General features: G+C 52.2%; 48 protein-coding genes, 1 tRNA gene and 1 pseudogene (1 of these 50 running past the window's edge). 27 read left to right on the plus strand and 23 right to left on the minus strand.

Annotated elements, in window-relative coordinates; genetic code table 11:
• Positions 1-123 precede the first annotated feature (123 nt).
• Together ulaR and ulaG are read right to left on the minus strand one after the other, a co-directional pair.
• Entirely contained in the window at positions 124-879 is a 756-nt protein-coding gene (ulaR, locus tag JK198_RS10720; RefSeq protein ID WP_212708555.1) for an HTH-type transcriptional regulator UlaR, read from the minus strand.
• Between the two features lie 107 nt (positions 880-986).
• The gene (ulaG, locus tag JK198_RS10725) at positions 987-2051 is read right to left on the minus strand and encodes an L-ascorbate 6-phosphate lactonase (protein ID WP_212710941.1); all 1065 of its coding nucleotides are present in this window, start codon (positions 2049-2051) and stop codon (positions 987-989) included.
• 387 nt (positions 2052-2438) lie between these two features.
• On the opposite strand from ulaG, the gene ulaA reads away from it, so the two are divergent.
• From ulaA to JK198_RS10780, 11 genes are all read left to right on the plus strand, one after another.
• A complete protein-coding gene (ulaA, locus tag JK198_RS10730; RefSeq protein ID WP_212710942.1) occupies positions 2439-3815 on the plus strand; it encodes a PTS ascorbate transporter subunit IIC in 1377 nt (458 codons plus the stop codon).
• Between the two features lie 33 nt (positions 3816-3848).
• Positions 3849-4178: a PTS ascorbate transporter subunit IIB gene (gene ulaB / locus JK198_RS10735; RefSeq protein WP_212708558.1), complete on the plus strand. Its 330-nt coding sequence runs from the start codon at positions 3849-3851 to the stop codon at positions 4176-4178.
• Positions 4165-4635, plus strand: coding sequence for a PTS ascorbate transporter subunit IIA (ulaC, locus tag JK198_RS10740; RefSeq protein WP_212708559.1), 471 nt, complete (start codon positions 4165-4167; stop codon positions 4633-4635). Before ulaB ends, ulaC begins: the two co-directional genes overlap by 14 nt.
• A gap of 12 nt (positions 4636-4647) precedes the next feature.
• The gene (locus tag JK198_RS10745) at positions 4648-5304 is read left to right on the plus strand and encodes a 3-keto-L-gulonate-6-phosphate decarboxylase UlaD (protein ID WP_212708560.1); all 657 of its coding nucleotides are present in this window, start codon (positions 4648-4650) and stop codon (positions 5302-5304) included.
• A gap of 9 nt (positions 5305-5313) precedes the next feature.
• A complete protein-coding gene (locus JK198_RS10750; RefSeq protein ID WP_212710943.1) occupies positions 5314-6171 on the plus strand; it encodes an L-ribulose-5-phosphate 3-epimerase in 858 nt (285 codons plus the stop codon).
• Between the two features lie 7 nt (positions 6172-6178).
• On the plus strand, positions 6179-6862 hold the full coding sequence (locus tag JK198_RS10755; RefSeq protein ID WP_212710953.1) for an L-ribulose-5-phosphate 4-epimerase: 684 nt from the start codon (positions 6179-6181) through the stop codon (positions 6860-6862).
• 291 nt (positions 6863-7153) lie between these two features.
• Entirely contained in the window at positions 7154-7966 is an 813-nt protein-coding gene (locus JK198_RS10760) for a DeoR/GlpR family DNA-binding transcription regulator (protein ID WP_249213117.1), read from the plus strand.
• On the plus strand, positions 7950-8588 hold the full coding sequence (locus tag JK198_RS10765) for an aldolase (RefSeq protein ID WP_212708562.1): 639 nt from the start codon (positions 7950-7952) through the stop codon (positions 8586-8588). The genes JK198_RS10760 and JK198_RS10765 overlap by 17 nt, the downstream gene beginning before the upstream one ends.
• A gap of 42 nt (positions 8589-8630) precedes the next feature.
• On the plus strand, positions 8631-9329 hold the full coding sequence (locus JK198_RS10770; protein WP_212710944.1) for a substrate-binding domain-containing protein: 699 nt from the start codon (positions 8631-8633) through the stop codon (positions 9327-9329).
• Positions 9330-9521: 192 nt separating this feature from the next.
• Positions 9522-10793, plus strand: a complete 1272-nt coding sequence (gene otnK, locus JK198_RS10775) for a 3-oxo-tetronate kinase (RefSeq protein WP_212710945.1) — start codon at positions 9522-9524, stop codon at positions 10791-10793.
• A gap of 117 nt (positions 10794-10910) precedes the next feature.
• The gene (locus JK198_RS10780; protein ID WP_212710946.1) at positions 10911-11672 is read left to right on the plus strand and encodes a hypothetical protein; all 762 of its coding nucleotides are present in this window, start codon (positions 10911-10913) and stop codon (positions 11670-11672) included.
• 42 nt (positions 11673-11714) lie between these two features.
• On the opposite strand, the gene JK198_RS10785 is transcribed toward JK198_RS10780, so the two are convergent.
• The 10 genes from JK198_RS10785 to JK198_RS10830 all read right to left on the minus strand — a co-directional run bounded on the left by JK198_RS10785 (position 11715) and on the right by JK198_RS10830 (position 22687).
• Positions 11715-12347 carry a glutathione S-transferase family protein gene (locus JK198_RS10785; protein ID WP_212710947.1) on the minus strand — a complete coding sequence of 211 codons (633 nt, stop codon included), beginning with the start codon at positions 12345-12347 and terminating at the stop codon, positions 11715-11717.
• A gap of 127 nt (positions 12348-12474) precedes the next feature.
• Positions 12475-13716 carry an LVIVD repeat-containing protein gene (locus tag JK198_RS10790; RefSeq protein ID WP_212708567.1) on the minus strand — a complete coding sequence of 414 codons (1242 nt, stop codon included), beginning with the start codon at positions 13714-13716 and terminating at the stop codon, positions 12475-12477.
• Positions 13717-13726: 10 nt separating this feature from the next.
• Entirely contained in the window at positions 13727-14791 is a 1065-nt protein-coding gene (locus JK198_RS10795) for a sugar ABC transporter substrate-binding protein (protein WP_212710948.1), read from the minus strand.
• Positions 14792-15008: 217 nt separating this feature from the next.
• Positions 15009-15452: a hypothetical protein gene (locus JK198_RS10800; protein ID WP_212708569.1), complete on the minus strand. Its 444-nt coding sequence runs from the start codon at positions 15450-15452 to the stop codon at positions 15009-15011.
• A 320-nt stretch (positions 15453-15772) separates the two neighbouring features.
• Positions 15773-16447, minus strand: coding sequence for a YecA family protein (locus JK198_RS10805; RefSeq protein WP_212708570.1), 675 nt, complete (start codon positions 16445-16447; stop codon positions 15773-15775).
• A gap of 270 nt (positions 16448-16717) precedes the next feature.
• The gene (locus tag JK198_RS10810; RefSeq protein WP_212710949.1) at positions 16718-17845 is read right to left on the minus strand and encodes a lipase family protein; all 1128 of its coding nucleotides are present in this window, start codon (positions 17843-17845) and stop codon (positions 16718-16720) included.
• Positions 17846-17904: 59 nt separating this feature from the next.
• On the minus strand, positions 17905-19386 hold the full coding sequence (locus JK198_RS10815; RefSeq protein WP_212708572.1) for an MdtP family multidrug efflux transporter outer membrane subunit: 1482 nt from the start codon (positions 19384-19386) through the stop codon (positions 17905-17907).
• Positions 19383-21353: an FUSC family protein gene (locus JK198_RS10820; RefSeq protein ID WP_212710950.1), complete on the minus strand. Its 1971-nt coding sequence runs from the start codon at positions 21351-21353 to the stop codon at positions 19383-19385. The genes JK198_RS10815 and JK198_RS10820 overlap by 4 nt, the downstream gene beginning before the upstream one ends.
• A 10-nt stretch (positions 21354-21363) precedes the next feature.
• Positions 21364-22407 carry a multidrug transporter subunit MdtN gene (gene mdtN, locus JK198_RS10825; RefSeq protein WP_212708586.1) on the minus strand — a complete coding sequence of 348 codons (1044 nt, stop codon included), beginning with the start codon at positions 22405-22407 and terminating at the stop codon, positions 21364-21366.
• A 7-nt stretch (positions 22408-22414) separates the two neighbouring features.
• Positions 22415-22687, minus strand: a complete 273-nt coding sequence (locus JK198_RS10830; RefSeq protein WP_212708574.1) for a YtcA family lipoprotein — start codon at positions 22685-22687, stop codon at positions 22415-22417.
• A gap of 969 nt (positions 22688-23656) precedes the next feature.
• On the opposite strand from JK198_RS10830, the gene JK198_RS10835 reads away from it, so the two are divergent.
• The 4 genes from JK198_RS10835 to JK198_RS10850 all read left to right on the plus strand — a co-directional run bounded on the left by JK198_RS10835 (position 23657) and on the right by JK198_RS10850 (position 30846).
• Positions 23657-26347 (plus strand): beta-eliminating lyase-related protein, encoded by a 2691-nt coding sequence (locus JK198_RS10835; RefSeq protein WP_212710951.1) that lies wholly within the window; start codon positions 23657-23659, stop codon positions 26345-26347.
• Between the two features lie 37 nt (positions 26348-26384).
• Entirely contained in the window at positions 26385-28076 is a 1692-nt protein-coding gene (gene aspT / locus JK198_RS10840; protein WP_212708576.1) for an aspartate-alanine antiporter, read from the plus strand.
• Between the two features lie 283 nt (positions 28077-28359).
• Entirely contained in the window at positions 28360-29577 is a 1218-nt protein-coding gene (locus JK198_RS10845; RefSeq protein ID WP_212708577.1) for a lactonase family protein, read from the plus strand.
• 210 nt (positions 29578-29787) lie between these two features.
• Positions 29788-30846, plus strand: a complete 1059-nt coding sequence (locus JK198_RS10850) for a linear amide C-N hydrolase (protein WP_212708578.1) — start codon at positions 29788-29790, stop codon at positions 30844-30846.
• A 42-nt stretch (positions 30847-30888) separates the two neighbouring features.
• On the opposite strand, the gene JK198_RS10855 is transcribed toward JK198_RS10850, so the two are convergent.
• The 3 genes from JK198_RS10855 to JK198_RS10865 form a co-directional block, all read right to left on the minus strand.
• Positions 30889-32208 carry a gluconate:H+ symporter gene (locus tag JK198_RS10855; RefSeq protein ID WP_212708579.1) on the minus strand — a complete coding sequence of 440 codons (1320 nt, stop codon included), beginning with the start codon at positions 32206-32208 and terminating at the stop codon, positions 30889-30891.
• A 116-nt stretch (positions 32209-32324) separates the two neighbouring features.
• Positions 32325-33356: an L-idonate 5-dehydrogenase gene (idnD, locus tag JK198_RS10860; RefSeq protein ID WP_212710952.1), complete on the minus strand. Its 1032-nt coding sequence runs from the start codon at positions 33354-33356 to the stop codon at positions 32325-32327.
• A 268-nt stretch (positions 33357-33624) separates the two neighbouring features.
• The gene (locus tag JK198_RS10865; protein ID WP_212708581.1) at positions 33625-34164 is read right to left on the minus strand and encodes an NlpC/P60 family protein; all 540 of its coding nucleotides are present in this window, start codon (positions 34162-34164) and stop codon (positions 33625-33627) included.
• Between the two features lie 186 nt (positions 34165-34350).
• On the opposite strand from JK198_RS10865, the pseudogene JK198_RS10870 reads away from it, so the two are divergent.
• Positions 34351-35540 (plus strand): annotated as a pseudogene (locus tag JK198_RS10870) (transposase).
• A gap of 86 nt (positions 35541-35626) precedes the next feature.
• Here the strand turns inward: JK198_RS10870 and JK198_RS10875 are convergent.
• A tRNA-Ile gene (locus tag JK198_RS10875) sits at positions 35627-35702 on the minus strand.
• Between the two features lie 241 nt (positions 35703-35943).
• Here JK198_RS10875 and JK198_RS10880 point away from each other — a divergent pair.
• The 10 genes from JK198_RS10880 (at position 35944) to JK198_RS10925 (ending at position 49098) form a co-directional block, all read left to right on the plus strand.
• On the plus strand, positions 35944-36336 hold the full coding sequence (locus JK198_RS10880; RefSeq protein ID WP_212710676.1) for a phosphate-starvation-inducible PsiE family protein: 393 nt from the start codon (positions 35944-35946) through the stop codon (positions 36334-36336).
• Positions 36337-36515: 179 nt separating this feature from the next.
• Entirely contained in the window at positions 36516-37307 is a 792-nt protein-coding gene (deoR, locus tag JK198_RS10885; protein WP_212708591.1) for a DNA-binding transcriptional repressor DeoR, read from the plus strand.
• Between the two features lie 93 nt (positions 37308-37400).
• Positions 37401-38195, plus strand: a complete 795-nt coding sequence (locus tag JK198_RS10890; protein WP_212708592.1) for a deaminated glutathione amidase — start codon at positions 37401-37403, stop codon at positions 38193-38195.
• Positions 38196-38710: 515 nt separating this feature from the next.
• On the plus strand, positions 38711-39673 hold the full coding sequence (locus JK198_RS10895; protein WP_212710675.1) for an isoaspartyl peptidase/L-asparaginase: 963 nt from the start codon (positions 38711-38713) through the stop codon (positions 39671-39673).
• A 9-nt stretch (positions 39674-39682) separates the two neighbouring features.
• Positions 39683-41542 carry a dipeptide ABC transporter ATP-binding protein gene (locus tag JK198_RS10900; protein ID WP_212708594.1) on the plus strand — a complete coding sequence of 620 codons (1860 nt, stop codon included), beginning with the start codon at positions 39683-39685 and terminating at the stop codon, positions 41540-41542.
• A 72-nt stretch (positions 41543-41614) separates the two neighbouring features.
• Entirely contained in the window at positions 41615-43153 is a 1539-nt protein-coding gene (gene gsiB, locus JK198_RS10905; protein WP_212708595.1) for a glutathione ABC transporter substrate-binding protein GsiB, read from the plus strand.
• Between the two features lie 46 nt (positions 43154-43199).
• Positions 43200-44120, plus strand: coding sequence for a glutathione ABC transporter permease GsiC (gsiC, locus tag JK198_RS10910; protein WP_212708596.1), 921 nt, complete (start codon positions 43200-43202; stop codon positions 44118-44120).
• A gap of 9 nt (positions 44121-44129) precedes the next feature.
• The gene (gsiD, locus tag JK198_RS10915; RefSeq protein ID WP_212710674.1) at positions 44130-45041 is read left to right on the plus strand and encodes a glutathione ABC transporter permease GsiD; all 912 of its coding nucleotides are present in this window, start codon (positions 44130-44132) and stop codon (positions 45039-45041) included.
• Between the two features lie 702 nt (positions 45042-45743).
• Positions 45744-47435, plus strand: a complete 1692-nt coding sequence (gene aspT, locus JK198_RS10920; protein WP_212708598.1) for an aspartate-alanine antiporter — start codon at positions 45744-45746, stop codon at positions 47433-47435.
• 58 nt (positions 47436-47493) lie between these two features.
• Positions 47494-49098, plus strand: coding sequence for a bifunctional aspartate transaminase/aspartate 4-decarboxylase (locus JK198_RS10925; RefSeq protein ID WP_212708599.1), 1605 nt, complete (start codon positions 47494-47496; stop codon positions 49096-49098).
• A gap of 86 nt (positions 49099-49184) precedes the next feature.
• On the opposite strand, the gene JK198_RS10930 is transcribed toward JK198_RS10925, so the two are convergent.
• The 7 genes from JK198_RS10930 to JK198_RS10960 all read right to left on the minus strand — a co-directional run bounded on the left by JK198_RS10930 (position 49185) and on the right by JK198_RS10960 (position 57044).
• Entirely contained in the window at positions 49185-49742 is a 558-nt protein-coding gene (locus JK198_RS10930) for a YceI family protein (protein WP_212708600.1), read from the minus strand.
• Positions 49743-49842: 100 nt separating this feature from the next.
• Positions 49843-50970 carry an alkylhydroperoxidase domain protein gene (locus JK198_RS10935; RefSeq protein WP_212708601.1) on the minus strand — a complete coding sequence of 376 codons (1128 nt, stop codon included), beginning with the start codon at positions 50968-50970 and terminating at the stop codon, positions 49843-49845.
• Entirely contained in the window at positions 50967-51992 is a 1026-nt protein-coding gene (locus JK198_RS10940; RefSeq protein ID WP_212708602.1) for a putative FMN-dependent luciferase-like monooxygenase, read from the minus strand. Before JK198_RS10940 ends, JK198_RS10935 begins: the two co-directional genes overlap by 4 nt.
• Positions 51989-53599: an ABC transporter ATP-binding protein gene (locus JK198_RS10945; protein WP_212710677.1), complete on the minus strand. Its 1611-nt coding sequence runs from the start codon at positions 53597-53599 to the stop codon at positions 51989-51991. Before JK198_RS10945 ends, JK198_RS10940 begins: the two co-directional genes overlap by 4 nt.
• Before the next feature lie 11 nt (positions 53600-53610).
• A complete protein-coding gene (locus tag JK198_RS10950; RefSeq protein WP_249213115.1) occupies positions 53611-54450 on the minus strand; it encodes an ABC transporter permease in 840 nt (279 codons plus the stop codon).
• 2 nt (positions 54451-54452) lie between these two features.
• Entirely contained in the window at positions 54453-55397 is a 945-nt protein-coding gene (locus JK198_RS10955) for an ABC transporter permease (protein ID WP_212708604.1), read from the minus strand.
• A 15-nt stretch (positions 55398-55412) separates the two neighbouring features.
• The gene (locus JK198_RS10960) at positions 55413-57044 is read right to left on the minus strand and encodes a TIGR04028 family ABC transporter substrate-binding protein (protein ID WP_212710673.1); all 1632 of its coding nucleotides are present in this window, start codon (positions 57042-57044) and stop codon (positions 55413-55415) included.
• 303 nt (positions 57045-57347) lie between these two features.
• On the opposite strand from JK198_RS10960, the gene JK198_RS10965 reads away from it, so the two are divergent.
• On the plus strand, positions 57348-57671 hold the 5' portion of the coding sequence (locus JK198_RS10965) for a LysR substrate-binding domain-containing protein (protein WP_212708606.1). The gene runs 633 nt beyond the window's last position; only the first 324 of its 957 coding nucleotides appear in the window; it begins with the start codon at positions 57348-57350; its stop codon lies beyond the right edge, outside the window.

The raw sequence follows: 57671 nt of genomic DNA on the forward strand, positions 1-57671 counted from the left end.
TTTTGGCGAATACAAAACTAACCACTTTTACCGCCGTTTTCTATTAATTCACGCTAAGGTGCGATGAACCTTTTTTTTGGCTGTGTCCCGGAGCCCTTCGCTGCCATGCCCGTGGCTAAATCATCAGACCAGCTTTACCTCAACGCCGGCCGAGCGGAGCTGCCCGATCACTGCCGGGTCAGCCTGCTTCCCGGTAATAACAATATCAATATCTGCTGCGCGGCTGAACAGCATCCCTGCCCGCTGGCCGATTTTACTGCTGTCCACCAGCACGACCAGCTTGCCAACATAGTGTCGTACTTTCTGCTCACTCATCGCACTGAGCATATCCGTTTTATATAATCCGTCGCTGGTCAGGCCGACACCACTGGTAAACATCCAGTGACCGGCATACAGGTCAGCTTCGCTGCTCTGCGGAGCCAGAGTTATCGACTGCTGCTTATTATACTGGCCGCCAATAATTACCACCCGTTCATGTTCATGTTCTATCAGGTAATTGGCCAGTGGCAGATAGTTGGTGATCACCTGAATATCTTTACCGCACAGTTCACGGCCCAGCAAAAAGGCGGTCGAGCCGCAGTTAATCACCACGCTCTCTCCGGGCTGACACAGGGCCGCCGCCGCGGCAGTAATCCGTATTTTTTCGTCCAGATGACTGACCTGTTGAATATTCAGCGGGCTCCATAACTGACGAGATACATTCAGCACCTCGGCACCGTTACGCACTTTACGTAATTGCCCGTTATCATTCAGTTTATTGATATCACGCCGCGCAGTTGCCGGCGAAATATCAAAGGCAGCGATCAAATCGGCGACAGAAATTTGCCGCTGAGTATGTAACAACTCAAGGATGGCATGGTGCCGCTGGGACTCAGTCATGGACATTCCGTTACAAGATAAAACATCAGCAGTGGATTATAGGCGCACAGTCTGATTATTAATATCATTTTGCTGCAGAAGTGCGCACCATAAATCGCCCTGTGGTTTTACAGGAAGGCTTTAAAAGGCAGGTCAGGCTCAAGGGTAAAACAGTCATCGAAACCACGGGGATAGTGATACTCAAGGTTATCCTTATCTGTCGGCCAGGTAAACTTACCACCGACCTGCCAGATAAAAGGTTTAAAATGGTACTGAAGCCGGTGTCGTCTCATTTCCCACAGGCTGAGTATTTCCTTAGGGTCCGCCTGGAAATTTGACCAGATATCATGGTGTACCGGAATCACAACCTGTGCCTTAAGGGACTCCGCCATACGTAATATATCGACACTGGTCATTTTATCCGTCACACCACGCGGATTTTCACCGAAGGAGCCCAGCGCAACATCAATCGGGAAGCGGTTACCGTGACTGGCATAATAATTTGAATAGTGAGAATCGCCACTGTGGTACAGCGTCCCGGCCGGCGTTTCAAACAGATAATTAACCGCCCGCTGATCCATCCCTGCCGGTAATACCCCGGCAGCTGCCTGTCCTTCCGGTAGGGTAATCAGTGCGGTACGATCGAACGCATCCAGCACAATAATCCGTGTATCTCTGAGGGTAATAATATCGCCCGGCACCACTGCATGGCATCGTTCACGCGGCACCCCCCAGCCAGTCCAGATATCAACGCAGGACTGCGGTCCGATAAAGGGCACATCCTCTGCACAATTCTGCATTACCGCTGCCGCAACATTAACGTCAATATGATCGTTATGGTCATGGGTGGCTAATACGGCATCCAGCTGCCGGATAGCAAAGGGATCCATAACAAAAGGCGCCGTCCGCAGGTTAGGTTGCAGGGCTAACCCGCCGGCCATCCGCTGCATCTGATGACCGGCTTTCATCAGAGGATTACTGTGTGTCTGTTTACCGGTCCCGCACCAGAAATCAACACACAGATTAGTACCTGCGTCTGATTTCAGCCATATCCCGGTACACCCCAGCCACCAGATGGCAAAAGTGCCGCTGACAACCTCTGTCTGTTCTATTTCCTCATTCAGCCAGCATCCCCACTCCGGGAAGGTGCTAAGTAGCCAGGATTCACGGCTGATTGATGTTATTTTACTCATCGTATTCTCTCCATCCTTTGACGACAACAATCAAAATAATCATAAACAATCACAGAGAGTTAAAATTACCACCGTTCATCTGTCTTCTCAATATGAAAAAATCGCTTTTTATACTCTCCGTCACGCTGAAATTAACTGCATATATAACAATAACTTTTAAATAAATGCAGACGAAAAAACAACAATATACAGTGCATTCATATAATTAAATAATATCCAGTGAAGAGGATCACAAATAATCAAAATCAATCTTTTTGTGACGTTTTATGATTGTTATGGTGAAGGCTCCCTGAGTAAGCCGTTCGGGATAATAAAACTCAGGCAACCGTATCGGCACGGTTTGCCCGTCAGTATTCGCGCTCTGTAAGCAATGCTTTGGAGATCCGTATGGAAACGCTTTATACCCTGTTCACTGTTTTTTTTAACCAGGTGATGACCAATCCGCCACTACTGCTGGGCCTGGTCACCTTACTGGGCTATTTACTGCTGCGTAAAAGCGCCACGGTAATCATTAAAGGTACACTGAAAACAATTATCGGTTTTATGTTATTGCAGGCGGGCTCAGGCATTCTGACCAGTACCTTTAAGCCGGTTGTCAGTAAACTGTCAGAGGTCTATCAGATTAACGGTGCAATATCAGACACCTATGCATCAATGATGACAGTAATAGACCGAATGGATACCGCCTACAGCTGGGTCGGTTATGCGGTTTTACTGGCGCTGGCGCTCAATATTTTATATGTACTACTGAAACGGCTGACGGGTATCAGAACTATCATGCTGTCAGGACATATTATGTTCCAGCAGGTCGGATTGATTGCCGTATTCTTTTATCTGTCCGGTTACAGCATGTGGACCACCGTTATCTGTAGTGCGGTACTGACTTCCCTCTACTGGGGGATCACCGCCAATATGATGTACCTCCCGACCCAGTCCGTGACCGACAATAGCGGATTTTCCATTGGCCACCAGCAGCAGTTTGCCTCATGGATTGCCTGCAAACTGGCCCCCTATTTGGGTAAAAAACAGGACAGTGTCGAGAAGCTTTCTCTGCCCGGCTGGCTGAATATTTTCCATGACAACATCGTGTCAACCGCCATTGTGATGACACTGTTTTTTGGCGCGATCCTGCTCTCTTTCGGCTTAACCACCCTGCAGGCTATGGCGGGCAGCACCCACTGGACCCTTTATATCCTGCAGACCGGACTCATGTTTGCCGTCGCGATCTTTATCATTGTGCAGGGCGTGCGCATGTTTGTCGCCGAGCTCACCGAAGCCTTTAACGGTATCTCACAGCGCCTGATTCCGGGGGCGGTGTTAGCCATCGATTGTGCTGCTATCTACAGCTTTGCGCCTAACGCAGTGGTGTGGGGTTTTATGTGGGGCACCATCGGCCAGCTGATTGCCGTCGGTATTCTGGTGCTGCTGCAGTCTCCTATCATGATTATCCCCGGGTTTATTCCGATGTTCTTTTCAAATGCCACTATTGGCGTATTTGCTAACCACTATGGGGGCTGGCGGGCGGCACTTAAAATTTGCCTGGTGATGGGAATGATAGAAATCTTTGGTTGTGTCTGGGCGATAAAACTGACCGGGCTGGATGCCTGGATGGGTATGGCTGACTGGTCAATTCTGGCGCCACCGTTAATGCAGGGATTGAGTTCCGGGCTCTGGTTTATGGGCGTAGTACTGATTATCGCTGCCTTATATATGTACTTTTCCGGCCGAAGCCTGCGTGCTGAAGAACGTGCCGCAGGCCGATAGCCATCAAAACCCTCACCACAGGAGAACACTTATATGACAGTAAGAATTCTGGCAGTGTGCGGTTGCGGACAGGGAAGCTCAATGATCATGAAGATGAAAGTTGATCAGTTTCTCACGCTTCAGCAGGTAGACCATAGCGTAAACAGCTGTGCTGTCGGTGAATATAAATCAGAGCTCAGTCAGGCAGATATTATTCTTGCCTCTACGCATATTGCCGGTGAAATCAGTGTCAGCGGTAATAAACATGTTATCGGGGTACGCAATATGCTGTCTGCCGAAGATTTCGGCCCCAAACTGATGGCTGTTATTCGTCAGTACTTTCCTGACGACCTCTCAGGAGCAACTGCTGATGAAGCTAAGTGATTCCCTGCGGGATAATAACAGTATCCGCCTGCAGGCCGAGGCCGAAGACTGGCAACAGGCCATCAGGATTGGCACCGATCTGCTGGTGGATGCAGGGGTGGTCGGATCAGAATATTTCCCGGCGATCCTCGCGGCAGTCAGCAAGTACGGCCCCTATTTCCTGCTTGCTCCCGGCCTGGCAATGCCCCATGCCCGTCCCGAGGAGGGCGTATTGCGGACCGGGTTTGCCTTAGTCACCCTGAAAAACCCGGTCTGCTTTGGCGACGAGGATAACGATCCGATCGATATCCTGATCACCCTGGCGGCCGTTGATGCCCACACTCATCAGCAGGTCGGAATACTTCAGGTCGTACAGCTATTCGACGATCCTGATAATTTTCAGCGTTTACGTGACTGCCGCCATCCGCAGCAGGTACTTGACCTGATTCATCAAACCTCAGTTACCCGCGAGCCATAAGGAGTACCGGCCATGGAATGTCAACGACCTCTGCTGCAAATCGCACTGGATAATTTAACCCTCGATCAGGCATTTGCCACCACCCGGCTGATTGCCAGTGAAGTCGATATTATCGAAATTGGTACCATTTTGTGTGTCAGTGAAGGTATACGTGCAGTACGGGAAATAAAAGCACTCTATCCCGGCCATATCGTGCTGGCCGATGCCAAAATTGCCGATGCCGGAAAAATACTCGCAGAAATGTGTTTTCAGGCCAGTGCAGACTGGATCACTGTCATTTGCTGCGCTGATATCAATACGGTGAAAGGTGCTCTGCAGGTGGCACAACAGTATAACGGTGATGTCCAGATAGAACTCACCGGCAGCTGGCAAATATCTCAGGCCTCTGGCTGGTACGATGCCGGTATCCGCCAGCTGGTATACCACCGCAGTCGTGATGCTCAGGCAGCAGGCGTAAATTGGAGCGATCAGGACCTGGCTATCCTGCAACAACTCTGTGATATGGGCTTTAAACTCACCATCACAGGCGGACTGGAGGCTGACGACCTGCCCCTGTTCAGGCATCTGCCGATCCATGCATTTATTGCCGGACGCAGTATCCGTGATGCCAGTGATCCTGTCGCCGCTGCCCGGCGGTTCCGGCAGCAAATTCATCAGCTCTGGGGCTAAGGAGCCAGTATGTCACCGTCAGAAAAAGTGCTGCTCGGTATTTACGAAAAAGCCCTGCCGCCCGATGAAAACTGGCCACAACGCCTCGGACTTGCCGCAGAACTGGGATTTGATTTTGTCGAAATGTCGATAGATGAAACTGACCAGCGACTGGCCCGCCTCCACTGGAGTGATAAGCAGCGCCTGGCACTGACAGAGGCGGTACTGACCAGCGGTATCCGTGTCTCTTCCCTCTGTCTCAGTGCCCACCGGCGTTTTCCTCTGGGCAGCGAAGACGACAGCATCCGGCGTCAGGCACTACAGATTATGCAGCAAACCATCCGGCTGGCACAGGATACCGGAATACGGGTTATCCAGCTGGCCGGCTACGATGAGTACTACCAGCAAAGTAATGCCTGTACCCGTCAGCGATTCCGTGACGGTCTGTCACTGGCGATGGAAATGGCCAGCAGAGCACAGGTTACCCTGGCGATGGAAATTATGGATACCGGTCTGATGAATTCGGTCAGCAAAGCCCTCGGTTATAGCCATTATTTGAATAACCCCTGGTTCCAGCTATACCCTGATATCGGCAATTTATCGGCCTGGGATAATGATGTCGAGCTGGAGCTGACGGCTGCGACTGGCCACATTGTGGGTGTACATGTGAAAGACACCCGCCGCGGGGAATTTAAAAACGTTCCGTTCGGCCAGGGTATCGTGGATTTCGAACAATGCTTTCGCACCCTGCACACTAATGGTTATCGCGGCCCCTATCTGATCGAAATGTGGAGCGGCAGCAGAGAAAACCCGCGCCAGCAGGTGTCTGCCGCCCGCTGCCAGGTACTGGAAAAAATGCGCCTGGCGGGCTTGCCGACCGGAGGATAAACCGATGCTGACACAATTAAAGCAACAAGTCTGTGAAGCCAATCTGCAACTGCCGGCCCATCAACTGGTGACCTTCAGTTGGGGCAATGTCAGTGCCATCGACCGGCAAAGTGGTCTGATGGTGATAAAACCCAGCGGAGTTGCCTATGAAAAACTGCGTCCGGAAGATATGGTGGTGGTTGAGCCCGACGGCTATTATCATGGTCCTTTGCGCCCGTCTTCAGACACAGCAACTCATCTGGCGCTCTACCGGCAATACCCGGAACTGGGGGGGATTGTCCATACCCATTCAACCTACGCCACTGCATGGGCACAGGCGATGCGTCCGGTGCCGGTATTAGGTACCACCCACGCAGATTATTTTTATGGTGAGATTCCCTGTACCCGTCAGTTGAAAGCAGAAGAAGTCAGCCATGACTATGAACGTAATACGGGTGAAGTGATCATCCATACCCTGCAGGATCGTCCGCCGATGCAGGTACCGGCAGTTATCGTTGCCCAGCATGGTCCTTTTTGCTGGGGATCGGATGCTGCAGAAGCGGTACATAATGCAGTCGTTCTTGAAGAAGTTGCCAGACTGGCATGGCTCAGTTGTCAGCTGAAGCCACAACCTGAAGTTATCCCCCCCTATCTGCAGGATAAACACTTCAAGCGTAAACATGGTAAACATGCTTACTACGGACAGGGGTGAGTTTCTGACCTGCGGGGCCCTGTCCGGCGTCCGGGACAGGGCCCCGGCCTCTTCCGCCCTGACGGCTATATAACCCATTCTGCTTCACCTGCCCGCCAGTAAAAATTTCACAATATTATGTGAAAAATAAAATCCATCATAAAAATAAAAAATACATTTATATTCATAATATTATATTTAAATTGTCGTCATAACCTGTTTTTCATTTTTGTGATTCAGCAACTTTTATTGTGAAATTGTTATCCGTAAACTATTTCCATGACATAAAAAATAACCAGAGAGTAGCGAATCATGGCGATGGGATTAACTGCGAATGAACGCCGGGATTTTATCTATCGTTATGCCCATGAAAATCAGATCGCACTCTATGAGGAGCTGGCATCACTGCTGAATGTCTCCCATATGACTATCCGCCGTGATGTACAACTGATGGAACAGGAAGGGAAAGTCCGGCGGGTTAACGGGGGAATTCGCCTCAGTGTCTTACTGCATCAGGAACTGCCTTATCAGGACAAGTCCTGTCTGAATCACCGGCTCAAAAAAGAGCTGGGTAAATGTTCAGTCACTCGGATTTCTGAGGGCAGTATTATTTACCTCGATGCAGGGACGACCACTTTCGAAATTGCCTGCTGTATTCCGCCTGATTTTCGTCTGACTGTCGTCACTAATGACTTTTCGATCAGCCAGCTGCTGATGTCGAATCCGGCCACAGACCTCTACCATGTCGGCGGCAGAGTCGATAAACGTAACCTTTCCTGTGTCGGTTTCAGCGCTGCCAGCTTTATTAAAACACTGAATATTGACCTGGCCTTTCTCAGCGCCAGTTCATGGGATCTGACCCACGGTATATCGACGCCCTATGAAGAGAAAGCCGTAGTAAAACAGACCGTTATTTCTGTCTCAAATAAAAATATCCTCGTCTCTGACAGCAGTAAATATGGAAAGTACGGTTTTTACACTGTCTGTCCCCTAACGGCTCTGGATGAAATTATTACGGATTCGGTTTCCGGTGAATGTAAACAAAGTCTGCTGGATATCCGCTCACCGAAAATCACCTTTATCGATATATTCCGGGATAAAAGAAGTTATGAAAGACGAAAATAAACTACGCGAAGAAATATGTCTCACCGGTGAACGATTATTTAGCCGGGGTTATACGGTCGGCTCTTCCGGTAATATCAGTGCATGCCTTGATGATGGCTGGTTAATTACACCGACCGATGCCTGTCTGGGCACTCTGGACCCGGCCGATATTGCCAAAGTCAGCTCCGACGGAGAATGGCTGACGGGTAACAAACCTTCCAAGACCCTGTTATTACATAAAGGTGTATATCAGCATAATCCTGCTAGCCGCAGCGTACTGCATACCCACTCAAACGCACTGGTATTACTGACACTGCAGGGCGTCTGGTCTGCGGAAGCGATCCTGCCGCCCATCACCCCCTATCAGGTGATGAAAGTCGGAAAAATACCGTTGATTGACTACCGGTATCCCGGCTCACCGGAAGTGGCGACAATCGTGGCCGGGCTGGCTGCAACAGTGAAAGGGGTTATGCTGGCAAGACTCGGCCCGGTGATCTGGGGGAACAGTGTTTCTCAGGCCTGCGATATCCTGGAAGAATTAGAGGAAACCGCCCGGCTATGGGTCGCCACCCGACGCCAGGCCGATCCTCTGCCACCGCAGGCAATTCAGGAACTGACCGAAAAATTTGCATGTCACTGGTAATTCACCGCTTATTGCCGGAATAGACAGGCGCAGGTAAATAAAATGACAAGGTTATCTCCTTTGACACTGTACAGTGCACTGGTTGTTCGCTCTCCGTTTGACGACGGATTACTGGAAGGTTATCGCCGCCGGTTTGGCGACCTCTGCATCCACTGGAACCCGACCAGCGTATTAATGGAAAATATCGCAAACGGCCAGCTCTGTGACCTGGTGATCGTGACCGATCCGGCCATGGAGCAGCTGATTGCTCAGGGAATTGCTGATCCGGCAACCCGCAGACCATTAGTGGTTTCCCGCATCGGGTTTGCCGTCAGAAAAGGCGCGCCTCACGTTGATGTCTCTGACCGTGAACAACTGATAAAAACACTTCGTGCCGCGCGCTCACTCTGCTATTCCACCGGCGGAGCCAGCGGTATACATTTTAAAACCGTACTACAGATGCTGGGGATCGAACAGGAAATTGACGCTAAAGCCTGCCCGATCGCGGAGGGTTTTACCGCAGAAAAACTTCTCAGCGGTGATGCGGATCTTGCTATCCAGCAAGTCAGCGAACTGCTGGCGGTGCCGGGCGTAGAGATCACCGGCGACCTGCCCGCTGATCTGCAAAAAAGTACCTCGTTTTCTATTGCCCGGAGCTTTCACTCTGAACATCAGCAACAGGCCGCAGCACTGACAGAGATTGTCACCTCACCAGACGCCGCCGCCAGATATGCAAAGTTCGGTCTGCAAAGCCAGAATTAATCACTATATCGCAGACAGATCTGCAGACTGAAACGACCACCGGCTGCCAGCCTGTCCGCGGGCCACTTGCGTGACAACGGTAACCGGCCCGCCGGGTTTTCGCCAGCAGATAGCCTCCTGCGCCAGTTTCGGTGGCAACAGCCGCCACGTTAACCACAGAGTCCGGCTTACGCGGGACAAACGGAGCGCCTTATGTTGATTGGAGTAATAGCAGATGATTTCACCGGCGCCAGCGACATTGGCGTCACCCTGACAACAGGACTGCCGGAAGAAGGTGGCCTGCGCACAGCATTATATATCGGGGTGCCTGAGCAGGCGGCAGATCCACAGATCGGTGCCGGGGTTATTGCGCTGAAAAGCCGTTCACTGCCTGCCAGCGAAGCTATCGCCCTGTCATTACAGGCCTGCGACTGGCTGCTGGCCAGCGGATGCCGGCAAATTGTATTTAAATATTGTTCCACCTTTGACTCCACCTCTCAGGGCAATATTGGCCCGGTGGCCGAGGCCCTGGCCCGTAAGCTCGGTACCGGCGGCGTGGTGGTATGTCCTGCATTTCCGGCAATGAAACGTACGCTCTATCAGGGACACTTGTTTGTCAATGATCAGTTGCTGAATGAATCAGGGATGGAAAACCACCCCCTGACCCCGATGACCGATGCGGATATTCGTCGTGTACTGGCGAGCCAGTCACAGCATCCGCAGGGATATATCAGCTGGCAACAGGTACAACAAGGCAGCGATGAAATCAGCCGCCAATTAAAGCGACTGGCTGAGCAGCAGATCGGTCTGGTGGTGGTGGATGCGATCACTGATCAGGACTTACTGCAGATTGCCGGGGCCTGTGCCGATGCACCGCTGCTGACCGGAGCATCGGCTATTGCCCGCGGCCTGCCGCATAATTTTATTCGTCGTGGTGAAACGGCAGGCGAAATTGCTCCGCAGTTCAGTGTGAGCGGTAAAGGTGTGATTCTGGCAGGCAGTTGTTCACGCACCACATTACGCCAGATTGACTACCACCGGCAGCAATATGCCGTACTGCCTCTGGATGTTGAGCAAATCATCCGCGGCGACACCGACACCGCAGAACTGCTGAAATTCGTCGATGATAATCAGCAAAAATATCCTCTGATTTATACTTCAGGAGATCCGGCGCAGGTTACGGCGTTACAGCAGCCTTATGGCCGCGAAAAAGTTTCTCAGGCGATTGAACAATTTTTCGCTGCTCTGGCGGTACAGCTGGTCGGGGCCGGTGTACGGCGTCTGGTGGTCGGCGGCGGAGAAACATCCGGGGCGATTGTCAGTGGCCTGGGCATTGAAAGTCTGGTTATCGGTGCCGAACTCAGTACCGGCGTCCCGGCATTACGGGCAAAACAGGGACAAATAACCCTCGGACTGGCCTTAAAATCAGGTAATTTTGGTGATGAGGCCTTTTTCTCCCGTGCACTGGCCAGACTGACAGCATAAACCCACCGCAAATAGCGGCTCCGTATCCCCGCGGTGCGGAGCCGCATCAGCCCCTCCTCCCTGCCACTGTGTTATCCTGCCCGCTGTTTCCGGATATCAGCTTCAGGATAATCACCAATGATGTTCAGCACTTTCCGGCAGGCAATAATGGACTTTACCCCGCCGCCTGCACGCCAGTTACCTGATAATTTTTTACTCCGCCGTGAAGGCAGGCTGGCCGAATACTATATTCCGTTCGACTACCTTAACCCTGCTGCACGTCTCGTGCTGGTGGGCATTACCCCCGGCTATCAGCAGTGGCTGCATGCGGTGACAGCCGCACACCAGGCGCTGAAAAACGGAGCGACTGATCAGCAGGCATTATATCTTGCCAAACAGCAAGGAGCATTCAGTGGTGCGATCCGTAATAATCTGACGCAGTTACTGGACGCGATTGGCTTATCTGGCTGGCTGGGTATCGCGTCCTGCAGCTCATTATTCAGCGATCACTTATCGTTAGTGCACTTCACTTCCCTGTTTAATCAGCCGGTATTTATCGATGGTAAAAATTACAATAACACGCCCTCTTTCCGTCACTCCCCTTTACTGCAGCACAGTATCGAACGCGGATTTGCAGCCGAAGCCCGCCAGTTGCCTGATGCGGTTTTTGTCCCTTTAGGCCCGGTGGCTAGCGCCGGGGTTGAATGGCTGGTTCAGCAGCAACAGATTGACCCGGCGAAAATCCTGACCGGCTTACCCCATCCTTCCGGGGCCAACAGCGAAAGGATCCATTATTTTCCGGGTAAAAAAACACGTGACACACTGTCACGGCACACCAACCCGCAGGCTCTGGATCTGGCAAGGGAAAAGCTGATAACAAAAGTGGCAAAACTGCGCTGAAATATCGTGCCGGCCGCCACCGGCACACCGGCAAGTAAGCAGTTATCCGCCAACAGGTCCGGCATCCAGCGCCTGTGCCTGCTGCAGGGAAGGTAACGCCGATAATGTCTGCAGATAAGTATCAATCGCCGGATACAGGCCGTCGATCATTCCCCGTTTGTGCAGTAACAGCAGCACCCAGCCAATCATAAAATCAGCGCCCGTCAGCTGCTCACCGGTAATATAACGGCGGCCACTCAGTTGCTGATTTACATAACTGAACACTTTATTAAATTCATTATTCGCGTAATTCTCTGTCCAGCGCAGTTCGGTTCCGGCAGCCGTTTCGAAACTATTAAACAGACGTAACAGTACCGGGACCATGGCCGAGCTTTCCGCAAAATGGATCCACTCATAGTATTCGGCATACTGCGGGCTGCCGGCCGGCGGACGCAGGCCAGGGGCAAAACGTTCGATCAGTAACTCGATAATCGCGCCTGACTCGCTGATAATCTGCCCGTCAAGCTCAATCACCGGGGATTTGCCCAGCGGGTGTACTTTCTTAAGAGATTCCGGGGCCAGCTGCGTCACAGCATCACGCTGATAATAAATAACCTGATGGGGGATCTTTGCTTCCAGCAATAACCAGTGGACGCGGAAAGAACGGGAATCATTCAGATGGTGTAAGGTAATCATACTGTTTCCATTCACTCACTCTGGCTGCCGCAGAATGCAGCAGCGACAGACCTTATACTAGCATAAAGGTCTGTGGTGCAATTCGTTAGCCGGATGCGGATACCGCCAGTACCTGCCGCCGCTCCCCTTAGCCAGAGTATTCAATAATCGATAATCCGGCATTGTAGTCAGTGCTGTAAATGATCCCCTGAGCATCAACAAACACATCACAGGACTGGATGACTTTCGGCCTTCCCGGCCGGGTATCCATCATTTTTTGCGGTGCGGCCGGAACCAGGGCTGCGGTCTCTTCCGGACGGTAAGGATCACTGATGTCATAGGCCCGGACGCCGGCATTCTGATAGGTGGCAAAAATCAGCGTTGAACTGATAAAACTGCCCGGCCGGTTTTCATGCAAATTATGCGGGCCAAAATGTGCCCCTTTAGCAATATAATCGGCTTCGCCGGGCTGCGGAAAGGTAGAAATACTCACCGGATTGGACGGGTCACGGATATCGAACAACCAGATAAACTTTTCACCATCCTGCTGTTTATCCAGCACGGCTTCATCCAGAACCACCAGCAAATTCCGCTCCGGCAGGGGTAACGCCGTATGGGTACCGCCGCCAAACGGCGGGCTCCAGTTACGGTGGCTGAGCAGCTTCGGAGCACTGCGATCCTTAATATCAAGGATGGTCAGGCCTCCGTCACGCCAGCTACCATAGGCCGTATCCCCGCTGATAATCGCATGGTGAAGGGCATAGCGTTTACCTTCCGGCCAGTCAGGCACTTCCCCGGCCTGCTGATTCATACCCGGCAACCACCATTTTCCGGCGACTACCGGCTTGCGCGGATCCGCCAGGTCAATGGTCAGGAAAATATAATCGGTAAAACCGTCAATCAGTGCCGATACATAGGCCCAGCGTCCGCCGATATACCAGATACGGTGAATACCGATCCCGTTCAGAGGCAAAAAGCTGATTTCACGGGGCTGTTGCGGCACAGAAATATCGAAAACACGTAATCCGGCACTCCAGCCATGCTGTTCAATATCGCTGACCGTATCTCCGACCTGACGAGTGTAATACACTTTCTCATCGGCGAAACGGGTATCCGCAAACAGGTCACGGGCGTTGATCACCAGCAACAGATCATCATGGGTCTGTAGATGTATATTCCAGGTACCCGGCGGTGCTGCTACATAATTAACGGTTTTCGGCTGCCGGGGATCCCGGACATCCACCACCGAAAATCCTCCCGAGACCATATGTCCGATATACGCAAAACCGCGATGCACCATCAGCTGAACCCCGTCAGGACGCCCTCCCTGATCACTGTGACCGATCAGCCGCATATTGCGGCTGTATTCCGGTTGCGGTAATGCGCTCATTATCTCTGCCTTATTTCGCTTTCGCTTCGAGGGTAGCGAACCATGGTGCAACGAAATCATTGGTGGTGCCCCAGCCGGGGATAATTTTTGGCAGGCTGGCCATATTCACATCACCGCTCTGCTGGTTCAGCAACGCCTGAGATACGGCATCGGCCTTAAATTCATAAGTGGCCGGGGTGGGTTCTCCGGCTATTTTCAGGGCAACCAGCCGCACGTTAGTCGCGCCAATCAGCTGCGGATCAACCGCTGCCGTCATCTGCCACGGACTGTTTTTACTGTGCATCATCTGTAAATCCTGGTTAGAAATATCGATGCTATACAGTTTGATCTCTGTCCGGCCATTTTCCTGTAATGCTTTATAAGCTCCCTGACTGAAGGCATCCCATGACCCCCAGATAGCGTCAATTTTACCTTTCGGGTATTTCGCCAGGATAGCACCGACTTTATTCGCGGTATCACCCTGCACATCGGTAGACACTGCCCCCAGAGATTCCAGCTGTGTGATCCCCGGGTTCTTTTTCAGTAGCTGCTGGTACTCTTTCTCACGACGGTCCATCGGCGGGAACCCGGCAACCCACAGTTTCACAATATTTGCTTTCCCGTGAAAATCTTTTACCAGTTGCCCGAAAGACATATCCGTCAGTGAAGCATCATCCTGGCGGGTAACGGTCACTGCCGGAATATTGTCCGGTACGGCAGTATCAAACACCGACACCGCAATCCCTGCATCGGTAATACGTTTTACCAGATCGTCTGAATAGGGTGCACGTCCCTGGGAGAGAATAATGCCGTCATATTTCTGGATAATTGCCTGATTCACAAAATCCTGGAAACGGGCATCGTCACCATTACTCAGGAAAGTATTCACTTTGAAGCCCAGTTTTCTGGCCTGCTTAATTGCACCGGCCAGAAACTGGGTCGTGTTATCGTCAGATCCCAGGTTACGGATCACAGCAATACGCACCGGACCATGGTGGTTTGCCAGTGCTGCCGGTAAAGGTGCCATGACATCCGCGAAAACCGGTGTACTGCCCAGTAAACTCAGTGCCAGTAAAGAGAGTGCTATCTTTTTCATGTTGTGCCCCGAAATGCCCGCCTGTGAACAGGCTGATTATTTTAATTTCTGTAACTGCTGCTTTGTCTGTCCTGCCTGACCCCCGCCATTGTCCCGGCGGGCATATATCCTTCTAAACAGATATCCATCTGGATGTCTGGACGTCATATTACATAATCCCTTACCTGCTGGCTACCGTCATCCGTATCCCTGTAAAAAATTTCTCCGGCGGAGATCTTCAGGGCTGATAACGGATCCGGACGATACCCAGATGGTGGGCCATTTCCCGCAGAAACACAAAATAGCAAAACTCAGCAATCTCCGGTTCAGTCAGGGGGAATGGCCCGTAAGACAGCCGATCTGTCAGCTGATTAAATGCCGACTCTATTGCCTGTGGCGTAATATCATCGCTGCCCGCCAGCCAGCGCTGACAAACGCGGTGCAGCAGCATATCGCTGCTAATGGCATGGAGGTTGCCCGGCAGTATTTTCCCCTGTGATTCAAGGATTTCTTCTGTCCTGTAAATCAGCGTCTCCACAGCCAGCGCATCTGCCTGCCCGGCAGAAAACAGGCCATCTCCCGCCTGCTGATAACCGCCTTTTAGCACTGACAGCACCGTATCCTGCGGATGATAAAAAGTAACTGACTGTGCAGACACCGAAAAAAAATACGCTGACATCATGTGTTCTCCTGATCTCTGAAAAATGTTTTATCGGATAGTGACATTACCAATATACCGGTCACCGCCCTGCGGACGATGTGTTTATGAGCTGACAACAGACGCAGTAACAGCATAAATGAATAACAGATCGACGGGGAAAGTGCAGAGTAATCAACAGACCAGCCAGTGATCATTTGCCGGGATTTGATCGCCTGATGGCAAAGACAAAAATACAACAGCCACCGCCCCTGTTATTTCAGGGAACGGTGGCTGTCAGGGGGATATCCGCCGGGCAGTCAGTAATTAAACAAACACCCGCAGCAATCAGTCAGTGGTATGGATCAATGCAGGCAGCATTGTTTAAATTTCTTACCACTGCCACACGGACAAGGATCATTACGTCCGGCGGTAACTTCAGCAATAAAGGGCTGACTGACGACTTGTGGCGGGTGGTCTGTACGTAACGCCAGCCAGTAGTTATACAGAGCCAGTGCTGACGGTGTGATAATCTCAATCGCGGCGTCATACTCTTCGGGGGTCAGGGTTTCCAGCCGGTCGAAGTTCTCTTCTTTACCATGCAAAGCAATCGCTTCAAAGGCAGGTTGCAGGCTTTCCGGCAGTTCAGGCCAGCGGCCAAGTGCAACGCCACGCATATAGCCAAAACACCATTCTTCAACAATGGTGAACTCCTGACCTTCCATCTCTCTGACCCCAAACAATGGTTCAAACTGATCCTGATATTCGGTCAGACGCTGGTCAATATCGTCCATATGCTGGAAAGTCAGCGTCATAAAGCGCTCCATTTCCCGCTCAGAACGCCAGCGCGGCACTTTATCTGCCCCGCCCCATACGGCGACCAGCCACTGATCAGGTTCAGCCATCACCGGTCCGGACAGAATTGCCGTCAGCAGCCCATCCAGCCCCGAAACATCCAGCACTGAAGTTTCATCGCCATATTTCATGAAGATATCATCCAGCCATTCAAGCTCTTTCTCTGTCAGGGGGCCCTGTGTCATTGCGTATTACCTCTTCTCTGCAACCGGTGATATACCGGTATCGGCTAATCGGTAATTATAACAGCAGACACTCGCCATGAGTCGATTTGTCGACCGTCACGCTTCACAGTTGGCCACTTTCCTGGCGTATCACCCGACCGTCATCACCCCGCGGCTCATCCGTGGCTGCGCAGGTCCGGCAAGTCAGAGCAACGCCGGCGGCGGCCTCCGGTTCCGGAATCCGCTAACTGAACACCTGTAACAACGGCATATGCCGTTGTTACACCAGAGTTATTGTGCGCCTGACATGACTTTAAAGACAAAAGGAACCGAGTCACGCAGGGAGACGTTAACCGTTTCACTGTGATCCATACCGGCATATTCTTTTATTTCCACCGGAGTACCCGCAGCTTTTACCTCACGGGCAAATTGCTGCTGCATGGCCGTCGGGACATTAATATCGTTCAGGCCGATACCGATAAACACCGGATGGTTAATTTTCAGTGTGTTATAACGCAAAGACGGTAACTGTGAATCCAGCAGTCCCTGGAAGTCAGGCTGAAAACTGTTTTTATCATTCAGCCCCTGTGTCATCACATGACGGGTCAGCGGAGCAATACATAAGGTTTCGGCCAGTTTAACATCCGATACCGCCCGTTTCTGAAAGTAGTCAGCGGCTTTCAGTTGCTTATTCTCATCGGCTGCCGACAAAAAGATATAGTAGGCATACGGTATTTTCGGATCACCACCGACCCGGTTGTGCGTTGATTTAAAAATATCACTGACCGTGGTATGCGCATTAATATAAGGTGTACCGGTCAGTACCGTGCCCAGGACATGCAGTGCCGGCGCATAAGACGGCTGATAACCGGAAGCAGCAAAGGCAGCATGTGCTCCCTGAGACTGACCGATAATGATAATTTTATTACTTAACGGGAAGCTTTTCAGAGACGCTGAAATACTGTCCAGCACACTCCAGGCTTCAGAACGGGAATTCAGATAATGATGTAACCCCGGAGAGCCAAGCCCTGCATAATCCGGAGCCACCACCGCAAATCCCAGCGACAGCCAGCTGTTCAGATATTGCTGATCACGCGGGGTGCGCGGGTTCAGGGAGGGGGCACACTGATAAGCAACGCCGACGGTACCGTGGGTCCATACCACCACTGGCCAGCCGCCCTCAGGGGCCGGGCCTTTCGGTAAAAAAACCGCGCCACTGTCTTCACGGTGTGTTTTACCATCGATGCCACTAATCGATGTGTAATGGATCAGATACTGTGCCGAAGCCTCTGATAAACCGTGATCGGCCGGTAACGGCGCTTTTTCCAGTAATACCCCGTTGGGGGTTAGCGGAGCCGCATGGGCTGTCATACCCAGGCTGATAGCTGAAGCCAGTAATGCGCCGGCAAATTTTATCATCTGTTTCTCCTGTCAGTGAACCCGTCAGCCTGCGGCGGACTGCCGCACTGCCGTGCTGTTCACTGGTGTGCATGCAGTGGTTGTAAAGGACTGTTATAGCCGCCGCCTAACGCCTGAGTCAGGCTGATATCGGTTGAAATTTGCCGGTATTGCATATCCGTCAGTAACAATTGCTGGGCCAGGGTCACCCGCTGTACTTCGCGGCTGGCATACAGGCTCATTAACCCCCGCCGGTAACGGGCATCAGCACTGTCAGCACTGACCTGTGCCGCCGCCACTTTCTGCTGCTGCATTACCAGTTGCTGGTTAACAGAATTCAGTTGCTGTGAACTGACGGCCACATCCCGGACCGCATCCAGCACAGCCTGGTTATACTGTTTAATTAATATATTACTGGCTGTACGTGCTGCCCGCAGGTTGGCATTCAGCCGTCCGCCGTTAAATAATGGCAGATATAAACCGGGCAGCAGGTTGATCTGCTGGAAAGAATATTTAAATAAATCGCCGACATTCAGCGCGTTATACCCCCAGAATGCCTTAATATCAAAATGCGGATAGAAGGCCGTTTTGGCCACTTCTACACGGCTTAAGGAAGACAGTACATAGCCCCGCAGTGCCTGTAAATCCGGACGCCGCGACAGTAACTGATAAGAAAGTACCGGCGGTAATCCTTGCTGTGTTTGTGGCAGCGGCCGCGGCTGTAATGAGGCTATTGCCGCAGAATCAGCACCGGCGCCGATAAGTGCCCGTAATACTTCTTTCGTCGATGCCAGTACCGTTTGTTCGCCAAGTAACTGCTGCTGTGCCGACAAATATTCACTTTGTGCCCCGGCCAGGGCGACATCGTCTTCCAGCCCGCGGGCAACACGATCTTTATGAGCCGCCACCGAAAAACTGCTGATCTGCTCCTGTTGTTGCAACAGGGCAATACGCTGCCAGCTACTCTGTATCGAAAAATATAGCTGTGCCACATTCGCTGCCACGGCTTGTTCTGTGGCAGCTGTTTCCGCCAGCCGGGCATTTTTTTCGCCAATTGCCGCGGCGACCCGTGCCCGATCGGTTCCCCACAGGTCGATATTCAACGCACCGCCAATACCGACAGTATTCAGGGTATACCAGGGACCGCTGCTGCTTTCAGGCAGGGAAAAAGAGTAAGGCCAGGTAAAAGAGCGATGGCTGGTCCGTAAACGGTTTTGTGCAGCTACCGCGGTCGCCTGCACTCCGGACAAAGAACGTGCCACATCCACATTGGCTTCTGACTGAGCAATTTGTAACTGAGCCGCCTGTACCCGTGGTGAGTTCTGTAATGCCTGGCTGATCAGCATATTCAGTTGCGGATCATTATATTTTGTCCACCAGTTACTGGCTGGCCAGCCACTGCCTGCCAGATGAATAACCGCGGATAACTGCGCCTGCTGCGGGTTAATAATTGCCACCTCAGCAGGGTCGTGGGGGAGCATTGAGCATCCGCCCAGCAGCAGGATGGCACTGAAACCCAGTGATAATCTGAAAGTGCGTACTGCCCGGGAAGTTACTGTCATTGTTTCATCGTCCGCAGAACTGAAGGATGTTGATTATCTGCTTCCGGCCAGCAAGGCAGTGTCTCGATCGCCTGTGCCAGCGGCCGGTGATAGGGGTTATCTCCCCCCGGCAAACGGACCGCAGGTATCGCTGCCCCCTGATCGACTATCTGCCCTGAATATGCCTGCAGCGCAGCCGCGCAATGTTGCAGGAAATCAGGTTCATCCGCCCCGTACAACCGGTATCCTTCGCTGAGGCGCAGAATTTCCCGTGCCTGTACAAACGTTTGTTTTACCGGCCAGTCTCTCAGTTCAGGGTGAGGATAAGACCATGCATAGACCGGTTCAGCAGCAACACGATCCATCAGGGTTTCGGTTGTCAGCAGCGCCTGGTACACCGGGACCCACTGACGTTCCTGAGGCGGTTTATCATCAGCCATCCACTGGCTCAGCTGTTTAAATAACCGGCTCAGTTGCTGTCTGAGTTTCAGAGCGTCACTTTCTGGCCACAGATACATATGTACCAGCGAAGAAACCAGTACCCCCAGTAAAATGCCTATCGCCCGGTCGCGTAATTCCGTCAGGGTATACAGCGGGCCGAACCAGTCGAGGAACCCCATCGCGAAGGTAAATGCTATCTGGATACCGGCATAGGCGGTACGTTCTGAGCCCCCGGCAATCCATGCAGATAGCCACATCACCGGCACTGACATCATCAGTAATCCGACCACTGACGTAGTAAACGGCTGAATAAAGACAATCAGTAGCAGGGCAAAAGCGGTAGCCAGTAATCCCCCGGCCACACGCAGCCAGGTTTTCTGCATTGTCGGGCCTAATCCCGGCTGCGCGACTATCACACAGCTCAGCATAATGGTGTGGATACCGTCCCAGTCGACGGCAGTATAAAACAGGTAACAGACTAAGGTCGCCAGCAGGGTTTTCAACGCAAACTGCGGGTATGCCGGATTGGTAAAGGCATCCGCTGCCAGTAACGGGGCTTTTCCCGACGGTTTTTCAGGGAGCTCAATCTCTTCCCCTGCCGCCAGCCGGGTACAGACGGTTGCCAGACGCCGCAGGATCACATTATCACTGACCGGCTGCGGGGCTGGCGGAAGCTGTGCCAGCGGATTATCGGCCTGACGACACTCGTCAGCCAGCTGACGCAGATAGTCACTGAGTTCTCCGGCCAGTTGCTGCTGTACACCGGTCAGTGGCAGTGGCCGTATCAGCATCACCAGGTAGTAGCTGTGGATGGCAACGGCCATCACTGCCTGCCAGTGGCTTTTATTGCGCCGGATGACCGGAGAAGCGCCGCACGCCAGGCTAAACAGGCTCTGCAATCCGGTAAATTGTTTCGCCATATCCGTGGTATCCGCCTGCCCGGACGGCTCCCCGGTGCGCTGATAATGACTGAGCTGTGCGGCACAATCGTCAAAATCATTCGCCAGTTGCTGCCTGAACTGGTAGCCGGGAAACGCCTGACGAAAGCTGGCATTCACCAGAAACGTCACCAGTACTGACGTATTAATCGATACCCACAGCCACATAATCAGCCGGATGACCAGATCACTGTCACTGGTCATCGCTGGGAATGTCTGGGCAAAAATGACCGCCAGCGCGACGATAAAAAAGGCCAGCCCGAGTTTATCGAAGGCCCGCATCAGAAACATTGCGCCAAAAAACAGCAACGATGAGCAGATCAATCGTAACAGCGGATAGTCATAGGTGAACTTCAGCATCAGAATAACGCAGCCAAGGATCAGGGTGACCAGGAAAAAGAACACCACACTCAGCAGTTTGATAATGACCACGTTCGACTGACTGGCATAAAATGCAACGATAATCGCCACCGATAACAGCGGGATTTGCAGGGTCATAAAGACCAGGATCAGGATCGCGCAAGTCACCGTCAGCCGCAGTGCGTAACTGCCTCTGCCGGGCAGCGGCCGGAGTTCGCGGCGCAGAAACTCCCCCCATGAACCTCTCATTGACGCCCCCTCAATGGTCACCGGCAGGCGGTAATAACAATGCCGTTGCTGAGCCACCAACACGGAACAATGCCGGGTCCGGATTATCAACACGGATTTTTACCGGAAAACGCTGAGAGACATGCACCCAGTTAATACTCTTCTGAATATATGGCAGACCGCCGGGCAAACTGACGCCGTCGCCAGACATCACCCCGGCACCGACAGAATCAACCACACCGTGAAAAATCCGCTGATGGTCGGTCATAACACGAATCCTGGCGGGTCTGCCGGGGCGGATATGATCCAAATCTGTTTCACGGAAATTGGCAATCACATACCAGTTCTGATCATCAATCAGTGAAAAAACAGGCTTCAGCGCCGAAGCATACTGACCGGTGGTGGTTTTCAGCGCCACCACAATACCGTTAAACGGGGCTGTAACATAAGTATGTTCCAGTTGCAGTCTGGCAAGGGCTATTTGCGCTAATACATCACCGCGCTGTGCTTCCAGCGCCTGTACACCACTGACGGCCGAAGAAGCCTGCATTGCCTGCAACCGGGTGGCGGCCAGGTCCGCGCGCGCCGCTTTTTCGGCGGTAATTGCCTGATCCAAATCCTGCTGAGAAGCAAAGCCTTTAGGTACCAGCGGGGCCAGCCGTATGCGGGTCGAAGTGGTTTGCCGGACCACCGCTTCCGCTCTGGCAACCGCAGCGGAAACAGATTCGGCGTTATACTGCTGTGCCTGTATAGTCCGCCGTGTCAGCATTATTTGGGCATCCAGAGCTGCCAGCCGGCTTTCTGCACCGTCCAGTAAATCCTGATACATACGCGGATCAATGCGGAATAATAAATCCCCTTTTCTGACCCGCTGGTTATCACTTACCGGCATATCAATAATGGTGCCATTGACCTGCGGAACCACACTGATAGTGTCCGCATACACAGTCGCATCATTGGTTTCAGGAGAGGTCTGTAATTGCCAGATAACCACAATCAGACCAATAATGCATGCCACCACTATCACCAGTAATGGCCATTTTTTTCGCATTGCTGCCGCCGCTGAGCCAGTCATCATCGTTTTAGTTCACAAAAAATAGAAACCACAGTATTACTGCGAATAAAAACAGCAGTCCCGAATAGCTGACGACCAGCGGAGAAAAATGTTCCTGCCACTGTTTACGGGCCACCAGTACATGAAATAATGCTAATAAAACTGAAGCGCCAATAAGGCAAAAAAGCCAGGAGGGAAACGACGCGCCTAATACGGGTATCGCCGGAGATAATGAACAGCCGGATATCAGAAGACAGACTCCCGACATCATCGCCCGGGAAATCCAGTAGTTACGCCTCATTATCAGCTGTCTGAACATCATCATTCATCCTGTCTGCAGCAAACATCATCCGTCAATCAGTGTTCTGTTATACAAAGCCCGCACAATAGCCCTGAGCATCCGGCTCGTCAGGTAAGCCTCAGAATTCACTACATTCATAAGTATTACTGAATCGGAAACAGTATAGTTCACTATTCCACAGGCGGATCCTGTTTAACAGAAATATCCCTGAAGGCGATGAAAATAGTTTTTTATGCTAAATAAATGGCCACAACTGACCATGCAAAACAACTTTCTCCGGAAAAAAACCGTAGATCCGTGGCCGGTCTCTGACATCAAACATTAACCTGATCAATGGATTATCCGCCGCAAAGTCCGCTCCGGAAAAACCGGACAACCGATAATATCTTTCAGCCTGCAGGTCGCGGGTTAAGGCCCGCTGTAACCACGCCGGAGTCACAGTCAGTGGCCGGTTAGAAGCCACTGCGGATAAAGTCAGGGACTGGTGCCGGTATTTATCCCTTTCGCGGCAGCCTGCCGGTAAAAAATCACCGCCAGCGGCTCTCCGGAATATCCGTTGGTCCGCTTGTATGTTCAGCACCCGTGCCGAAAATGCAGATACAGCCGGTTAAATAAAAACAAGAGCCGGGATTATTATTTAACGCTGTTTTCCGCAGAATAAATGTCTGCGAATAATCAGTCATCCTGAAAATAATTTCCGGCAGTATTTGTAAATCACTGACAGTTATGATTTCAGAGCTAAATACTGAATTATTAAGAAAGGCAGTTTTAAATAAACGCGATATTTTTATAACATCCTGATATCTTCCCGGCATAACTTGACAATTTTGCATCTGTTGCAGAACATTAATCTGTTTTCTTATTTACTCTTTTGCTCTCCTGAAGACTTCTGCTGAATATATCCGGCGGATGAAATTGCACGACTGTTATAAACCACTGCGATGTTATGGATTAACCTGAGGATGAGATATGAAACCGTCACTCCCTGCGAATACCCCTTCTATTGACCAGATATTTACTCTTAATGCCCAGCGTCCTGACCAGTGGCGTGCACTTATCACATTAACCCGTAAATGGATAGCCGGAGAAACAGATAAACAGCCACTGGAACAGGCATTCACTGCCCTCTCTGCCAGTGAATCTTTTCATGCGTACCCCGGGACATTATTACTTCATGCGATGGAAAAGGCATTAATTGCCGGGCGCAGTGATGAATTTCTGACATTAGCAGGCCGGATTTCTTTTTCCATTCTGGCAAAATACTATAAAAATGATCCGTCAGAATGGATGATCACTCCCGGTGAATCACCGGTAAATGAAATTCTGAATAATGACGCCGAACGTCCGGGCAGACCCTATTTTGAATTACTGATCGTGGCACCTCAGACACCTCATACACAACGTAATGTCACCTTATTACACAGCCAGCGCCGTAAAGAAGATGCTTTTATTTATGAACCGGTATTAGTCAGCAGCTATCAGGATGCATTTTGCGCCATCGCCACTAATACCAATATCTGCGCTGTGGCTATTTTTGAAGGATTCGGCTTTAAAAGCCGCTTCCCGACACCTCAGATAGATAACATGATGGCAGCACTGAATATTTCTGTGGATGAAGATAATCTGGCTTTACAACTGACAGAGCAGCTGGCCCTTCATCGTCCGGAGCTGGATATTTATCTGTTAACCGATCAGCATCCGCAGGATATTGCCAGTGATCCGCGGGCCAGCCATATCCGGCGGATCCTGTATGCTGTCGAAGAACCTACCGAATTGCACTTATCGATCCTCGAAGGGATCAACCAGAAATATGACACGCCATTTTTTAATAATCTGAAAAAGTACGCTTACCGGCCGATCAGTACCTTCCATGCCTTACCTATTGCCCGGGGTAAATCGATTTTTAAATCGGACTGGATCCGCGATATGGGCGAGTTTTATGGCCGTAACCTGTTCCTTGCCGAATCGTCGGCCACGACCGGCGGACTGGACAGCCTGCTCGAACCAACCGGTAATATTAAAATTGCCCAGCAAAAAGCGGCCCGCGCTTTTGGTGCCGATCACTGTTTCTTTGTCACCAACGGCACCAGTACTTCCAACAAAATGGTACTGATGGCAGTGGCACAGCCGGGAGATATTATTATCGTCGACCGGAATTGCCATAAATCACACCATTACGGTGCAGTGCTTGGCGGGCTGAAACCCTATTATGTCGAAGCTTATCCGCTAAAAGCCTATTCCATGTACGGCGCAGTGCCGCTGAAAACCATTAAGCAAGCCCTGCTAAACCTGAAAGCAGAAAATAAGCTGGACCGTGTCAGGGTGATTGATTTAACCAACTGTACTTTTGACGGCCATATTTATAATACCCGCCGCGTAATGGAAGAATGTCTGGCAATTAAACCGGACCTGGTCTTTCTGTGGGACGAAGCCTGGTTTGGTTTTGCACACTGGTCGCCGTTCCTGCGTCCAAGAACCGCTATGGGCGCTGCTGCAGAACTGGAAAAATGGCTGAAAGATCCTCAGTCTGCACAACGTTATGCCGAACAACAGCAGGCGCTGGGTGAGCACCCGACAGATGAACAGTTGCTGGCGACGCGGCTGATCCCCGATCCGTCTCAGGTACGGCTGCGTATCTATCAGACCAACTCCACCCATAAATCCATGTCAGCCATCCGGCAGGGCTCGATGGTACTGGTAAAAGATGTCGATTTTTATCTGATTGAACCGCAGTTACACGAAGCTGTCTTTGCCCACTCCACCACCAGTCCTAACCAGCAATTAATTGCTTCTATGGACGTGGCCCGTCGGCAGATGGAACTGGAAGGTTATGGCCTGGTCAGTAATGCGATCCAGACCGCACTGGATATTCGTCATCAGATCAATACCCATCCGCTGATCTCACGCTATTTCCACGTTCTGGGAGCCGATGAAATGATCCCCGCTGAATTCCGTGAAAGCGGATTCCGTGATTTTCTGACGCCCGATACCCACTGGAGCGACACCCTGCCGGCCCTCAGAGATGACGAGTTCTTCCTTGACCCGACCCGTATCACCCTGCTGTGTGGCCAGGCCGGTTTCGACGGTACTCAGTTTAAAAATATTCTTGCTAATCAATACGATATTCAACTGAATAAAACATCCCGTAATTCCGTGCTATTGCAGACTAACATCAATAACACCCGCAGTGATGTGGCACAGCTTATTCATGTTCTGCTGGAGATATCCCGCGATATTGACGACAAACTGGGCCATGCCGGTCCGGCGGGGCAGCAACAGTTTCAGCAGCGGGTACAAAGCCTGATGCAGGATGTACCTGACCTGCCAAATTTCAGTTATTTCGACCAGCAATTCCGTGACGACACTGACGGCAAAATCGCCGTGGAAGGTGATATCCGTACAGCCTTCTTCCGTAGCTGGGATCCGCGATCTTATGAATATATCCCTCTGCACAGTGAGGAGTGTGATCGTCGACTGAAAGAAGGGCCGCTGATGGTCTCCGCCAAAATGGTTATCCCTTACCCGCCGGGATTCCCGATTCTGGTGCCGGGTCAGGTGATCAACCAGGACGTCATTACCTTTATGCGGAAACTGGATGTCAAAGAAGTGCATGGCTATGAGGCCAGACTCGGTTTACAGATCCTGAAAACAACCGATTAAACGTGGATAACCCCCAGGGCAGAGTACGGAGATCACTATGGTTATTTGGATATGGCTGACGGCAACACTACGGGCGAATCCGGAGCTGGCAATATTTCTGACCCTTGCCATCGGCTACCGGGTCGGATCACTGAAATTTGGTGGCTTCAGTCTCGGTCCGGTCACCGGCACCTTACTGGCCGGAGTACTGATCGGCCAGCTGGGAATCGATATATCCCCACAGATAAAATCGATCTTTTTTATCCTGTTTTTGTTTGCGGTGGGTTTCGGTGTCGGACCACAGTTTGTCAGGGGACTGGCTAACGATGGCCTGCCACAGGCCGTGTTTGCGGTAGTGATTTCGTTACTCTGCCTGTTGGGGGTATATATTGCAGCCAGAGTCTCCGGCTACGGTCCCGGCCTGGCCGCAGGACTGCTGGCCGGCTCACAGACAATTTCAGCATCCATCGGGCTGGCAACGGATGCCATAAACCAGCTGGGCCTTCCCCCGCAACAAACCAAACAACAACTGGATTTAATTCCGGTCGCCTATGCGGTTTGTTATTTATTTGGCACCATCGGTACCGGCTGGATCATTGCGTTTGCTGGCCCAAAAATACTGCGTATTGACCTCGAAAAAGAGTGCAAACGTTATGAACAGCAGCTTTCAGCAGGCGCACCGGCAGACGGCATGATGTCAGCCTGGAATCAGTATGTGATACGGGCATTTAAAATCAATCAGCCCGGGCTTATCGAAGGAAAAACCGTGGCTGAAGCAGAAAAAAGCGCCGGCGAACGCCTGTTCCTTGAAAATCTGCGCCGCGACGGAAAAATTATCCCTTTTACCCCCGACACCCGTCTGCAGATTGGCGATATTATCGCTGTTTCCGGCAAGCATGAATCCCTGATTGAATGGTCGCAACGTGCCGAAGAGGTCAATGACGCCGAACTGCTGAATATCCCGGTTGAATCGGTGGATCTGTTTATTACCAACAAATGGATAAACGGTAAAACCCTGCTGGAAATTGCCCGGCACGATGACGTGCACGGGGTCTATCTCACCCGTATCCGCCGTGGTTCTGTCGGGGTGGACATTCCGGTACAGGCACAAACAGTCCTCAACCGCGGTGACATTGTGACCCTGGTCGGTACCAGGAAACATGTTGATGCCGCCAGTCAGCGTTTTGGGTACGCCGACCGGCCAAAAAGTGCCACCGATATGGTTCTGGTCGGGGCCGGTATTTTAATTGGCGGTCTGGTGGGGGCGATTGTCGTCCCTGTGGCGGGGATCCCGCTGACATTATCAACCTCCGGCGGTGCACTGATTGCCGGATTGGTGACCGGCTGGTTACGCACTTTTATCCCCAAACTGGGCAACGTCCCGGCGTCAACCCTGTGGTTTATGAATTCTGCCGGATTAAATATATTTATTGCGGTGGTCGGTATTACCGCCGGGCCAACCTTTATCGCTGGTCTGAAATATGTCGGTTTTACCATCTTCTTCTGGGGATTGTTTGCCACCGCAATGCCAATGCTGCTCGCCCCGTTAATCGGTAAATATATTTTCCGCTTTGATCCGGCAATTAACCTTGGCTGCTGTGGCGGCGCAAGAACCAGTACAGCCTCGGTAGCGATGGTTGCTGACGCGGCAAAAAGTAATGTGCCGATGCTCGGCTATACAGTCCCGTATGCGGTCAGTAATACTTTTCTGACGTTATGGGGACTGGTGATTATCCTGCTGATCGGTTAGTGCTCCTCTGTTTCCGTCCCGACAGATGTCTGACCTTTGTCATCCGTTGCCGGGACGGGCCTTGCGATTATTTTTCCTTCTGCCTGTCGTTACTTTGCCGCTGCCGGTGATCCCGGTCATGACTTCAGAATGTTCCGCATCATTAACATTTGGTTTCATTCTGAAATACAAGGTGATAGTTTGTTACCCCTTCAGGCCTGCCCGCCGTCCGGCAGACGCACTGAAGTGCTAATCGCTTAGTAAAAAAAATAATGACTATTTCACCTCAGGAGTTATTGCGTTCATGACAACATCACAAAAAAAATGGCTGCGTTCTGTCTTCAGACTTTCTTCTGTCTCAATGTTGCTGGCGATGAATATCGCGTATGCTCAGGAAAGTATCCCTCTGACTCAGGAACATCATAACGTGCAACCTCAGACACTGCTGGTCGGTAGCTGGACAGGCACCTCCGGCAACCCGCTGGCCGAAAAAATCTTTTATCCCAGTGAAGGTATTTACCGTTTACGCCTGAACCAGGACGGCACCCTGTTGCCACTGGATGTACTGAAAATGCAGAATCCTTCATGGATTGTTATCAGTCATGACCATCAATATGTGTATACGACCAATGAAAGTGATAACGGTGAAGTCAGTGCGATGAAAGTACTGGCCGACGGCAGACTTGAATTTATCAATGCCGTATCCACCCGGGGCCAGCACCCTACACACGCAACCCTGACCCCGGACGGCAAATTCCTGCTGGTGGCTAACTATGCGGCCAGCAAAAAAAATGCCGGATTCATTCTGTTCCCGATTCTGGCACAGGGAAAAATCGGTGAGCCGGTGCAGCATATTCCGTTTGAAAAAGGATCCGGGATAGTTAACGGGCGTCAGGACAGCGGACATGCTCATTCAGTCACCATCAGCCCGGACGGAAAAATGTTATTTGTCGCCGACCTGGGGGCCGATAAGGTACGGGCTTACCGCTACCAGCCCGGCAGCAAAACCCCGTTTGTGCCGGAAACTGCCGCCGATCTCAGCTTCCCTGCCGGCGCCGGGCCACGACATATGACCTTCTCTCCTGACGGAAAATTCGCCTATATCGTCACTGAAATGGCGGCGCAGGTACACGTCTACAGCGCAGAACATGATCGTCTGCAGAGTATCCAGACCGTCAGCCTGACCGACAGCACCTCCGCGCAGGACAAAGGCGGGGCCGGCATATTGTTCAGCCCCGACGGAAAGTTTTTATATATCGGCAACCGCCAGCAACGGAATGAAATCCTGGTGTTTAAAGCCGATCCGCACAATGGCAGGCTGACGGAAAAACAGGCATTTTCTGCCGGGGGGATTGAACCGCGGGCGTTCGCCTTTGACCGCAGCGGACAATATATGCTGGTGGCGAATGTCTATTCCAATAATATTGTCGAACTGTCGCGGAATACACAGGACGGTTCGCTGCACTCCACCGGGGTCACCGTACAGATCGGCTCACCCACCGATGTGAAATTTATGCCCTGATCATACACCGGCTGGCAGAAGCCAGCCGGTTATTCTGCCCCTTTACCCTGCCCCCCCCGCCATCTGCCGCTCCGCTCCGGTGAATAGCATCTTCCTGACGATTAATCTGCCCCCTGGCCCTCCGGATGTATGGAAACGGGCTACACTCTGAGATAAACATTAATAATATTTATTCAGTTATCCGGTTTAGCGCAGATCATAAGGTGCATTATGACATTACCCTCAGCATTATCTCCGCGGGTGCCACACCCGGCTCTCGCCTGTACCAGCCTGGCGATCAGTGACAGTGCCGGTAATCTTTATCATGGCCGGACCCTCGAACTGACAGAAGAATTACCCTGCCAGCTGACCTATTACCCGACAGGCACCGCTTTCCGCAAACTGGCTGTCGATGGCAGCCAGGCAATCAGCTACAGTAACCATTCCCCGCTGCTGGCTATCACTACCCCGATGTATTTTGATGGTGGTCAGCACAATATGCTCGAAGGCTTTAACGGAGCAGGCTTATCCTTCAGTGCCAATATGGTCCGGGAGGCCCGACTGGATCCGCTGGCAGCCGCCGATTACCCGGAATCAATACCGGTGACAGCCCTCGGTGAATGGGCCCTGAGCTTATTCAGTAACGTTGAACAAGTGACACAGGCGGTTAATCAGGGCTGTTTCTGGTCGCCGGTGCTCAAAGATCTCGGCGGGGCTGTATCGCCGTTCCATTTTGCGTTCTATGACAAACACGGCGGCAGTATTGTGGTGGAGGCAAAAGACGGCAAATTCCGGGTCTATAACAATCCGACCCGCGCCATGACCAACAGTCCGGAGTTTTCATGGCATCTGATGAACCTGAACAACTATACCCAGCTGACGAATAAAGATTGCTCCGTCGCTACCCTGGGGAATATCCGCGTTGTCCAGCCGGACAGTGGTATTGCAACCGCAGCCCTGCCGGCATCGGATACCTCAGTGGATCGTTTTATCCGTGCTGTCTTCTATACCAGCTATGCTCCGCAGGCAGACTCAGCGGCAGAAGCGGTCAATATTCTGGGACATATTATGAACCGGTTTGACCGTCTGAAAAATATTACCACCGATGATATGGGAGAATCCGGCCCGACTGGCACGCCACAGTCGGAATATACTCTCTGGACCAGCCTGTCAGATTTGAGCCGCGGGGAACTATATATCCGCAGTTATTCAGACCTCAACTATAACCGTTACTCGCTGGCCCAATACCAGCACGCTACCGCGCCGGTATTTGAACCCCTTAACCCCTGATATTTACGCTTTCGCGGGCTGGCCCTCTCAGCCCACGGCAGCTCAGTGAATAATGGCATTCAGCAGCAATACGCCTGCCAGCCCCATCAGCGAAATCAGTGTTTCCATCACCGTCCAGGTTTTCAGGGTTTCGGTAACACTGAGGTTAAAGTAGCCTTTGAATAGCCAGAAGCCGGGGTCATTCACATGGGAGGCAATCACACTGCCGGCCCCTACCGCCAGTACCATCAGTGCCGGATCCGTATTGGTGATAGCGATAATCGGCGCCACAATCCCTGCGGTGGTAATTGCCGCTACCGTTGCCGAGCCCAGAGCAATCCGCAGCATGGCGGCTACCGTCCAGCACATCAGCAACGGTGACAACGCTGAACCTTTCATCATTCCGGCAATATACTCACCGACACCACTATCCACCAGCACCTGTTTGAAAGCCCCGCCGCCGGCAATAATAAAAACAATCATCGCAATAGAGGCTATCGACGAGCCGCACATCTCCATCACCTCTTCGATTTTACGCCCATTACGCAGCCCGAGGGTAAAGACCGCCAGTACCACAGAAATAAACAGGGCGACCGCCGGGTTACCGATAAACTCAAAAAACTGCCGCAGAGGATTGCCTTCAGGGGTAGTCAGCTCAAATAGCGCAGCAATCGCCATCAGGATCACTGGGATCACCGCCGCAAAAATACTGGTCCGGAAACCCGGCATTTCATGGTCGGCAAAAATTTTCGGGTTATACAGCCCTTCCGGCGGCGACTTCTCGAAGTTACGCAGGAACCGGGAAAATACTGGCCCGGCGACAATCACTGCCGGAATCGTAATAATCATCCCGTACAACAAGGTCGTACCGAGGTTCGCCCCGAAAATGGTGGCTATCGCTGTCGGGCCCGGGTGCGGCGGCAGAAAGCAATGGGTCACAGACAGGGCCGCCACCATCGGCACCCCGACATAGAGTAATGGCATACCTGTGGCAGCCACCACGGTAAACACTAATGGCAACAACAGGACAAAGCCTATTTCATAGAACATCGCCAGACCGACAATCAGTCCGGTCACCATTAACGCCCACTGGACCCGCTGCTGACCGAACGCAGCAATCAGGGTCGTCGCCACCCGCTGGGCGGCACCCGTATCGGATACCAGCTTACCTAGCATGGCACCAAAACCGAGGATCATTGCCAGGCTGCCCAGCGTCCCGCCAACGCCTTTCTGGATCGATGTCACCACCTGCAGCGGCGTCATGCCTTCGGCAATCCCCACCACCGCAGAAACAAAAATCAGCGCCAGAAAGCCATTGGCTTTGAAGACAATCATCAGCACAAGCAGCAATATCACCCCGAGGACTATTATTGTAATCGGCATATCTCAGTTCCCATAAAAGGTACAGATAAAATAACTATAGGTAAGGCCGCAGATTTCTCCGGGCCCCGCAGGGGACGCGGCCGGGCAACTCCCCGTCCCGCGAACCGTCTCCGGCATCAGAACGTCAGCTGTACTTTGGCGGCTTGTTGCTTATCACCCGCAAAAATCAGGGCAGCCTCAATCGCGCTATAGTGATATTCTCCGCTGAATAGTGGCCGCGGATCGACAGTGCCGTTCTCCAGCCACTTAACCGCCAGAGCGAATTCGCTGGTAAAACGGAACGACCCCGTCAGTCTGATCTCTTTTGCTATCAGCGTCATCAGCGGGAAGCCCGGGATATCGTCTCCCATTCCCACCTGAACCAGCGTACCTCTCGCCCGGGTGACATCCAGACAGCGGATTAAAGACGCCGGGTGGCCAGAAGCTTCAAAAGACACATCGAAATAACCTTTCTCCGCCAGATAAGGCGAAAAATCGCCGTCTGCCGCATTAAGCGTCAGGGTTGCGCCCATCTGTTGTGCCATCGCCAGAGAACGCGGGCTGATGTCCGTACACACCACTTCAGTGGCTCCGCGGGCTTTTGCTGCCGCCGCAATCAGACAGCCTATCGGTCCGACCCCGGAGATAAACACCTTTTTCCCCTGTAACTCACCGGCCTGATAAGTCGCATGAAGACAGACCGCCAGTGGTTCGGCGAACACCATCACTTTCTCATCTGCCTGATGATCAAAAGGAATACATTGGGCCCTGTCGACAATAATGTACTGGCTGAAACCACCGTCAACATGAGGAAAATACATCGCACTACCAAAGAAACGCATACCGGTACACTGGTTTTCCTGCTGCGCTGCACAGTATTTGCAATGGCCGCATGCCTTTGCCGGGTTAATCGCCACTTTCTGATGTTCCGCTAACCCGGGGTTATCACTTTTCACCACATACCCTGTAACTTCATGGCCCGGGATCATCGGCATTTTCACCATAAAATTACCGACCCGGCCATGCTGGTAATAGTGCAAATCGGAACCACAAATCCCGCCACGGGTAATACGTACCAGGGTGCCGGTTCCCTGATAATTGAGCTGCTGGCTGATAACACCGACCTGATGCCTGCCGCGAATAACACAGCTGTCTGTTGTGATGTTCATGGAAATCCTCGCAAAATTCCTCCGTTCAGCCGCGTATAAGAGCGCTATTTACCGGTGAATACTGTGATGAATATCGATTTAACCAGTGTTAATAAAACGATGTTACGCATAACGTGAACTATGCTGTCGTTTTACGCGGGCAAGGCCGGAGAAAAACGAGGTCAGTACACGGCCTGTAACCGTGCACTGCAACAGGAAAACACAGGCATTACCGGGGGAAGGTGCGGTCGCTGGCAGAAATGAGCGGGGAAATATTCAGCTCCGCGGTTCAGCCGGTGACGGGGGAATAGTTAAACGTAATTTGAGAGTTATACTCTCTTGGCAAACGTCTGGCTTCTAAATAGACCGATTTCCAGTAAGGATTATTCAGTGACGAACGGACAACCCCGCGGCTGACGGAAGCATGGAGGAATTGCCGGTCTGTATCATAAAATCCGACATGTAATTCATTCTTTATCCGGAAAAACACTAAATCCCCGGGCAGCAAATCTGCCTGCTTAACCGGCTGCCCCATACTGATTAATTGTCTGGTGGTTACCCGTTCCATCGGAATATTAAAACGATCTTTCAGAGTCCGCCAGACAAAGCCAGAGCAATCAACACCGGTTAATTTCGTTCCGCCCCACTGATATCTGGTCCCCTGCCAGGCATCCATCTGGTCATGTAACGCCGCCAGTACCGGAATTAAATCCGGCTGTTCCGCCCCCCGGGTATCAGCAGTCGCGGCATGCTTCGGTCCGGACGAGCAACCGGCAAGGGTGGCAAACAACAGGCAGGTGATAATCTTACGGGCAGGAATCTGGCTCATCGGCAGCGTTTCTCACAGGCAGCAGAGGGATAAATTTTTATACCGTAAATAACTGTCAAAAATGAACAGAAAATTGAATAATTCTTAATATGCCGTGATTATTTACATTAGTTTACGTAACTGCGGTAAGTGTCAAGGTAGTTGTCACCCCCTCTGAAAAATCAATCTGAGGACATGGAGTGACACATGAAACGTATTTCACCGGAGCGTAAGGCTGCAACACTGGCAAAACTGTTACCGCCTTACAATATGACTGTGGCAGCCGTTGCACAGATGGAAGGAATATCCGAAGCTACCCTGTATAACTGGCGTAATCAGGCTAAATCAGAGGGGAAACCGGTGCCCGGTGCAGAGAAAACAACAGACCAATGGTCAGCAGAAGCACGCTTTGCCGTGATAGTCGAAACCGCCACACTTTCTGAGGCTGAAGTGGCAGAATACTGCCGTAAAAAAGGCCTGTATCCGGAACAGCTGGTTCAGTGGCGGCAGGGATTTTTACAGACGGAGAATCCCGGTGATAAAGCGGCACTGAAACAGAGCCTGAAAGAAAATAAGCAGCTGAAGAAAGAACTGCTCCGCAAAGAAAAAGCCCTGGCGGAGGCGGCAGCCATACTGGTACTGCGAAAAAAGCTCACGGATTACTACGGGGAAACAGACGCGGACGACTGACCCCTGAGAGCGAACGACAGCAGTTTATTCTGTGGATAAATGAAGCTGTCGGCTCAGGTGCCCGGCTTGTTATTGCCTGCCGGGAAGTACAGCTGAGTCTGCGCACCTGGCGTCGCTGGCAGAAAACACCACGTGACGGCAGACCTGAAGCCCTCAGGCCGGTACCGTTTAACCGGTTATCTTCTGAGGAAGAAGATAACCGGTGAACAGGCTGCTGGCGGCATCCGCTGGTACTGCATGCAGATAACGGCGCAGCGATGAAATCACAGACGCTGCAGATGAAACTGCACGAACTGAATATCACGCCGTCTCACAGCCGTCCGCGGGTCAGTAACGATAATGCGTATGCAGAGTCACTGTTCCGGACGCTGAAGTATGTGCCGCAGTGGCCGTCATCGGGGTTCAGAACACTGTCGGATGCCCGTCAGTGGGTGGAAAAATTTACCCGGTGGTATAACGAAACACACCGTCACAGCGGAATACGCTATGTGACGCCGTCAGAGCGACATCGCGGAGCAGATCATGTGCTTCTTAAACAGCGTGATGAACTGTACCGGAGCGCGAGACAAGCTCATCCTGAACGGTGGTCAGGTAAAACAAGAAACTGGCAGCCGGAAGGTCCGGTAACGTTGAACCCGGAACGGGAAAACAGGCGGCTTAAATTAACCGGGGGTGACAACTACCTTGACACTTACCGCCTCCGTTAAACACGGGGATTGCCCGGCTATTACTGCACTGGTTAGCGAGCAAAAAAAAGACTCAGATAATTTATTATCTGAGTCTTTGTTTTATCTGGTGGCCCCTGCTGGGTTTGAACCAGCGACCAAGCGATTATGAGTCGCCTGCTCTGACCACTGAGCTAAGGGGCCTTTAAGTGGCGTGGATTATAAGGTATCTGTGGCTGCTTATCCAGCACCTCTGGTTTAGTTGCTGTTTTTTACAGCAATTATTTACCGGCAGAGGGTATGCAGGACAGCAGCAGGCCCTGTCCGGACTGGCTGCAATACCCGGTAGCAGTAATTAATTTCCCTCTGCGGACGGTATTTTTTAAAATCAGTCACCTGTAGTGATAATTACGCCCGCAGGCGATTACTTATTTCGGAGACAACGATGAAGTTCCCGCGCAGTATCCATTCCGTCATCGAAAAAGGCGGATTGGTGATCATTCTGCTTTCAACCATTTTTGCCGGACTCAGCCATGTGGTGACCATGGTGATCAACCGGCACATCACAGTCAGCGATATCCTGTTGCTGTTTATGTATCTCGAATTTATCTCAATGACCGAAACCTACTGGAAAATGGGTCAGTTACCGGTACGTATGCCGCTGTATATCGCGATGGTCGGTATCGCCCGTCATCTGATGACCGAGCCCAGCGATATTAAACCTCAGGAAATTGTCTGGTATGCACTGGCTATCGTATTGCTGGGTGTCGCGGTGTTAATTGTCCGCTACGGCCATATTAAATTCCCCTACCGTAAACACGAAGACGAAGAAACCTGATCTCCCGCCGCCTGCCAGGTCTCCGGCAGGCGGTTATTGACCGGCCCTCCCCGCAGAAATGTTTTCTTCTGCCCGTATCGTTTGTGCTTCCTGCCCGGACATGCGCATAATCTTCAGCGTTATCTTCTGTTGTCAGTACAGCCGCCAGAACAACAGATTACCGGTGAGGGAATGACAGAATGACGGAAACCAGACGCGAACAACGTATACAGCTCCTGTTGCAGGAAATTAAGCGGGAACAACGGATCCACCTGAGCCGGGCCGCCGCATTACTGGGAGTGTCGGGAATGACCATCCGGCGTGACCTTAGCCATTACCCGCAGCAATTGTTATTGCTGGGTGGCTATATTGTCAGTACCACCCGCCAGCAAACGGCTCACTACTTTATTTCTGATCAGCAAACCCAGCATACTGCGCAAAAAAAACAGCTCGCCCGGCTGGCGGCTGCTCTGATCAGTCCGCAGGACACAGTATTTTTTGACTGCGGAACCACAACGCCACGTATTATTGCCGCCATTGATAATAGCCTGCCCTTTACCGCACTGACGGCATCGATGAATACTTTCCTGGCATTACAGGAAAAAACGGCCTGCCGGGTGATCCTCAGCGGAGGTGAATTTCATCCTGATAATGCGATTTTTACGCCAGTCGGTGCACACCCGCAGCTGGAAGAGGTATGCCCGGCGCTGGCTTTTATTTCGGCGGCGGGTCTGGATGAGCGGCAGGGGGTCACCTGTTACAACCTTAATGAATTACCGATGAAACATCGCGCGCTGCAGCGGGCAGGACATAAAGTACTGGTGCTGGACAGCAGTAAATTCGGCAAAGTATTACCGGCACGGATCGCCGATATTACCGCCTTTGATACCCTAATCACCGATCAGCCACTGCCATCGGGCCTGGCACAGCAACTGACTGCCGCTACGGTACGGGTTATAACACCCTGTTCAGACACGGATAACAACCGATAACCTGCCGCAGGGATGAATATTATACAGCAGTAATAGCGTCCCCGCCGCGAGTTATCTATGATGGCCCGGACACCCTTATCAGAGGATACTGTGATGAAAGTTGCACTCGGGCAGTTTGCCGTCAGCCGCGAATGGCAGGAAAATGCCGCTACTTGTCAGCAAATGATGCAACAGGCAGCTGATGGCGGAGCCGATCTGCTGGTGCTTCCGGAAGCCATTCTGGCCAGAGACAATATCCAGCCAGGTTATGTGATTGATGCCGCCCAGCCGGAAGAGGGGCCTTTTCTCAGTACGCTGCTGGCGGCCAGCCGCGGGTTATCTGTGACCACCATTTTTACCCAGCATATTCCTGCCGCCGATCAGCGGGCAGTGAACACGCTGTTTGCCATCCGTCAGGGTGAGATTATCGCCCGTTATCAGAAACTGCATCTGTATGATGCCTTTGCAGTACAGGAGTCAGCCCGGGTCGATGCGGGTCATCAGGTTCCTCCCCTGATTACGGTGGCAGGGTTACAGGTCGGGCTGATGATCTGTTATGACATCCGTTTTCCGGAACTGGCCAGACGGCTGGCTGCAGAAGGGGCCGATGTACTGGTTCTGCCCTCAGCCTGGCTGCGTGGCCCGCTAAAAGAAAGGCACTGGGAGTTACTGACCTGTGCCCGTGCGCTGGAAAATACCTGCTATATGGTTGCGGTGGGGGAATGTGGCCCGAAAAATACCGGCAACAGTCTGGTCGCTGACCCGCTGGGTGTCATTATCGCCAGTGCCGGTGAAGCGGCGGGATTACTGTTTGCTGACGTTGATCCGCAGCGGATCCGTTATGCACGGCAAATCGTCCCGGTACTGGAAAATCGCCGTTTTGCCACCCCACAGCTCAGGGACAACTGAGGCCGCTCAGAAAGATTATCACTGCCTTCACCCGTTCACCACCGCGCGGGTTTATATGCAGAGAATGCAGACCGGACACTTTTCTGCAGGCATACCGCCTGCGAAATCACCTCTGCTGATAACACAGCCCTGCCCGCCGGTCACTGTTCCCCGCGACAAAATATGCCGGGGTACCGTTGCGTCAGCACATAAATGCCGCAGGATATCGCGGTGCGGGCGCATTTGCTGGCCATTTCCGGCCAGCCCATTCTGAACGATGGCGGTATCCTTTACCGTTAACCTGCCCTTCTTCTGCGACGGTAAATCACAGCCACTGTGTTCAACTGACGGTGATTTATTTTCTTTCAGAGTGCCAGTCTCCGACGGTTAGGTCTTTTTTTTACTATCCATAACAAAAGGGTATTAACCGACAGCAAAAGCAGGCTTTACAAGCTGTTCTGCAATTTTTATAGTCAAAATGTATAAAAATCATAAATAACTATAAATTATTTCCCTTGGATACAGGACAGACAGGCGTGAAAACTGCAATTGTAATCCACGGCGGGGCCGGGACTATTACCCGTAGTGCCCTGAGCCCTGAAAAAGAACAGCAATACCGCCAGGCACTACAGGAAATTATTACCGCAGGTCAGGATATTTTAACCGCCGGTGGTAGCGCCACAGACGCCGTCACTGAAGCGGTACGTCTGCTGGAAGAATGTCCGTTATTTAATGCCGGTAAAGGTTCAGTCTTTACCCATCAGGGGACCCATGAACTGGATGCCTGCCTGATGGATGGCCGCACCCGTCAGGCCGGTGCCGTTGCGGCGGTCAGCAGGGTACGTAATCCGGTGCTGGCGGCCAAAGCCGTGCTGGAACACAGTCCCCACGTCTTGCTGGCGGGTCCGGGAGCGGATGATTTCGCCGCCGCACAAGGTCTGGAGATGGTCAGCAAAGATTTTTATTCTACCGCTGAACGTTTCGCACAGCTGCAACAGGCCCTGCAGAGTGACGGTATTCTGCTGGACCATGATGCGGCTGCCCTGCAGGGCGGTGATCCTATCGATCCGAAAAGTAAATTCGGCACTGTGGGTGCTGTGGCACTGGATGCCGCTGGCAACCTGGCCTCAGCCACGTCTACCGGGGGGCTGACCAATAAACGGGCCGGCCGTATCGGTGATACTCCGCTGCCGGGCGCGGGCTGCTATGCCGATCAGCAGGTCGCCGTCTCCTGCACCGGCACCGGCGAGGTCTTTATACTGGCCCAGGCCGGTTACGATATTTCGGCACAGATCAGGTATGCCGGACGCTCTCTGGACAGTGCCTGTGAGCATCTGATGCGGACCATTGGCCAACTTGACGGCGAAGGCGGTCTGATCGCTGTCGATGCCAGTGGTCATATCGCACTGCCTTTTAACAGCGAAGGAATGTACCGCGCCTCTGCTCAGGGCGAAAACCCGCCGCAGGTTGCTATCTACCGCCAGCTATCAGACATCTGAGGAACGGCCATGACTGATCTCCCCCGGGCAATGATCCGGGATCCGGAACGGGTACTGCTGGCAGAAAATCTCAGTGTTTCCTTCGGACGTAACCCTCAGTATTTTCAGGCCGTTGATCGCTTATCACTGTCCGTCAACCGTGGTGAGACACTGGCCCTGGTCGGCGAATCCGGTTCCGGTAAATCCGTGACTTCCCTCGCCCTGATGGGTCTGCTCCGGCAGAACGATGCTCAGGTTTCCGGTGAGCGCTGGCTGCGGCGGCGCAACGGATCTCTGTTTGATCTTGGCCGCGCCGATCAACAGCAACTGCGCAGGATCCGCGGAGCAGATATCGCAATGATCTTCCAGGAACCCATGACTTCCCTGAATCCGGTATTTCCGGTCGGAGAGCAGATCGCCGAATCTCTGCGTCTGCATCAGGGAAACAACGCCGCACAGGCCCGTAAACAAGCCTGTGAATTACTGGAACGGGTGAAAATTCCGGCCGCCGCAGATGCGATGCAACGCTTTCCTCACCAGCTTTCAGGCGGAATGCGTCAGCGGGTGATGATCGCCATGGCTCTGAGCTGTCGCCCGGCACTGCTGATTGCCGATGAACCCACCACTGCACTTGATGTTACCGTCCAGGCGCAGATCCTTAATCTGATCCGTGAACTGCAACAGGAGATGCATATGGGGGTGATTTTTATCACCCACGATATGGGCGTGGTGGCCGAAATGGCCGACCGGGTGACGGTGATGCACCATGGCCGGCAGGTGGAAACCGCCCCGCTGCGTCAGTTATTTGTGGCTCCCCGCCAGCAATATACCCGCGAATTACTCGCGGCAGTCCCTGCTCTCGGCACGATGCGTGGTCAGCCGCTACCGGCAAAATTTCCACTGCCCGACGAAGGTAACTCTGCACTGGTACTTCAGCCGGATACCGTACAGCGTAATGCTCCGCCCGTATTACAGGTCCGGGATTTAGTGACCCGTTTTGATATCCGTGGTGGCTGGCTGAACCGGGTCGAACGTCAGGTACATGCCGTAGAACACGTCAGCTTCGATCTGTATGCCGGAGAAACTCTGGCACTGGTCGGTGAATCCGGCTGTGGTAAATCCACCACCGGTCGTTCACTGCTGAAACTGGCCGACAGCCAGGGCGGATCGATCACCTTTAACGGACAGCGAATCGATCAAATCAGCGGATCGGCACTGGCGCATCTGCGCCGTGATATTCAGTTTATTTTTCAGGATCCTTACGCATCACTGGATCCGCGTCAGACCGTCGGTTTTTCCATTATGGAACCGTTGCTGGTACATAACGTGATGGATCGCGCCGCTGCTGCCGAACGGGCCAGAGAATTACTGATCAAAGTCGGTTTGCAGGCAGCCCATGCCAGCCGCTACCCCCATCAATTTTCCGGCGGACAGCGACAGCGGATCTGTATTGCCCGCGCACTGGCCTTAAACCCGAAAGTAGTGATTGCTGATGAGTCGGTGTCCGCACTGGATGTCTCTGTACAGGCAAAAATCATTAACCTGATGATGGATTTACAACAGGAATACGGTATCGCTTTCCTGTTTATTTCCCATGATATGGCGGTGGTTGAACGAATCAGTCATCGGGTCGCTGTCATGTATCTCGGGCAGATCGTTGAGATAGGTACCCGTCAGCAGGTTTTCGAAAATCCTCAGCATCCTTATACCCGTAAACTGATGGCTGCGGTGCCGGTCGCCGATCCGGATGCGCCGCGCCATATCAGCAGTACCCGCGTCGAAGAGATCCCGGATGCCATTTACCGGCGCGGAGAGGCCCCGCCACCGGTGACCCTGGTGCAGGTGGCTGCACAGCATTTTGTTGCACGTTGTACGGATCCGATCCGCTGACCTTTCACGACATACTGCCCTCTGCGCGCGACAGCCCGCCAGGCATAATAATCATCACAGGAGAACAGGACGATGAACCAGAAAACCGCTCAGTGGCTGATTGCCGCCGGCCTTATCGGCAGCAGTGCCGTCGCCATGCCTGCTTTTGCCGCCAAAGATATTGTCGTTGCCGTCTTGTCCGGCTTTACGACTATGGACCCGTACGATGCTAACGACACCCTGTCCCAGAGTGTGGCGAAATCTTTCTATCAGGGATTGTTTGGCTTCGATAAAAATATGAAGCTGGAGAATGTGCTGGCCGAAAGCTATACCGTCAGTAAGGACGGACTGACCTATACGTTTAAACTGCGCCCGGCAGTGAAATTCCAGGACGGTACTGACTTTACGGCAGAGGCGGTTAAAGTGAACCTTGACCGCGCCAGTAACCCCGACAGCCACCTGAAACGCTACAATCTGTTTAAAAATATCGCCCATACCGATGTCGTTGATCCTTTAACCGTTAAAGTGACCCTGAAACAGCCGTTCTCAGCGTTTATCAATAATCTGGCCCACCCGTCAGCAGTGATGATCTCTCCGGCCGCACTGAAAAAATACGGCAAGGATATCGGTTTCCACCCGGTCGGTACCGGCCCGTATCAGTTTGTCAGCTGGAACCAGACTGACGATATGAAAGTTAAAAAATGGGACGGTTACTGGAAAAAAGGTTACCCGAAACTGGATGAAATCACCTGGCGTCCGGTCGTGGATAACAATACCAGGGCAGCAATGCTGCAAACCGGCGAAGCAACGCTGGCCTTTCCTATCCCTTACGAACAGGCACCGTTGCTGAAAAAAGACAATAAACTGGATGTTGTCACCTGGCCTTCGATTATGCAGCGTTATATCAGTATGAACGTCACGCAAAAACCGTTCAGTAACCCGAAAGTCCGTGAAGCACTCAATTATGCAATCAACCGCCAGGCCCTGGTAAAAGTGGCATTCTCCGGCTATGCCACCCCCGCCACCGGGATTGTGCCTCCGGCCATCGCTTACGCCCGGACCTTCCCTGAACCGGTGTATGACCCGGCAAAAGCCCGCGAGTTGCTGAAAGAAGCCGGTTATCCGAACGGTTTTTCCACCACTCTCTGGTCGTCACATAACTACACGACGGCACAGAAAGTACTGCAGTTTGTGCAACAGCAGCTGGCTCAGGTTGGCGTTAAAGTACAGGTACTGGCTATGGATGCCGGACAACGGGCTGCACAGGTCGAAGATAAAGGCCAGAAAGAGAGCGGAGTCAGGATGTTCTATACGGGCTGGTCCGCCTCCACCGGTGAAGCAGACTGGGCACTGACACCTCTGTTTGCCACCGCATCATGGCCACCGGCGATTTTCAATACGGCTTTTTACAGTAATCCGCAAGTGGATAAAGACCTGGCCGATGCCCTGAAAACGACCGACGATGCACAAAAAACCGCCCTGTATCAGGATGCACAGAATCTTATCTGGAAAGACCAGCCATGGATCCCACTGGTGGTTGAAAAACTGGTCTCCGCCAACAATAAAAATCTGACCGGTTTTTATATTATGCCGGATACTTCGTTTAATTTTGACGATGCGGATCTGAAGTAAAATAACAGGGCTGGCAGCAATGCCAGCCCCTCCGTCAGGACAGTGAATGTTTAATTATTTTATCAAACGCCTGCTGGGTATGATCCCGACACTGATGATTGTCGCGGTACTGGTTTTTTTATTTGTTCATATGCTGCCCGGCGACCCGGCCCGGTTACAGGCAGGCGCCGATGCGGACGACAGCGTGGTCGCCATGCTGCGCCATCAGCTGGGGCTGGATTTACCCCTGCCGGTACAATTCTGGCATTACCTGCTGCAGTTAATACAGGGTGATTTCGGACAATCAATGGTTTCGAAACGCCCGGTCAGCCAGGAAATTGCCATGCGCTTTATGCCCACCCTGCTGCTGACCCTGACCAGCATGTTCTGGTCCTGCCTGTGTGGTTTAATTATCGGAGTTGTATCGGCCGTATGGCGTAACCGCTGGCCTGACCGGCTCGGGATGCTGCTGGCGGTCTCCGGTATTTCCTTCCCTGCCTTTGCCCTCGGTATTCTGCTGATGCAAATCTTCTCGGTGCAGCTCGGCTGGCTACCGACAGTCGGGGCCGGAAGCTGGCAACACTATATTCTGCCATCACTGACTCTCGGGGCGGCAGTGGCGGCGGTAATGGCGCGTTTTACCCGTTCATCTTTTATCGAAATTATGGATGAAGATTATATGCGCACCGCTCGCGCCAAAGGCGCATCTGAGTTTGCGATTATTTTTAAACATGGCCTGCGTAATGCCATGATCCCGGTCGTCACCATGATGGGCCTGCAATTCGGTTTTCTGCTGGGGGGATCGATTGTTGTGGAAGTGGTATTTAACTGGCCGGGCCTCGGACGATTACTGATTGATTCGGTTTCTATGCGTGACTATCCGGTGATCCAGGCCGAAGTTCTGCTGTTTTCGTTTGAATTTATTCTGATAAATCTGCTGGTTGACCTGCTGTATGCAGCGATTAATCCGGCTATCCGTTACCGCTGAGAGGACTTAATGAAAAACTGGCGACGTGACGCAGCCCTGAAAGCAATGCCGTTACTCGAAGCACATCAGCCACGCACTCCGTGGCTGGAGTTCCGGCAACGTTTTCAGCAGCAGCCGGTAGCCATGGGTGCTGCGGTGTTTATTTTACTGCTACTGATCCTCGCGGCAATTGGCCCGTGGGTCAGCCCCTATGATGCTGAAAACTTTTTTGATTATGACCGCCTCGATCAGGGACCGACTCTGGTGCACTGGTTCGGTGTCGATGCTCTGGGACGGGATATCTTTAGCCGTGTACTGGCCGGTACCCGTATATCATTGCTGGCGGGAGTGTTCTCGGTCGCGATTGGCTCGGTAATAGGTACACTGCTCGGCCTGATCGCCGGGTATTACCAGGGCTGGGCTGACCGGATCATTATGCGGATCTGCGATGTATTATTCGCTTTCCCCGGCATCCTGCTGGCAATAGCTATAGTCGCGATTATGGGCAGCGGTATGTCTAACGTTATTCTGGCGGTGGCGGTGTTCAGCATACCGGCCTTTGCCCGGCTGGTGCGTGGCAATACCCTGGTACTGAAACGCCAGACCTTTATCGAAGCGGCCCGCAGTATCGGGGCCCCTGACCACCATATTATATTACGGCATATTTTGCCGGGTACCCTGTCGTCGATAGTCGTCTATTTCACCATGCGTATCGGTGTTTCGATTATTTCGGCTGCCAGTCTGTCATTTATCGGTCTCGGCGCACAGCCCCCCACCCCGGAATGGGGGGCAATGCTGAATGAAGCCCGTGCTGATATGGTGATGGCCCCCCATATCGCTCTGTTCCCCTGCCTGGCGATATTTCTGACAGTACTGGCGTTTAATCTGCTGGGTGACGGGTTACGTGATGCCCTTGACCCGAAACTGCGTACTCACCGGTAACCTCCGTTCAGCCGCGGCAGCAGTACCGAGACGCTGTGCTACTTTTCTCTGCGGGCCTGCTCAGTAGCCGCTTTATGTGCTTTTCCCCGGCCATGGCATGCCGGCCGGGGAGCGGCTCTCTGCCGGGGTGAAGGATAATTAATTATTGTCAGTCACTATCCGTCCGCAGTAATAATATCAATCTGTCACTGATTATTTATAGACAGACAATCCGTCACAACAGCATGACGAAACACACGCTTAATCCCCCGCCAGGGAGGCAGCTATGTCTTGCCGGCTGAATAACCAAAAACCGATAATGCATTAAACTTCCTTAAGCTCACAATACAACAAAGATCACAGCATAATAAAAAAATACGCAAAAACATTGCTGATTCCCCCGGTAAAATCATTATTAAAACAATATAATTAAGCAGTAATAAAAATTAACCAATGAAAAATAAATTGAAATTAAATTTCATCAGCTTAGCGATCACTAAACAGTGATTTTCTGAACAATCTGACTAACTAGCAATTAATGTTAAAAAAACACAATGACATTCATAATAAAAACCGAAAGAAATATAAAGCATCAAATAACAAAATAGCTGCGGGTGGCTGATATTTAATTTCTTCACAACATAACGCACCGGAGAAAATAGTATTTTATAAATCCATAACCAACTTTAACACTTACTTCAACATTCATACAGAGACTGAATAATGAACTGGATAGTCGGCGTGTTACGTACTTATCCTGAAATCGCTATTTTTTTAGCATTAGGGATAGGCTACTGGTTTGGCGGAAAAAGTTATCGCGGGTTTAGTCTTGGGGTAGTGACATCAACACTGATCGCTGCATTGATCATTGGTTCGGTCGGTATCGAAATATCCGCGGCAGTAAAAAGTATCTTTTTCCTGATGTTTTTATTTGCGGTCGGCTATGGTGTCGGGCCACAGTTTGTTCAGGGTATCGCCAAAGACGGGCTGCCGCAGGCGCTGTTTGCGGTGGTGGTATGCGTTATTTGTCTGCTCTGTGCAGCAATTGCTGCCTGGGCTGCGCACTTTAACTTAGGCTCTGCCGCCGGGTTATTTGCCGGTTCGCAGACCATCTCATCGTCAATGGGCTTAGCCACCGATGCTATTAACCGGCTCGGGTTACCGGCCAGTAGCACACAAGGTGCGCTAAATGATATGCCGGTTGCCTACGCGGTAACCTATATTTTCGGCACCATTGGTTCAGCGGTTTTCCTGGCGCTGATCGGTCCGAAAATGCTGGGGATTGATCTGGCTTCTGCCTGTAAAGACTATGAAGCAAAACTGGGCGGCGGCAGTGCCGGTAATATCGATGATGAAGGCACTGCCTGGCATAATTACGTGCTGCGGGCTTATAAAATATCGGCTAAATCTCCGGTCGCCGGTAAAACCATTAAACAGGTCGAACAGGAAAATAATAATAACCGGTTATTTATTGAAGGACTGCGCCGTAATGGCGAAGTACTCAATATTACCGCTGATTTACGCATTCTGCAGGATGATATTCTGGCGGTCGGCGGATCATACCAGAGTATTATTTCTGTCCTTAAGCATGCTGATGAGATCGCAGATCCGGTACTGCTGGCTCTGCCGGAAGAAGGTATCGATGTACTGGTCACCAATAAAAATTACTATGGAAAAACACTGCAGGAACTGGCATCCCGTCCGACAGCCCACGGGGTATTTATCCGTAAAATTAAACGCGGCTTACTGTCCCATGAGATTCCCGTACTACCGGGGACTGCCCTGCACCGCGGAGATGTGTTAACTATCCACGGGCTGACAAAAGATATTGAACGGGCGGCACGGGATTTAGGGGTGGCGGATAAACCGGTCAATATGGCAGATGTGTCTTTTATCGGTCTGGTTATTTTTATCGGTGCGGTCATCGGGGCAATCGTGATTAATATCGGAGGTATTCCGGTCACCCTGTCTACCGCCGGGGGGACTCTGATTGCCGGGCTGGTTGCCGGATGGCTGCGTTCGGTGCGTCCGTCTTTCGGACATATCCCGCAACCCACGGTCTGGTTTATGAATTCAGCCGGTCTGAATGTCTTTATTGCAGTCGTCGGTTTAAATGCGGCCGGAGGCTTTATTCATGGCCTGCAGACTCTGGGACTCAGTTTATTTCTGTGGGGAATATTTTCCACTCTGGTTCCGCTGATTATTTCCATGTATATCGGCCGCTGGATATTTCGTTTCCATCCGGCATTACTGTTTGGCTGCCTTGCCGGAGCACGAACCACTACCGCAGCACTGGGGATGATTTGTGATGCTGCCAAAAGTAATATTCCGGCGCTCGGATATACCGTGACTTATGCCGTAGGTAATACCCTGCTCACTATCTGGGGCATGGTGATGATTATGATCCTCTCGTAATCAGCGGGTAACCCGTTATTACAGAGAAAATATCATTATATTTAATACAGGAATAACCATGAATATGAATAATGATTTAAATAAATACTCAAACCTGAGTCCGTTTGAGCTGAAAGATGTATTAATCAGTGTTGCCAGCGGCAAATCTAACCGTATTATGCTGAATGCCGGCCGCGGCAATCCTAACTTTCTGGCCACCACTCCGCGCCAGGCGTTTTTCCAGCTGGGCCTGTTTGCCACCGCTGAAGCGGAATTGTCATTATCTTATCTGGAACAGCAACTGGGGGGGATCCCCGCGGCTGAAGGTATCAGCCACCGGTTTACGCGGTTTCTCCACCAGCAGCAGGGGCAGCCGGGGATTGATTTACTGAACAAAAGCCTCAGCTATGTACGTGACCAGTTAGGGCTGGATCCTGATGCCTTTATTCATGAGATGGTGGAAGGGATCCTTGGCTGTAATTACCCTGTTCCGCCCAGAATGCTCAGTCTGAGTGAAAAGATCGTTCATGAATATCTGTCTGATGAAATGAGCAGCGATAAACTGCAGGGCCAGGAATTCGATATATTTCCGGTGGAAGGCGGTACCGCAGCCATGACCTACATTTTCAACTCATTGAAAATGAATCACCTGATCAGTAAGGGGGATAAAGTCGCGATCGGGATGCCGACGTTTACACCTTATTTCGAAATACCGCTGCTGGAAGAGTATGGTCTGGAGATAGTGACTATTAATGCCTGTGCTGAGCAGGGATGGCAATATCCGGACAGTGAACTGGATAAACTCAAAGATGATAAAATTAAAATATTTTTTATCGTTAATCCGAGTAATCCGCCGTCAGTCAGCATGAGTGAGCACGCTCTCAGCTATATTAAAAATATTGTGAAGACACAACGCCCTGACTTATTTATTCTGACTGACGATGTGTACGGAACCTTTGCTGATAAATTTAATTCGTTATTCAGTTACTGTCCTGAAAATACCGCCCTGGTCTATTCCTGGTCAAAATACTTTGGTGCGACCGGCTGGCGGCTGGGGGCTATCGCCCTGCATAAGGACAATATTCTGGATAAACAGATCACCGCGTTCCCGCAGGACATTCATCAGCGGCTGAATAAGCGCTACTCTTCCATTGTTGACGACAGCAGCAAACTAAAATTTATCGACCGGCTGGTCGCCGATAGCCGGGTGGTGGCCCTGAACCATACCGCCGGGTTATCCACCCCGCAACAGGTACAGATGGTATTGTTTTCCCTGTTCTCATTAATCGATATCAACGAGCATTACAAAACCGCACTGAAAAAACTGATCCGCCGTCGTCACCATGCGCTCTACCATCAGTTGCAACTGACCATTCCGGAAGATAAGTGGGAAGTTGAATATTATACCCTGCTTGATTTCGTCGATATTGCCAGCCGGTTATATGGCACTGAATTCGGCCAGTGGGCCCGGCAGAATGTGGACATTAATGCATTACTGTTCAGGATCGCCGACGAAACCGGTGTGGTTATGTTACCGGCATCCGGCTTCGGCACCCCGATGCCCGGCGGACGCGTTTCCCTGGCGAATCTGAATGAATACGATTATGTGAATATCGGTAAAGCCCTGAAACAAGTCGCTGCCGAAAGTTATCAGCGCTATCAGAGCTCACGATCAGCCAGATAATCCTGTCGTGCACTCACGGTATTCTGTCGTGTTTCCTGCCGCGGGCCGGGACACGACAGCCTGTTTCATCTCCCCGTTTCCGCTGATTATCCGCCGGTACTGTCAGCATATAACACAATATCGACGCGGATCGGATCACTGACAATTACCGGATATTGCCCCATAGCAAAAGACCGACGGGAAAGGGTGGTTTGTGCGGATAAACGAATACGCTGTGCAGACACACGGCGTTGCTGAGCAAATAATATCAGTGACTTACGGACATTTTTGATCTGCAGACTGCCAAATACCCGGTAACGTCCGTCAGGCAGTGCCACCATCCGGTTGCTGCTGAACACTGCTTCAGGGTATTTTTCCTGATCAAAAAAAGCAGCACTTTTTAATGCGCGGGTCAGCAGCCAGTTATTGGCGTCCAGTGCAGCAATCGGTAGCCTGGCCTGCAGACGAATTTGTGAATCCTGCTGTTGATCAAAATTTATCTCTCCCTGAACAGCCGATAAACGGGCATGGTATTCCCGCACCCCAATCATTTGCCAGTATAATTCGAGATGGCTGAGCTGCGGATTAATCAGATACTGTCCGGCTACCCCTGCTAACGGGAGACAGGCAACAATCATCACCAGTAATTTTATGGCCGGGGACATACCTTTTCCGCCCGATAACTTAACAGACTCCGATGATAAACGCTTCGCGTAGGATTTAACAGCGACAGGCTCCCGGCCTCGGCAGCCTGTTTCCGGGCCGCTATCGGGCCGCTGTCTCAGCGTTTTGTGGCAGAATAAAAGGTTCCCCCAGAGTCAGCATCAGACGATTCGCCCAGGCAAAGAAAGCTGCTGACTGAATCAGATCCGTTATTTCCAGCACCGGGAGAGAGAGATCACTCAGGGTCCGCAGGTGTGTCGCAGTCAGTTGCGGAGGCGTCAGAGACAGGGCCGCAACCGCCTCAATTTCGGCCTGCCAGCGCTCTGACTGTCCGGCGGATAACGGGTCTCCCGGCTGAACCTGTAGCAGCAGTGCCACTTCATCACGTTTCTTAGACAACTGGCTGGCCTTACGGGCATGGACCGAAGCGCAATAAATACAGCCATTCACTTTACTGGTCACCGCTGCCGCCAGCTCACGCTCGGCGCGGGGCAATCCGCCGGGCGTATAAAAAATGCCTTTATCGGTTAATGTCCGCTGTTCCAGTACCGGCAGATCACGCCCCAGTAAACGGAAATATGCCGAGTTCTGATGGCCAAAACCTGTCAGGATCTCCTGCTGTTGCGGAGTAAACTCTGTCAGTGGTTTTGGCGCTAACCAGGGCTCCCAGCCAAGAGTTTTCTGGGTAAACGCGACCGGGGCTGGTTGCTGTTGTTGTGTCTGCGGGTGAGTATGCCAGCGGCCTGCACACACCGGAGGGTTAGGCTCACCGGCAGAAGGGGCCTGGTGATCTGCCAGTAACCGGAAACCGCTGATTAACCGGCTCTGGAAACTGACAAAAGCAATCAGCTGTGCCAGGGTGACAATAGTGTCTGTCTGCCAGCCAGCCTGCTGCAAGTGCTGTATATCATCCGGCCCGCACGCCACCGGCTCGAACGTCAGCCGGCGGGCAAAACTCAGGGCCGCCGTCAGCGCGGCAGAAGGCTGCGCCGCCGGGCTCAGGGACGCATAATGTTGTTGTAATGCTGTGAGCTGGTGCCAGGCCGCCACTTGTGCCGCAATCAGGGTACGCAGGGCCAGCGGAAAGTCATCACTGCCGCGACTGAACAGCGCCTGATAACTGCCCTGTGTATGTTCGGTTGCCTGCTGACGGATTACGCGGCTTTTCGCCAGTTCAGAGCCGGCGCTGATACCCGCTAAATACTGAACCACATCATAATTTTCACTCATAGAGACCTCTCCGGTAAAGACTCCGGGGCAGTATTACGCAGCACCGGGGTAATATAACGCGACAGTAATTCCAGCGAACGCAGTACATCCCCGTGTTCCGGCTCCACGGAATGAACCTGGAAGGAGATATCCGTGACCCGTGACAGGCAACTGTCACGCAGCAGAGATGCCAGTACATCCGGCGGGTCGCCGATATGCGCATCAAACTGCCCGATATAGTCGTCAAGGGTTTCACCCCGCAACTGATGACCCGACTGGCGGTAACCTTCGGCCTGCGCCGTCAGGCCAGGTAACGCAATCTTACGGGCATACTGCCGGTCATCGGCGACAAACGCGGTACGGGATGCCAGAATCCGCGGTTCAGTTCCGGCAGGCAGAGCCGCCAGATAGGCATCAATCAGCGGATTTTGCAGTTCATCCAGAGCCAGTCCCGGCTGACCCGCCGGTCGCGGCTGGGTACGGGATAACATCAGCCCGAGGCCTGCTTTACCGGCTCTTTCCGCGCCTTCTGCGGAGAAAGTGGCAATCCAGAGTTTATCTGTCAGTTGCGGGGCCGCAGGGTACAGGCAATTCGCGGTCTGCTGTAACGGTGCCCCTCGCAGCCCCTGCTGTAAAACAGCCAGATTCGCGGCAAACGTCTCCGCCCGCTGATCAAAAGTTTGTCCGAAAGGTTCAAACGAGCCCGGGGTTCCCCCGGAGCCCAGCCCCAGTTCCAGGCGCCCGCCGGTCAGCAGATCCAGTACCGCGGCATCCTCTGCCACCCGTATCGCATTTTCCATCGGCAGGGTGATAATCGCCGTCCCGAGACGGATTTTCCTGGTATGGGCACCGGCATGGGCCAGGAATAATAACGGCGACGGCAGCCCGCCTTCATGCTCATGAAAATGGTGCTGGGCGACCCAGGCACTGTCAAAACCCAATGCCTCCGCATGGCAGATCTGTTCTGTTGCCAGCCGGTAACGTTCTCCGGCCGGCGCTTTTTCCAGTAACCGGGTAAAAAAACCTATCCGTTTTGCGGTCATATATGCACCTCCTGCGCTGGCGTAAATGAGGGTATCGCAGTAATCAGCTGCCGGGTGTATTCGTTCTGTGGCGCAGAAAACAGCTGTTCGGTACTGCCATGTTCTACCAGCTGACCGTTACGTAATACGGAGACCTGATGAGCAATACGGCGTACCACCTGTAAATCATGGGTAATAAATAAATACGTCAGTGACAGCTTTTGCTGTAATTCCCTGAGTAATGTCAGGATCTGCGACTGCACCGTAACATCCAGCGCCGAGGTTGCCTCATCCAGTACCAGAATTTCCGGCCGGAGGATCAATGCACGGGCAATCGCCACCCGCTGCCGCTGTCCTCCGGATAACTGATGCGCCCGCCGTGATAACAGGGACGGATCTAAGGCTACCTGAGCCGCAGCGGTTTCCACCTGTTGCTGACGCTGCTGTCGTGTCAGATTATGAAAATTGAGTAACGGCTCTTCAATCACCGAGAACAGGGTCTGACGCGGGTCAAGAGATGAAAAAGGGTTCTGATACACGAACTGGATTTTCTGTCGTAACTGCCGCCAGCCCTGGCGGGATAAGCTGGCGACACTCTGTCCGCTGATTTCGATACTGCCACTGTCTGCCTGTTCAAATCCCAGCAGAATACGGGCCAGAGTGGTTTTTCCGGAACCTGACTCGCCGACCAGTGCATGGGTCGTGCCCCGCAGTACTGTCAGAGAAATATCCTGCAACGCCTGCATCTGCTGGCGATGATTAAGAGAAAATCGCTTACGGACTGCCTGCATACGGATTACCGCAGGGCTGTCAGGCTCCGCCACCGGCAGCGGGACAGTCGTATAGTTTTGTCGTACATCAGCCAGTAATTGTGCAGTATAAGGGTGCTGTGGCTGACGGATCACCTGCGCTGTAGTGCCCTGTTCCAGTAACCGCCCTTCTCGGAATACCGCCAGCCGGTCTGCATGTTCACTGGCCAGGGCCAGATCATGGGTAACGAACAGTACCGCAGTCCCGTAGTCATGTCGCAATTCATCAATCAGCGTCATGATATGTTTTTGTACCGTAACATCCAGTGCGCTGGTGGGTTCATCGGCAATGATCAATGCCGGTTTTAAAGCAATGGCAATAGCAATTAATACCCGTTGTTTCATGCCCCCGGACAGCTGATGCGGATACTGAAGAATTCGCTGTTGCGGATGACTCAGTCCGACCCGTTGGAACAGTTCTGTCACACGCTGCCGGCGCTGGCGACGTGACAGGCGATCCCCGCCCAGCAACAGCACTTCTCCCACCTGCTCACCCAGCGTTTTTAACGGGTTAAGGGAGTCAGCCGGATCCTGCGGGATCAGTGAAATCTGCGATCCCCGCAAACTGTCCAGCCTGGCGGAAGACCACTGGCTGATATCTTCGCCATTAAACCGGATATGGCCTGCGCTGCGGCGGCCATTTTCCGCTAACAAACCGATAACCGCCTGAGCGGTGGTCGTTTTTCCTGACCCGGATTCACCCACCACTGCCAGCATTTCACCGGCATTCAGAGTCAGGCTGATACTATGGACGGTCTCCCGCCACGGGTCAGCGGAATGATAAGCAATACTCAGCTCTTCCAGTTGTAACACCGGCAATCTCTGAAGGGTCATGAGACTTCTCCTGAAAAATAGCGGCTGATGCGGTTAGCTGCCAGCACCACCACAATAACCACCCCGCCCGGGAAAGCAGCCAGCCACCAGGCCGTTGCCAGATAATTACGCCCTTCGGCAATCAATAATCCCCATTCCGGTACCGGTGGCGGGCTGCCAAATCCCAGAAAACTCAGGGTTGAGAGTGCCAGAATAGCCTGACCAAACTGTAAGGCGGAAAACGCCAGCAGCGTGGGTAAGGCATTTGGCAGGACATGTCGCAGAAAGACCGATAAAAAGTGCCCGCCGCTGCCAAATGCCGCCTCGATATAATCCTGATGACGGATACGTAATACCTCGGTGCGCGACAGACGGGCAAAATTTGCCACCGAAGCACAGCCCACGGCCAGCGCCGCATGCAGAGTTCCGGCTCCCAGCAGGATAATAATGCTCAGCGACAATAACAGTGCCGGTATTGATAGCAGTACATCCACCAGCCGCATAACCAGGTTGTCTATCCTTAAACGACTGAAACCCGCCAGCATGCCGACAGCGCCGCCCGCCACCAGCCCGACAGCAACCGCCGCAGTCGCAGCCGATAATGACCAGCGGGTGCCATAAATAATCCGGCTTAACAGGTCACGCCCCAGCTGATCGGTACCCAGCCAGTGATGACTGTCGGGAGGGGTCAGCTGGATACCGGCAATACCATCATAGGGGTTGTAGCGGGTAAACCACTGGGGAAACAGGGCAGCCAGTATTGCCAGTACAATCACAGTGGTGGCCAGCAGTAATCCCGGTTTGAGATCAGGACGCCGCCGGGGGCTATGGGCAGAAACGCTTAACAGACTGGTCATACTCATAGTTTCCTCCCCGACAGACTATTCAGGCGCGGATCGAGTAACGGAGTCAGCAGATCTGCCAACAGATTACTCACCACATAGGACAGCGCTGATATCATCACTATGGCTTGTAATACATTTTCGTCTCTGGCGTTGACTGCCTGCCAGGTCACCTGTCCCAGCCCGTTCAGCCCGAAAACCGTTTCAGTGACCAGTGCTCCGGCAATCAGCTCACCGAGCAGCAGACCGGCCACCGTCAGCAGTGGCAGGCTGGCGTTCCGCAGAATATGGCGAAACAGCACCCGACGCTGGCTGGCTCCGCGGGCGCGGGCAGCGGCGACAAAAGGCCGGGTACGTACCTGATCAATACTGCGCATAAAAATCTGTGCCAGCGGCGCGGCAATCGGGACCGCCAGGGTGATCACCGGCAGGATCATTCCGCCGATCGGCGATGGATTGATCACTGAGACCCAGTTCAGTTGAAAAGAGAAGATCTGGATCAATACGATCCCCAGCCAGAATACAGGCAGAGAAACCAGTAATGACGGTAGTGAAAGCAGTATATTACGCAGCCAGTTCAGCCCCGGTAACCAGGCGAGGATCGCCAGCCCGGGGCCTGCCACCAGCGCCAGCAGAAAACCGGGGATCACCAGTTTCAGGGTCTGTGGCAGGTTAGTCGCCAGCACCTGGCTGACCGGCACCCCCAGCTGGACCGAATAGCCCAGATTACCATGTAGTATCGCCAGTAAAGCCGAAATATACTGCTGCCAGCCGGGTACCCCCTCACCGTATAACTTACGCATCTGAGCAATCTGTTCCGCACTCAAACCCAGCGAAGGATCAAGGAATTTGATCATAATCGCGTCGCCGGGCAGTAGCTGCAGCAGAATAAAAGACAGTGTCCACGCCGCCCATAACACCAGAACGCCCTGTAACAACCGTTGCAGTAAATAGCGTGCCATTATCCGGTCTCCCGCTTATTTCTTAGCCAGCCAGGCATCGTAAAATGACGGACGTCCGACGGCTTCAAAACTGATCCCTTTCAGCCATTTAGCCCCGGCAAATACCTGCGGTTCTTCAAAGACAGGGATTACATAAGCCTGTTCCAGCAGATAACGCTGAGCCTCGCCGGTCAGTTTCAGACGCTGAGCGTTATCCGTTTCCTGCGAGATCTTCAGTAACAGCTGATCGAGTTTGTCATCACGGAAATGTTTAACCTTATCGCTGAGACCACCTTTTTGCAGCAGTGCATCACGGTTTGTCGGATAAAACATACTTTTAATCACATCAGGATCCGCCCGGCCGACCTCAGAAACGGTCAGCGGTGCTTTCAGCGGGTCGAGGTTATTCAGTACCGTTGTCCCTGCATCAGCCGGACGCACATTCAGTACCACGCCGATTTCACGCCACTGGCGGGCAATCAGCTGCAGGACTTCCTTGTTCTGGGGTTGAGGCAGAGAAACGTAAACACTCAGTGATAACGGTATTCCCTGCTTCTGACGGATACCATTGCTGCCGGGCAGCCAGCCGGCTTCATCCAGTAATTTCTTCGCCTGTTGAGGATCACTGGTCAGCAGGTTTTTTAACGGTATATACCCCGGGGCGGTCGATGCCAGTACCGAGGTTGCGGCCGGATAGTTGTCAGAAAACAGGGTTTCCACAATTTGCTGGCGGTTTGTTGCCAGGGAAAGTGCTTTGCGTACACGAATATCAGAGACCCGCGGGTTATCCGGACGGAAACTCAGGCTGTCATTGACACCACGGGTGGCTTCGGCATAGACCGGCAGATGCTGTGCTGTAACCCGTTTCTCATCATAAGCCTGTATCTGACGGATAAAGTCAGCCTGTCCGGCCAGCAGTGCACCGATGCGGACACCATCTTCCGGCGTCACAATCAATTTAATCCCGTCGAGATAAGCCGGTCCCTGATGCGGATCATTACTCGGTCCCCAGTGATAATCCGGACGGGCCACCAGATCCAGTTCATGACCCAGGGTTTCTGATTTCACCACAAAAGGCCCGGAACCGATAATATTGCGTGCATCACCCAGCTGATCGAAATTTTTATCTAATGTGGATAATGACACCAGACCGGAACCTATGGTCGATGTCCCTTGTAAAAACCCTGGTGAAGGCTTTTTAAAATAGAATTTTACGGTCAGCGGATCAATAACCTGGCTATGATCGTAATTATTAATCACTTCTGAGACCGGAAAATGTTTTTCTCTATTTCCCAGACCATAAGTATCAAAATTTTTCGCAACCGCTGCGGCATCCAGCGGAGTACCATCAGAAAAAGTGACTCCCGGACGTAATTTAAATGTCCATTCCGTCTTTTGCGGATTACTGCTCCAGCTTTCGGCAATCCAGGGTTCAATGGCCAGTGTTTTAGGATTCTGCCAGGTCAGTTTATCGGTTAACTGGTTGAGGATACCGCCATTAGGGTAAAAGCCGCCCGCCGGAGGATACAGGTTAGTGTGTGCCTGCTGTTCCAGATAAATTAACGTTCCCCCGTGCTGTGGATTATCTGCTGACCAGGCAGGCAGGGATGCCACCAACAGCGATACCAGTATCTGTTTTTTAAATCCTGCGACGCGCCATCTTTTCATCCACTGCCTCTTTATTATTGTACTCAGACCGTTATTCATAATAAGAGCCACTGTTTTCAGAATTGAAATAACAAAAATGGCATAGCTTGTGTGAAAAAAAACTATCCGGAAGTCATACTTTTCCGGCCATACGTTGTGCCTTTCTGCCCGCCGGTTGTTAGGGGATTGCAGATGTAAGCCTGTCAGGATGTGGATATATCCGCTGTATATACCGTTCAGGAATATATGCGAAGTTTTAATTATTTACCCCGCTAAATAATTTTTTTTATTTTAACGGGGCAACTCTTAAAAAAAGTGAATATCATGAACTTCCAGCAACTAAGAATTATCAGGGAGGCTTCCCGGTGCCAGTTCAATCTGACAGAAGTGGCCAAAACGCTCTATACCTCACAATCGGGAATTAGTCGCCATATCCGTGAACTGGAAGAAGAACTGGGGGTGGAGTTGTTTATCCGTCATGGTAAACGTATGCTTGGCCTGACAGGACCCGGTAAAGAAATGCTGACCATTGCGCGGCGTATTCTTGACGATGCCGGTAAAGCACGCCGGTTAGGCGAATTATTTACCGGTCAGCAAGACGGGATACTGACCATCGCCACCACCCATACCCAGGCCTGTTATTCACTG

The organism is Tatumella sp. JGM91 (assembly GCF_018257575.1).
Lineage (GTDB): Bacteria > Pseudomonadota > Gammaproteobacteria > Enterobacterales > Enterobacteriaceae > Tatumella > Tatumella punctata.

Excerpts from the sequence above, each read along its gene's own strand:
- JK198_RS10850 (WP_212708578.1), top strand. The coding sequence starts at position 29,788 with ATGACATTACCCTCAGCATTATCTCCGCGGGTGCCACACCCGGCTCTC.
- JK198_RS10830 (WP_212708574.1), bottom strand. The coding sequence starts at position 22,687 with ATGAGGCGTAACTACTGGATTTCCCGGGCGATGATGTCGGGAGTCTGT.
- JK198_RS10810 (WP_212710949.1), bottom strand. The coding sequence starts at position 17,845 with ATGATAAAATTTGCCGGCGCATTACTGGCTTCAGCTATCAGCCTGGGT.
- JK198_RS10890 (WP_212708592.1), top strand. The coding sequence starts at position 37,401 with ATGAAAGTTGCACTCGGGCAGTTTGCCGTCAGCCGCGAATGGCAGGAA.
- JK198_RS10835 (WP_212710951.1), top strand. The coding sequence starts at position 23,657 with ATGAAACCGTCACTCCCTGCGAATACCCCTTCTATTGACCAGATATTT.
- ulaB (WP_212708558.1), top strand. The coding sequence starts at position 3,849 with ATGACAGTAAGAATTCTGGCAGTGTGCGGTTGCGGACAGGGAAGCTCA.
- mdtN (WP_212708586.1), bottom strand. The coding sequence starts at position 22,407 with ATGACTGGCTCAGCGGCGGCAGCAATGCGAAAAAAATGGCCATTACTG.
- aspT (WP_212708598.1), top strand. The coding sequence starts at position 45,744 with ATGAACTGGATAGTCGGCGTGTTACGTACTTATCCTGAAATCGCTATT.
- JK198_RS10805 (WP_212708570.1), bottom strand. The coding sequence starts at position 16,447 with ATGACACAGGGCCCCCTGACAGAGAAAGAGCTTGAATGGCTGGATGAT.
- JK198_RS10865 (WP_212708581.1), bottom strand. The coding sequence starts at position 34,164 with ATGAGCCAGATTCCTGCCCGTAAGATTATCACCTGCCTGTTGTTTGCC.
- JK198_RS10800 (WP_212708569.1), bottom strand. The coding sequence starts at position 15,452 with ATGATGTCAGCGTATTTTTTTTCGGTGTCTGCACAGTCAGTTACTTTT.
- ulaG (WP_212710941.1), bottom strand. The coding sequence starts at position 2,051 with ATGAGTAAAATAACATCAATCAGCCGTGAATCCTGGCTACTTAGCACC.
- JK198_RS10745 (WP_212708560.1), top strand. The coding sequence starts at position 4,648 with ATGGAATGTCAACGACCTCTGCTGCAAATCGCACTGGATAATTTAACC.
- ulaR (WP_212708555.1), bottom strand. The coding sequence starts at position 879 with ATGACTGAGTCCCAGCGGCACCATGCCATCCTTGAGTTGTTACATACT.
- JK198_RS10940 (WP_212708602.1), bottom strand. The coding sequence starts at position 51,992 with ATGACCGCAAAACGGATAGGTTTTTTTACCCGGTTACTGGAAAAAGCG.
- deoR (WP_212708591.1), top strand. The coding sequence starts at position 36,516 with ATGACGGAAACCAGACGCGAACAACGTATACAGCTCCTGTTGCAGGAA.
- JK198_RS10750 (WP_212710943.1), top strand. The coding sequence starts at position 5,314 with ATGTCACCGTCAGAAAAAGTGCTGCTCGGTATTTACGAAAAAGCCCTG.
- JK198_RS10930 (WP_212708600.1), bottom strand. The coding sequence starts at position 49,742 with ATGTCCCCGGCCATAAAATTACTGGTGATGATTGTTGCCTGTCTCCCG.
- JK198_RS10900 (WP_212708594.1), top strand. The coding sequence starts at position 39,683 with ATGACTGATCTCCCCCGGGCAATGATCCGGGATCCGGAACGGGTACTG.
- gsiC (WP_212708596.1), top strand. The coding sequence starts at position 43,200 with ATGTTTAATTATTTTATCAAACGCCTGCTGGGTATGATCCCGACACTG.
- aspT (WP_212708576.1), top strand. The coding sequence starts at position 26,385 with ATGGTTATTTGGATATGGCTGACGGCAACACTACGGGCGAATCCGGAG.
- JK198_RS10955 (WP_212708604.1), bottom strand. The coding sequence starts at position 55,397 with ATGGCACGCTATTTACTGCAACGGTTGTTACAGGGCGTTCTGGTGTTA.
- gsiB (WP_212708595.1), top strand. The coding sequence starts at position 41,615 with ATGAACCAGAAAACCGCTCAGTGGCTGATTGCCGCCGGCCTTATCGGC.
- JK198_RS10780 (WP_212710946.1), top strand. The coding sequence starts at position 10,911 with ATGATGTTCAGCACTTTCCGGCAGGCAATAATGGACTTTACCCCGCCG.
- JK198_RS10770 (WP_212710944.1), top strand. The coding sequence starts at position 8,631 with ATGACAAGGTTATCTCCTTTGACACTGTACAGTGCACTGGTTGTTCGC.
- JK198_RS10815 (WP_212708572.1), bottom strand. The coding sequence starts at position 19,386 with ATGACAGTAACTTCCCGGGCAGTACGCACTTTCAGATTATCACTGGGT.
- JK198_RS10845 (WP_212708577.1), top strand. The coding sequence starts at position 28,360 with ATGACAACATCACAAAAAAAATGGCTGCGTTCTGTCTTCAGACTTTCT.
- JK198_RS10760 (WP_249213117.1), top strand. The coding sequence starts at position 7,154 with ATGGCGATGGGATTAACTGCGAATGAACGCCGGGATTTTATCTATCGT.
- JK198_RS10880 (WP_212710676.1), top strand. The coding sequence starts at position 35,944 with ATGAAGTTCCCGCGCAGTATCCATTCCGTCATCGAAAAAGGCGGATTG.
- JK198_RS10925 (WP_212708599.1), top strand. The coding sequence starts at position 47,494 with ATGAATATGAATAATGATTTAAATAAATACTCAAACCTGAGTCCGTTT.
- ulaC (WP_212708559.1), top strand. The coding sequence starts at position 4,165 with ATGAAGCTAAGTGATTCCCTGCGGGATAATAACAGTATCCGCCTGCAG.
- JK198_RS10820 (WP_212710950.1), bottom strand. The coding sequence starts at position 21,353 with ATGAGAGGTTCATGGGGGGAGTTTCTGCGCCGCGAACTCCGGCCGCTG.
- JK198_RS10790 (WP_212708567.1), bottom strand. The coding sequence starts at position 13,716 with ATGAGCGCATTACCGCAACCGGAATACAGCCGCAATATGCGGCTGATC.
- JK198_RS10950 (WP_249213115.1), bottom strand. The coding sequence starts at position 54,450 with ATGACCAGTCTGTTAAGCGTTTCTGCCCATAGCCCCCGGCGGCGTCCT.
- idnD (WP_212710952.1), bottom strand. The coding sequence starts at position 33,356 with ATGAACATCACAACAGACAGCTGTGTTATTCGCGGCAGGCATCAGGTC.
- JK198_RS10855 (WP_212708579.1), bottom strand. The coding sequence starts at position 32,208 with ATGCCGATTACAATAATAGTCCTCGGGGTGATATTGCTGCTTGTGCTG.
- ulaA (WP_212710942.1), top strand. The coding sequence starts at position 2,439 with ATGGAAACGCTTTATACCCTGTTCACTGTTTTTTTTAACCAGGTGATG.
- JK198_RS10935 (WP_212708601.1), bottom strand. The coding sequence starts at position 50,970 with ATGAGTGAAAATTATGATGTGGTTCAGTATTTAGCGGGTATCAGCGCC.
- JK198_RS10785 (WP_212710947.1), bottom strand. The coding sequence starts at position 12,347 with ATGATTACCTTACACCATCTGAATGATTCCCGTTCTTTCCGCGTCCAC.
- otnK (WP_212710945.1), top strand. The coding sequence starts at position 9,522 with ATGTTGATTGGAGTAATAGCAGATGATTTCACCGGCGCCAGCGACATT.
- JK198_RS10765 (WP_212708562.1), top strand. The coding sequence starts at position 7,950 with ATGAAAGACGAAAATAAACTACGCGAAGAAATATGTCTCACCGGTGAA.
- JK198_RS10960 (WP_212710673.1), bottom strand. The coding sequence starts at position 57,044 with ATGAAAAGATGGCGCGTCGCAGGATTTAAAAAACAGATACTGGTATCG.
- gsiD (WP_212710674.1), top strand. The coding sequence starts at position 44,130 with ATGAAAAACTGGCGACGTGACGCAGCCCTGAAAGCAATGCCGTTACTC.
- JK198_RS10795 (WP_212710948.1), bottom strand. The coding sequence starts at position 14,791 with ATGAAAAAGATAGCACTCTCTTTACTGGCACTGAGTTTACTGGGCAGT.